The organism is Staphylococcus sp. GDY8P120P (genome assembly GCF_017892065.1).
Taxonomy (GTDB): domain Bacteria; phylum Bacillota; class Bacilli; order Staphylococcales; family Staphylococcaceae; genus Staphylococcus; species Staphylococcus nepalensis.
This window is the reverse complement of the sequence record NZ_JAESKI010000013.1, coordinates 1-57,671: the sequence shown is the minus strand read 5'-3', so window position 1 is coordinate 57,671 and position 57,671 is coordinate 1. Positions and strand designations below refer to the sequence as shown.

Here is a 57,671-nt window from a genome sequence, read left to right as displayed (position 1 = left end):
CATGTACACATTATTTATATTTCTACAAAGAAGAATTAGATGAAATTGGTCCAGTTGTTAAATGTTCTCCACCAATCCGTGAACAATCACGTTTAGAAGGTATGTGGAACCGTGTATTAAATGGTGATATTAGCTTTGTAACTTCTGACCATTCACCATGTACACCAGATTTAAAAGATACTGACAATGCATTTGAAGCATGGGGCGGTATTGCTGGATTACAAAATAACGTAGACATCTTATTTGACGAAGGTGTCCAAAAACGTCAAATGTCATTACAAAAATTTGCTGATATTATCGCAACAGCACCTGCAAAACGTTTTGGTTTAGATACAAAAGGAAGCATTGCAGTAGGTAAAGATGCTGACTTCGTATTCATTAAACCTAATGCATCATATACGTTACAAGCTGAAGACTTAGCTTACCGTAACAAAATGAGCCCGTATATCGGCCGTGAAATTGGTGCTCAAGTTACACAAACTATTTTAAGAGGTCAAGCAATTTATAGCAAAGAAGCGGGTATTTCAGATAAACGTATTGGACGTTTTATCTAAGTATCATTTGACTTACCATAAATTTTAAAATAATAAATTTGAATCCCTTTCAAAGTTTTTCGCTTTGAAAGGGATTTTTCTATTTTCATAAAGTGTGAAGTTAGTTTGATTACTTAGCTCTAGGGAATAACATGACATATTATAGTTTTATAATAGAACATTTGAACACTTGATAATAAGTAGTGTGTACTTAAATTTATCGAAACAACACAAGTATATAAAATAACTAAAAGCATAAGATAATTAGAATTAAAGGGGCTGTAATCATTGGAAAAATTAGTGTCATTTTCGGATTGGCTTTGGGGGTATCCACTCGTTTTATTGCTTTTATTTGCGAGTGTGTTTTTAACCATTAATTTAAAATTTCTTCAATTTCGACATTTTTTTTATATGTTAAAGCAAACATTTGGTAGCGTTAATCAAAAACCTAAAGGGGAGGGGACCATCACGCCTCGCCAAGCATTAACTTCGGCCTTATCTTCTACTGTAGGTGCAGCCAATATTGTAGGGGTGCCTACTGCAATTATGATGGGAGGCCCTGGCGCAGTTTTTTGGATGATGGTTATTGCTTTTTTAGGTATGGCTTTAAAATTTAGCGAGAATGTCTTAGGGGTACATTATCGTGAAAAAAATAAAAAGGGTGAGTTTGTAGGTGGGCCAACCTATTATATGAAAAAGGGATTTAAAAATAAGAAGCTAGGTGCGATATTTTCTCTAGTATTTGCATTTGCATTAATGATTGAAATTGTTCCAAGTATCATGGTTCAAGGCCATTCTGCAGCGAGTACAATGCATGACACTTTCAATATACATATGGGTGTTTCAGGCGTTGTATTAGCAATACTTGCAGCCTTAGTAGTATTTGGCGGTGTGAAACGTATCGCTTCTTTCGCTGAAAAAATTGTGCCAATTATGGTCGGGCTTTATTGTTTTTTTGGATTTTTAATCATTTTGATGAACATTGGTCACGTGCCTAATGTTATTTTATTAGTCGTAGAACAGGCATTTAACCCAACGGCTGCTGTAGGAGGAACATTTGGTGCGGCGTTAGCGACTACAATTCGCTGGGGATTCGCCCGAGGTATTTATTCTAATGAAGCAGGGCTTGGCACATCATCGATTGCCCATGCGGCCGCTAAAACAGACCATCCGGTTCGACAAGCATTTTGGGGGATTAGTGAAATAGTCGTGGACACTTTACTCATTTGTAGTACAACTGCATTTGTGGTTTTGGTTTCAGGGGTTTGGAAAGCGAACGATGCCAAAGCGCAGTCTGCAGCACTAACCGCAAGAGCGTTTGAAAATTCATTTGGTGAATTTGGTAGCATGATGGTGTCTATTTCAATGATGTTCTTCGTATTCTCAACTGTTATTGTTGTCATTTTTTATGGATCAAGAATGGCGGAATTCTTATTTGGGCTCACAGCTGGGTGGATTATGAAGGGGATATACGTGCTCTCTATGATTGTAGGAGCATTAGGCGCAGCACAACAATTGTGGGACTTGCTTGACTTGGCGCTTGCTGTTGTACTGATCCCAAACGTCATAGCCGTACTTATGTTATCGCCAAAAGTAAAGTCATTAACTACAGATTTCTTTAAAAATTATAAGTAAATTTTAAGATTTAATCTAAAAAGTACCAAATCTCGCATACAGCGTTACTACCAAGTGAAACGTCGTGCTTCACTTTTAAGGTAGGTTAAACATGTATGTAAGGTATGGTAATTTTATGGATAAACGCCTGTGTTAGCTATTTGGGTGTTGCGTCGGTAAATGGTCAACGATATTATAATCTAGAATATTGGTTTGATTATTATTTATTTCTAACGCACTGAAACTACCGTTTATGAGTTTAGTTATCCCTGGGCTTATTTTTCCATTTGAAAAGTAATGAAAAATTGCTTTGATAAAAGCGCCGTGAGAAATGATTAAAATATTTTGATTAGCGTGGTCTTCATGCACAGTACGCATACCGTTTAAAAAACGGTCCGTAATCATTGACTCAGTTTCTTTGTTTGGATAATTGCGATCAGGAAATTGTAAGGCGCGTTCGTGTTGCGTAAGACCTTCTGCGTCACCAAAGGCAACTTCTATAAAAGAAGCCATTTCATAAAGTGGAATATCTAATTTTTGCTGGATAATTTGACCGGTTTCTTTGGCTCTTAGTAAGGGACTTGTAATAATAAGATCCCATTCATTTGGGGTTAAGCACTCGCCACATGCTTGTGCTTGTAATATACCCGATTCATTTAGTGGGATGTTAGTACGACCTTGTAATTTGCCAGCAATATTCCAATCTGTTTCGCCGTGTCTGATAAAACATATTTTTGTCATTATAATTCAACCTTTATTATGTGTTTTAGAGTGATGTGTGCCCTATACAGCTTGGCACTTTTTTCAATCATAATATATCTATATTCAAATAATTTAAAATACGAGCTACCTCAGATGATCGGTGTTAGAGGTCACTCGTATCGTTTGCTATTGACTTCAATTGTAAAATTAAACGTCTTTATGCTTCTAATGTGGTATCGATTTTAGCTAATTCAATTGTCGTTTCAATCAGGACATTAATACCTTTTTCAATTTCTTTATCTGTTACAGATTCTTTTGGAGAATGACTGATGCCATTTTTACAAGGAATAAATATCATACTTGTTGGACAAATTGGTGCGAAATTCATTGCATCATGGCCAGCGCCACTGTACATATAACGATAATGATATCCCAATGTGTTACAACTTTGTTCAGAAATCTTTGCAATGGTTTGATTAAAACGACGTGGTTGGTCTTGTCCTAAATCTTCTAAGTCATAGCTTGTTTGTCGGTGATTTGTAATCGTATCGATATGCTGTTGCATTTCTTTGACGACGGTTTCGCGAACACCTTCGTCTTTACCACGTATGTCGATAAGCAGTGTAACCTCACCAGGGATAGCATTCATTGTATTTGGATAAACGCTTGCATATCCTACCGTTGTCACGATTCCTTTATCATGATATGCCCGACCTAAAGCTTCGATTTTTAAAATGATTTCGGAGGCGGTAGTTAGAGCATCGGTCCGCATTGGCATAGGCGTTGAACCTGAGTGACTTGTAACGCCTTGAATTTTTAATTTGAAGCGATGTGGTGCAGCAATATCCGTTACAATCCCAATATCTTTTTGATTATTTTCAAGAATAGGACCTTGTTCAATATGCAACTCTAAAAATGCTTTAATTTTATTTCTTTCAAATAGAGCCGCTTTGCCGTGCATATCTTGTGCTAAAGGGGCCACAATGTCATAGAGTACATGACCATCATTATCTTTAATCGATTTCATATCTTCTTTGGTCATCTTACCAGTAAGATATTTGCTACCTAATGTCGCTTCGTTGAAACGTGTAGATTCCTCACAAGCAAAAGCGATAATAATAATAGGATGGTCTGTTTCGATATGATGTTCATTTAAATGTTCGACCACTTCAAGAGCACCTAACACACCGAGTAGCCCGTCGTATTGTCCACCATCTTTTACGGTATCAATATGTGATCCTAAAACAACTGGCTTTAGAGAAGGGTTTTTACCTTCTCGGCGTGCAATAACATTTCCAAAGAAATCAAAATAAACATCGAGACCCGCTTTTTGACACAGCATTGAAAATCTTAACGCAGCAACACGTTCAGGATGACTGAAAGCAATTCGGTTAATACCGCCGTTGTTTGGATTTCGCGCAAAATTATTAAATGTTTGGAAGTTCTCTATTACATTTTGTAAGTTCATCGTTTGTCCCCTTCGCTAATCTATTAAATTTGATTTAAAAATTGTACAGCTTGTTTGTATAATGTTTTACTCATTGAACTAACTTCACGATCAAAATCATGATTATCTTGGTTTAAAGTTTCAAAATGACTATTTGCAACTAATTTATGCACATGTTCACTTTCACTATAAGGCACATCAGGGTCTCCTGTACAGTGTACAATAAAGGTAGGAGGGAAATTTTTCAATACTTGTGGTGGGATATTGTAAGCACTATGTGTAGAGGACTCAATTCCCAGATAAGCAAGCCATTTCGCTTGACCACGAACATATAAATAAATAGGATACCTTGTTTGTAATAGGCCTGACGTTAGTGGGTGTGCTTGTATAAGTTGATTCAATATTGCAGGCGTGATTTGAGTAGATAAATCTTGGTATTGTTTATTTGGTCTTAAAAATGAGGGTACATGTATACGAGCGTAACCATAAAAATCAATAATCCCATCTATTTTACGATGACGTGCGACCATCATTGCTAAATAAGCGCCAGCAGAGCGACCAAAGGTAAATAAAGGTAACGAAGGATAAAGCGATTTGAAATGATCATAATTGCTGAGTGCATCTTCAATAATCGTATTGATATTACTTTCTGGAGCAAGTCGATAAGATACTAACGCGACATGATAGGATTCAGTCAAAATTTCAATATAATCTTGTGGTAAGTCATTTGGTTGACCAAATATGAGCCCGCCGCCATGGAAATATATAATCACACCTTTGGGGTTTTTACTTTTCGTTTTTATTATGGTATATGGTAATTGAAAGCCATCGCTTGATTGACAAGTTGCTTCTACTTGAGTCAAATGGGTTAACCTCCTGTTAGATATATTTTGCTAAATATAGTATCTCAAATAAAAAATAAGGCGTATTTGTATAAATCGAATAAAAGTAAAGCATATTATTGTTAGAATTGTGAATGATAAGTGTAATGTAAACGCTTATAATTGTATATGAAATGAAAAAGGAGTTGAATTACATGGACATCCGATCTTCTTTTGAGGCTCTAGACAAAAAATTTACTGCGTTTGGCGGTTTGACTGGTGGCGGGATTACACGCTTACTTTATTCTAAAGAATGGTCAAATGCGGTTCACGCATTAAAAGAAACATTAGAAAAAGATGGATTTGAAACACAGTTCGATAGTGTCGGTAACTTAAAAGGACGTATTGAAGGTAGCAAATATCCTGAAGAAACAATTATGTCTGGTTCACATATTGACACAGTAGTTGAAGGTGGCCATTTAGATGGTCAATTCGGTGTGCTAGCAGCAGTTGTTGCTATGCAGTCATTGAAAGCAGAATATGGACAACCATTACGTTCATTAGAAATACTAGCGTTAGCTGAAGAGGAAGGCAGCCGTTTCCCATACGCTTTCTGGGGAAGTAAAAACTTCTTCAACTTAGCTGATAAAGCTGACGTAGACGCAATTGCTGATGGCGAAGGTGTCGCTTTCAAAGATGCGATGCGTGAATCTGGTTTTGATTATCGTACAGAAGATAATGATTATAACTATATTAAATCATTTATCGAAGTCCACATCGAACAAGGTAAAGTCTTAGAAAATGAAAAAAAATCAATTGGTGTCGTTAATGGTATCGTTGGTCAAAAACGTTATACAGTTAACTTAAAAGGTGAAGCAAACCATGCTGGTACTACACCGATGGGCTTGAGACAAGATGCAGTGGTGGCATTTAGTAAAATTGCTAACCAATTAACAGATCGTGCAAGAGAAATAGGTGACCCATTAGTTATTACATTTGGTCGCGTAGATCCAGTACCTAATACGGTTAACGTAGTGCCAGGAGAGGTCACTTTTTCAATCGATTGTCGTCACATTAACCAAGATGAACTCAATCAGTTTGCTGAAGAAATTGATACATGTATCAAACATGTATCTGAAGAAGAAGGCGTTCAATATGACATCGACTTATGGATGGATGAAGCACCAACGCTTATGGATGAAAGATTAGTTAATGAAATACAAAAAGCTGCTGAAACAGTAGTTGGTGAATCAGAGTGGAAGTTAATGTCTTCTGGTGCTGGGCACGATTCTCAAATTTTCGCTAAATATATACCAACTTCAATGTTGTTCGTACCATCAATTAATGGTGTGAGTCACAACGTTGAAGAAGAAACGAATGTTGAAGATTTAGTTAAAGGTATTGAAGTGTTAAAACAAGTATTATATCAACTTGCTTATCAAGCATAATATTTGGGAATAAGCAACTAGAACAACATCATTGAGCTATATAAATAAACATGGTTCAACAAACTTTTTATAGATAAAAGCACAAAAATTTTTAATACAGATAAAGAAAAGGAGCATTTTATTTATGGGTTATATCAATCATAATCAAGGTTATAGAGAAGGTTTATTAGAAACACGTTCAGTAATTAAAAAGGACAATTATGCAGTTATTACACCAGACGGTTTAGTAAATAACGTAGTACCTGGTTTTGAAGATTGCGACGTAACTATTTTAGGTTCACCAAGATTGGGTGCGCGCTTCGTAGATTACCTAGTAACATTAAAAAATCAAGGTGGTAACAGACAAGGATTTGGTGGTGACGGCGTTCAAACATTTATTTATGTTGAATATGGAAATATCAATGCATATGCAGACGATAAAAAATATGAACTAAGTGCAGGTGGTTATTTATACGTACCATCTCATCAAGTTATGACATTTGAAAACAGCAACCAAAACAACGACAGCCGTGTATTCTTATACAAAAAACGTTATCAACCATTAGAAGGTTATACACCAGAAGTTGTAACAGGTAACGTCAATGATATGGTTCAAGAACCATATGAAGGTATGGAAGAAGTGAAGATTCTTGATTTACTACCAAAAGAATTAGCATATGACATGAATATTCATATCTTATCATTTAAACCAGGTGCTTCACACGGCTACATCGAAACACACGTTCAAGAACATGGTGCTTACGTATTAAGTGGACGTGGCATGTACAACTTAGATAACGAATGGCAACCAGTTGATAAAGGTGATTACATCTTTATGGGCGCTTATGCACCACAAGCAACTTATGCTATTGGTTTAGACGAACCATTCGCTTACATCTATTCCAAAGATGCAAATAGAGATATAGAAATTTAAGGAAGGTTGTTAGTCATGGAAGAGGAAGCATTAGTATACGTCGAACGTGGTAAACTGCGCCAATTATTCAAAGAGAAACTAACACGTGCAGGTTTGCCTGACGCGCAAGCTGAAAAAACAGCGGACTTGATGATTTTTGCGGATGAAAGAGGCATTCATTCACATGGTTCCGTCCGAATGCAATATTATGCAGAACGTATTGCGAAAAAAGGTTATAACTTGGACCCAGATTTAAAATTCACTAAAACTGGTCCATCAGCAGGCACATATTTCGGCGATAATGCTGTAGGTCACTATGTTGCTTATGAAGCTATGGAAGAAGCCATTGGATTAGCAAAATCCAGCGGGATAGGTATGGTAGGTATCCAAGAAATGGGGCACAGTGGCGCAATCGGCTATTTTGCAGAACAAGCTGCAAAACAAGGTATGGTTGCATTAACTGTATGTCAGTCTGATCCAATGGTTGTGCCCTTTGGTGGTACAGAACCATATTTCGGTACGAATCCAATTGCTTTCGCCTCACCAAGAAAAAATGGCGAACCCATATTGTTTGATATGGCAACAACAGTGCAAGCATGGGGTAAAATATTAGATGCACGATCTAAACATAAATCAATACCGAATACCTGGGCAGTAGACAAACAAGGCGAGCCTACAACAGATCCATTCGAAGTAGCTGCGTTGTTACCTGTAGCTGGACCAAAAGGTTATGGTTTGATGATGATGGTAGATATCCTAGCAGGCACTTTACTAGGATTGCCATTTGGTAAGCATGTCACTTCAATGTATGAAGATTTAAGCCAATATCGTAGATTAGGACAATTTCATATCGTGATTAACCCAGCATATTTTGGTGACGAAACACAGTTTTTAACACAAGTTTCTGACATGGTAGATGAATTGCATGACATTGAACCTGCTAAAGGTTTTGATCAAGTATATTATCCAGGTGAGATTCAAGAAGAAGTTAAAAAACGTTATGCAGAGAGTGGCATTCCAGTTGCCCAAGACATTTATGATTATTTAATATCTGATGAGATATATTAGATAGGAATAAAAGAAGTGAACGAGATAATTTAATGTAATAAATGGTAACTTACGACATTTAGCATGGTGCGTCTTTAGTAACTTCTTTTTTTACTGCTTGAAAACACTTTGTTTATTAAAAAAATACACAATTTTTGTAATAAGGAGGTTGAAATATGCGCGTTTCTAAAAATGATTTATTCGATTTAATGAAAAATAAATTGGTTAAAGCGGGCTTAAATGAAGATGCTGCAAAAGATGTTGCAGATGTTTTAACTTTTGCAGATCACAGAGGTATTCACTCTCATGGTGCTGTTAGGGTGGAATATTATGCAGAACGTATCGCAAAAGGTGGTATTACTGCTAACCCGAACTACCAATTTGAACAAACTGGTCCTTCTACTGGTGTATTTGAAGGAGATAACGGTCCTGGACACCAAGCAGCAAAAGAGGCCATGGAGAAAGCGATAGAAATGGCTAAAGAAAACGGTGTAGCAGTTGTAGGTGTTAAACATATTTCACATAGTGGTGCGTTAGGTTATTTCGTTGAAATGGCATCTAATGCAAATATGGTTGGTTTAAGTATGTGTCAATCGGATCCAATGGTTGTACCGTTTGGTGGCACAGAACCTTATTTTGGTACGAACCCAATTGCATTTAGTGCACCATCTAACGATGATCGTATCATTACTTTTGATATGGCTACAACAGTTCAAGCGTGGGGCAAAGTGCTTGATGCTAGAGCCAAACACCAATCTATCCCAGATATATGGGCAGTTGATGCTAATGGTGAGCCAACAACAAACGCAAGAGACGTTCATGCGCTTGTACCGGTTGCTGGACCAAAAGGTTATGGTTTAATGATGATGGTGGATATCTTATCAGGTAGTTTACTTGGCGTACCACACGGTGTGCACGTTTCATCAATGTATAAAGATCTAACTAAAGGCCGTGACTTAGGACAGTTACACATCGTAATCAATCCTGCATTCTTTACAGATTTAGATCAATTTAAATCACGTATTTCAACAATGTTAGATGAGCTTAAAGCACAACCAGCAGCAGAAGGTTATGGAGAAATATTCTATCCTGGTGAGCGTGGTCGCTTACGTAGTGAGAAATATGATGAAACAGGCATTGAAATTGTGGATGAAATTTACGATTACTTAGTGTCAGAAGATGTGCACTTTGATCGTTACCACGGAAGAAACAGATTTGCAGAATAATAACGGAGGAATAGTATGTTATATACAATAATTAAAGAAAACACGTACCAAGATTCGATTGTATTAATGTTATTATCGAATAAATTATCTGCTATTGATGGCGTGAACCAAGTATCAATTATGATGGGAACGCCTGCGAATAAAGACATTTTTAGATCTTCAGGATTTGATACTGAAGCATTAGATAATGCTAAACCAAATGATATCGTTGTCATTGTAGATACAGATGATGAATCAAAAGTAGACGAAGTAAATGAACAAGTAGATGCTGAGCTAAAAGGCAAAGGCGACGACGAAGATAAATCTCAAAAACAAGATGAAGCTTCAAACTGGAACCGCGCTTTAGAATTAGCAAATAATCCAAACTTAGCATTAATTTCAATCCCAGGACAATACGCTGCAATGGAAGCTGAAACTGCTTTAAAAAACAATTTAAACGTATTTATGTTTAGTGATAATGTCGCTAAAGAAGACGAAGTACGCTTAAAACAAATGGCGCATGATAAAGGGTTATTAGTTATGGGACCTGACTGTGGTACAGGTATTATCCACAGTTTACCACTTGCATTCACTAACATCGTTAATGAAGGAGATATCGGCGTTATCGGTGCTTCTGGTACAGGTATTCAAGAAGTAACAACCATCATTGACCGTGAAGGTAAAGGTGTTACAAATGCAATTGGTACAGGTGGCCGGGACTTATCAACAGAAGTCGGCGCTATTACAATGCTAGATAGTATTAAAGCGTTAAATGCTGACCCTAAAGTTAAAGTCATTACTGTTATTTCTAAGCCGCCAGCTAAAGAAGTTGAAGAAAAAGTATTAAATATGTTACGTAACATTGAAAAACCAGTGGTTACATTATTCTTAGGTGCTAAACCAGCATTTACTGAAGAAAATATTTATCACGCTTATACACTAGAAGAAGCAGCACGTGTATCTGTTCAATTATCTAATGATGAAACGCCTCAATTTAATCCATCATTTAAAGCAGACCTTGATATTAGGTTTGCTGATAACCAAGATGGTATTAAAGGTTACTACTCAGGTGGCACGTTAGCATCAGAAGCTGCTATGTTAGTCAAAGATACATTAGGAGATGATTCAGGCGCAGAAACACCAGAAGGATTCTCTTATAAAGGTGGAAATCATGAAATCATTGACTTAGGTGATGATATTTATACGCAAGGTAGACCACACCCAATGATCGATCCTTCAAAACGTATTGAAATGTTAGAAACTTCATCAGATGACCCATCCACTGCTGTCATTATGTTAGATAACGTGATTGGTTACGGTAGTCATGATGATATGGCAAACGAACTTGCGCCTACAATCAAAGCGATTTTAGATAAAGTAAACGCTGAGGGCCGTTCATTGGCGGTACTTACTACAGTTGTAGGTACACAACATGATCATCAAGGTTATGATAGTCAAGTTAACACGTTAAAAGAAGCTGGCGCAATTGTTTGTGAAACAAACGACCAAATGGTTCGTACTGCACTTAATTTAGTAGGCAGCAGTGTTGAACAACCAATGTTAGAAACAAAATCATTTGAATCAGAACCAGTTGATTTAACTGTGGATGAAAAAATAATGAATTTAATCAACATGAAACCAAGCGTTATTAATATTGGACTGAAGAGCTTTACTGAAGCAATCCAAGCAAGCGATGCACCAGTCGTTCAATTTAATTGGCGCCCAATTGCTGGTGGGGATGAAAAATTAATGAAAGTACTTCAATTCTTAAACAATTATGAAGGAGAGACGGTATAAAATGGGTTACAAAACAATAGATGAAGCTAACCAAGCAGTCATTGACAAGATGATTGCAGCAGCGCCATTTTTAGTAGATGTAGTGCCTGCTAAATCTAAAATTCCTGAACTCAAAGAAAATGTATTATTACATGCTGGTCCACCAATTAAATATGAAAATATGACGGACCCAATGCAAGGTTCTTGTGTAGGTGCCATCCTTTTCGAAGGATGGGCTGACAATGAACAAGGTGCACGTAAGTTATTAGAAGAAGGACAGATTACTTTTATCCCATGCCACCATGTAAATACAGTTGGCCCAATGGGTGGTATTACTTCTGCTAATATGCCTGTACTTGTTGTTGAAAATAGAGAAACAGGTAATGAAGCGTATTGCCAAATGAACGAAGGTATTGGAGCGGTATTACGTTTTGGTGCTTACAATGAAACTGTAATCAATCGTCTTCACTGGATGAAAGATGTTTTAGGCCCAGTTTTAAGTAAAGCATTACACAAAATGGATGACGGTTTAAACGTAAACGTATTAATTGCTAAAGCTATTGCAATGGGTGATGAATTCCACCAACGTAATATTGCAGCTTCATTAGCATTCTTAAAAGAAGTGACGCCAATTATCTCGTCATTAGAAGATGTAGCAGCAGAAAAACGTACAGAAGTACTTCAATTCTTAGCAGATACAGACCAATTCTTCTTAAACGTAGCAATGGCTACAGGTAAAGCGATGATGGATGCAGCGCGTACAATCGAACATGGTACGGTTGTTACTGCTATGTGTCGTAACGGGGAAAACTTTGGTATTCGTATCGCTGGTATGGGTGACGAATGGTTCACTGCGCCAGTAAACACGCCTCACGGATTATTCTTTACAGGTTATTCTGCCGAAGATGCAAACACTGATATTGGTGACTCTGCAATTACTGAAACAATCGGTGTTGGTGGTATGGCAATGATCGCTGCGCCAGCAGTAACTCGCTTTGTTGGTACTGGTGGCTTTGACGACGCTTTAGACATCAGTAACGAAATGACTGAAATTTGCATCGGTGAAAACCCTAACTTTGCAATCCCTACATGGAATTTTAGAGGGGCATGTTTAGGCATTGATGCCCGTAAAGTTGTGGAAACAGGTATCACACCGGTTATTAATACAGGTATCGCTCATAAAATTGCTGGATATGGACAAATTGGTGCAGGTACAGTTCACCCACCAATTGAATGTTTTGAAAAAGCAATTACTGCATACGCAGAGAAATTAGGCTTTAAAGCGTGATTTTTCGCGCAACTGCTATAGGCGATATTGCCAAGGAAATATTAGAAAATCGAAAGACATTTTATGTGCACAGTATTTTTAAAAAAGGCTTCAATATTGTAAATGATGCGCAAGAGCTTATATTTATAGGTACTGATGAAAACGGTATGTTTCCATTCGGTATATTAGTGGACCAACAAACGAAACACAGTTTGCTTAATGAAATTAAATTAAACCAACAACTCACAATAGGTCCTAACACGATTCATATAAGTAAAACATGCCAACTCGTTTGGCATGTTGCATCATTGCCATTTAAAGACCTCGTTGACAGTGTAAACACTGATAACCTTAAAGCAAATTTATCGACATATGATTTTACGATGTATGATGATGGTGACTTTGACCGCCAAACAATGAGCCGAATCATGTACGCATTAGAATATGAAGATGTTGAAACTATAGAACAATATTACCGCTATCTAATTGGTAGAGGAGAGGGATTAACGCCTTCTGGTGATGACATCCTAACTGGTATGTTGTTTATTCATTTTACCAATCCGTATATTAGAAAACCAAATTTAGAAAAATTAAAACAACTACTTAACGAATCATTAACGACGCTAGTAGGAGAAACTTTTTTAAAATGTGCACAAAAAGGATTATTCAGTTCAAAAATATCAAAGTTACAACATGAACCGTCACTGGAAAACATTGATCGACTGCTAAAAGTAGGCTCGTCATCAGGAAGAGACACAGTTTATGGCATGTTCGTAGCATTAACTTGAAGGAGTGAAACGTATGAGTAAGCGTGTTGTACTTGCTCTAGGTGGTAACGCAATTTTACAACCTAAACAAGAAGCGTCATACGAAAATCAATATAACAATGTGTATGCTGCTACACGTAAAATGGCAGAATTGAAAAAAATTGGACATAATGTTGTCATTACACATGGTAATGGGCCACAAGTTGGCAATATTATCGCTCAAAATGAAGCGGCAAAAGACATTGTCGACCCGCTTCCAATCAACGCTTGTAATGCTGAATCACAAGGTTTTATTGGTTATATGATGGAAGAAGCATTAAAAAACCATTTACATGCATTAGACATTCAAAGTGATGTTGTAACATTATTGACAATGGTAGAAGTAGATAAAGACGATAAAGCATTTGAAAATCCAACTAAACCTATCGGCGTATTTTTTGACGAAGTTGAAGCAAAACGTTTAGAAGAAGTGCATGGTTTTGTAATGGTAGAAGATGCTGGTAGAGGATACCGTCGTGTTGTTCCATCGCCAGAACCACTTGTAATCCACGGTGTAAACCAAATTAAAGCACTCATTGACCAAGCTATCGTTATTTCATCTGGTGGCGGTGGTATACCAGTTTACCGTGATGAAGAAGGAAGCATTCAAGGCGTTGAAGCGGTTATCGATAAAGACCGTTCTGGTTTGAAACTTGCGCAACAAGTTGATGCAGATACATTCATGATGTTAACTGATGTATCAAATGTTTGTGTGAACTTTGGTAAACCAAATGAAGAAAAATTAGAAACAATTTCAGTAGATGAAGCGAAAGCTTATGTCGCTGAAGGGCAATTCCCTGCAGGAAGTATGCTACCTAAGATTGAAGCTGCAATTCAATTTGCTGAAATGGGCAAAGAAGCGATTATTTGTTCATTAGATGATGCAATTGAAGCGTTGGAAGGTAAAGCAGGTACACGTATTTTATTAAATGCAAATCAATAATTGATTAGCTAATTATAAAACTGATACATGCGAATCGTTCAAATGATCTTCATTTGATCGGTTCGTTGTATTATTATATTAAAAGATTTTGAAGAAAGGTGGTATAAGATGACTGAACCCTATCGTATACATAGAATTAAAGAAAATTGGGGCGTAATTTTAGCAATCGTATTTATTGCTTCTACATTACGTGCGCCACTCACATCAGTAGGGCCTGTAGTTGATGAGATTAAGCATGTAATGGAAATTAATAACAGTGTTGCTGGCATCTTAACTACTATACCGCTAATTATTTTTGCTGTTGTTTCTCCATTAGTATCGCGAGTAACAGCACGCTTAACCATGTCTCGTACAATTCTTTATTCTACGATATTATTAATCATTGGATTATATTTACGTGTAGCGGGTGATTTCACGTTATTCATTATTGGTACATTGGTTTTAGGTATTGCTATTGCATTTGGTAATGTGGTATTACCAAGTTATGTAAAATGGTACTTCCCAATGCAAATTGGAGTCGCTACAGGTATTTACAGTGGGACGATGAATTTTACGGCTGGGTTAGGCGGTGGATTAAGTTTCCCACTATCTCAGTCACCACTTGGCTTTAGATTATCATTATCGTTTTGGATTATTCTTGCGATTATTGCAATTATCTTATGGATACCAAAAGCACGAAGTGGTGCTAAATTAGAAAAACAAACCATTGACGAAACACAATGGAAACAGCACAAAAAGATAAATATCGCTAAATCTAAATTAGCTTGGATGGTTGCTTTAACGATGGGGTTCCAATCTATGGTATTTTATACTGTTGTTGCATGGGTGCCATCTATACTTGTCGATAGAGGACTCGATCCATCGACAGCTGGGTATTTATTAATGCTCAACCAATTCTCACAAGTACCTATGACATTCACGTTTCCAATCATAGCATCTAAATTGAAAGACCAACGTATTTTAGTTGTGATTATTACTATTTTATTCTTGGTTGGTTTTGGCTTGTTCTTTACGCAATCATTAGTATTACTTATTATTGGTATTATTATTGCAGGTTTAGCTATGGGCGCATGCTTCAGTTTATGTATGACGTTCTTTTCTATACGTGCGCGAACAAGTGATGGGAGTATCTCTTTATCAGGATTTGGTCAATCAGTGGGTTATTTAATTGCTGCAGTAGGGCCATTCTTAATCGGATATTTACATGATTTTACAGGAAGTTGGGTGTCAGGCATTATTGCGCTGCTGTTAATGGCAGTACTATTCTTTATCTTTGGTTACCCAGCAGCTAAAAATAGAGTTGTAGAAGATGAATAATCAAATTAAGAACGAAATTGAAATATAACGATATAAGATAAAGGTACAACCCCATTCATACGAGCATGAGGTTGTACCTTTTATTTATGCTGAAACTTATAAGTTAAATCTGTGTTTAAACTTCATTGCTGTCATAATAATTAACTAAAGTTTTAATAGCATCTGCTATATTTAAATGTTTGATATTCTCTTGTGAAAGCAGGTAAGCTGCAAAAGCAGATAGAAATGTTAAAATATTTTGTTTTTGTACGGCATATCCCATGATACCAATTCTCCAAATCTTACCTTGTAAATCGCCAAATGATCCTGCAATTTCTATGCCGTAATTTTTTAATAATCCATTTCTGAATGGCGCATCCTCTACACCTTCTGGAATATTTACACATATAACCATTTTCATTTCATTAGATTCATCGCCATAAATTTCTAAACCTAAAGCTTTTAGCGCTGCTTTTAATCCTTCTTGATGGAATGCGTGGCGTTGTGCGCGTGCTTCAATACCTTCTGACAATGCTAATTTCAAACCAGTATACAGTGCGTATATAGAAGTTGTGGACTCAGTATGGTGGTTTAGACGTTTCGGGCTCCAATAATCTTGTAATTGTGTTAAATCTAAGTAATTGCTTCGGATAAAGTGGTCTTGCTCTGTTGTTTCAGTAGAACGTATGCCAAGTTCTACACGTTTGCGTTCATTAATAGCATCGCTGAATCTATCATTAAAGGTAATCGGGGTGATACCTGAAGGGATAGATAAACATTTTTGTGCGCCGCCAATAACAGCATCTAGTTCCCAGTCGTCTACAGGAATAACCATGCCTTGATAGGTTGCGACAGCATCTACAACGGAATATATGCCTCTTTCTTTACATGCACGACCAATTTGGTCAATAGGTTGTAATCTACCGGTAGATGTTTCACCATGTACGATAGCAAGCACTTTGGGCTTATATTGGTCTAAGGCTTCAATGATTTCCGATTGATCAAAGACTTCACCCATTGGTTTGTGTATATTATGTACTTTGCCGCCTGCGCGTGTAACGAGTTCAGTAAATAAATAACCGAAGCGTCCAATTACAGGTACTAAGACTTCATCACCAGGTTTAACGATACTTGAAATCACAGCTTCTAAACCAGCTCGACTTGTACCATCAATTGGAAATGACCACTGGTTTTTAGTTAAAAATGATTTACGGATTAGTTCCATCGTTTGATTCATAATGTCTACAAACTCATAGTCAAATTGACCTAAAATAGAATTTGACATTGCTTGTGAAACACGGGGGTCTACGCTTACTGGACCTGGTGTCATAATTAATCGTTTGTTGATTTTCAAATCATCCATATTTATTACCTCATTTTCTATAAATTACGTCATTATATATTATACTGTATTAGAAGTATAATATATTCGTCAAAATTGATAATTATTTAACAATAATTTGTCAGAATATTACAAAAACAATATTTGGATTATCTGCTTTTATTTAAAATAGGCTTTATGATGATATTGAGTATTGAACTATTTTTATAATTTTAAAAACTTTATGAATGATTGAAAAACAATAAATAAAATTGTACACTATAAAAGCATGTCCTTGGCATGCAAAACAAACTATGGGTTTCTGTGAGCATGTTCTCGGGCATGTTTCCAGACTTCCTCATAGATGCAAGCTACTTTTTTTTAGAGAGTGGCTTGTATTTTTGTTTGAAAATACATAAAAACCGAACCGTTTGATAAGATGGATAATTACGAAATCATTTTATTTAATCTAGTAAATCTATTGCTTTGTATAGTGAAACTATTTCTATTACAATTATAATAATTTTAAAAGTTGGAGTGACAATTGATGATAAACGTTAAAGAACCTAATTCAATTTATTTGGAGGATACATCTTCTGAGCATGCAGTATTATTATTACATTCCTTTACGGGTACTGTAAGAGACGTAAAGTTGTTGGCTACAAAATTAAATAAAGCCGGCTTTACATGTTATGTGCCTTCTTATAAGGGACATGGACTGATGCTTGAATCATTAATGGCATATGATGCGACTGATTGGTGGCAAGATGCGCTAGATGGTTATCATTTTTTACAAGAAAAAGGTTATTCAAATATCAGCGTCTGCGGTATATCTTTAGGTGGCATACTATCTCTAAAATTGGCGGAAGAAAAAAAGATTGACTCAATTGTAGTGATGTCTACGCCATTTAGTAAAGACGACGCTGGCCTCATTGGTAGACTTGAATATTATGGTACGCGCATGGGCAATTTGGTTGGTTTATCTCATGAAGCAATCCAACAACAAATTGAAAAAATAGATGATTACGCACAGGGATTAGACAAATTTAAAGCATTAGTAGATCAAGCCATGGCAAATTTAAATGATATATCAGCACCTATTGCTATAAAATATGGGGAACAAGATGAAGATGCTTACGAAACAAGCGCGAATTATATTTATAGGCAAATCGCACATAAAGATAAAGAAATTCAAGGTTATGCTACATGTAAACATTTAATGACATACGGCGAAGGCCATCTTGAAGTAGAACAAGATATTATCGCCTTTTTTGAAGACTATACTTAAAGAAATTGCTAAGGCATTGTAAAAAGCCAGTACGAATCCACACACCCATATGATATAGGATATCGGCGGTAGATGAGTAGAATGAAAATGACAGTCTCACTTTTAAGCGCTACTTCTAAAGTACTACTTCCTCATTTATGAAGATTAGTAGCACTTACGCATGAGGTTAGCTCATGCAATCTTATGAACATCCTTATAAAGAAATTGTGTCATAAACCCGTTTCTGCTTGAATATGGATACTGATCATAGATGGCTAGGATGAAAATATTTTGTATTCTTTTTTCTAGCCATTTTCGGTTGATCGAGTAGAAAATCTTTAAAGCAAAATAAGTGTCTGAGCAACACACTGTTATTTAAGTTTTTAATTTCATTATAGATAAAATAGATTAACGATTTGAATATAGCTCAAGTTGTTAACCGTTTTAACAGAATATCACGATCTCCAAAAAGTAGTACAATCTGCTTTGTCTTCAATATTGAATTGAATGATAGACTTTAATAATGAATAATCAACATCTTGAGACCATTTAATACGGAATAAATTATTAGTTTGCGAATAAGCAGACGCATCAATTTGTTTTGTGAACTTAGCTATTGCTTTAGCTTCTGGTGCTACTGAAAAATGTTGTTTTGATTTACTGAAAGCGATGATAAACGTACCGTGGTGTGTAAACATAGGCTGGTGCCATTTTACAGTGGTTTCAAGTTTAGGAAACGTTTCGGAAACCCAGTTGAATATGTCTTCCATAGTTGCTTTTTGTTTGTCATTTTCCAGTGATTGTAAGAAATCATTAAATTCAGTCATAAAAAACGCTCCATTCTTAATTATTGATTTTTAGCACATGGCTTAATCATACTATACCAATGTTGCATAAATATATCGATTCAGAGAATAAATAGACAAAATGAAATAACAGATAGTCAGTATAAATTTATTTATATTAAGTTTTCAATTCACCCTACTAATGTAGGATCGCGGTATCTTTTTGGAAAATATAAACTTATCTTCTTTCTTCAACAATTTAAATAAAAAAAACACTTTCGTATAGGCGCATTGTTAATGTAAATGCTACGAAAGTGTTTTTTAAATCCTATTATGATAGGTCGTTTATTTGTACCTTAGTTTAAGTAGTTGCTGTATTTGATTTATTTGTAACATAATCGATGATCAAACCAATAATGAGTAATATAATAAATGGTACTAACCAAGCTAATTGAATATCAGCTAATGGTAAGTGCATGTATAGCACGTTAAGCAATTTAAATAAATTAAAATCATTTAGTATTTGCAATAAAGAAATGATCAATGTTGCAATAGTTGGTATGATAAAGCTATATTTCATTTCAAATGGTATAAAGATACTTAACAGTGAAATGAGCACTAACACGATAGACGTTGGATAGATAAATGTTAGTAAAGGCACAGCAATTTCTAAAATAAGCTCTAAACCTAATGTTGATACAAGAAAGCCTAATAATGAAAAAATGAGTACAAATACTTTATAAGAAATTTTTGGTAATTTTTTCATAGCGAAAGCAGAACAAGCATTTACAAGCCCGATACACGTTGTTAAACAAGCTAAGATTACAATCACGCCGAAAATTAAGTTGCCGAAAGTGCCAAACACACGTAAAGAGTTAAAAGTTAAAATATCCGTGCCATCTTTAAAGCCAGCTTGATCTGTTGTTGCACCTACATAAGCTAATGCGAAATAAATGATTAATAACAAAATCGCAGAAATAAAACCAGCTTTAACTACATTTTTAACAAGTAATTTTTGGTTATTGACGCCGTTCAATTTAAAGCTTTGAACAATCACGACAGAAAAGGCTAATGCCGCAACGAGATCCATTGTGAAATACCCTTCTAAAACACCAGAAATAAGAGGCGTTTGAGCGAAATCACCGCCAGATTCACCAATTGAGCCCTCAGGATTAATGATGACTAAAATACATAAAATCGCAATAATACAAATTAAAATAGGTGTCAGGTACTTACCTAAATTGTCTATAATACGGTTTGGGTATAGCGCGATTAAATAAACAATTAAGAAAAAGACTGCTGAAAATATAATTAAAGTAAATTGGTTATGTACCGGCAAAACGTTTCTTGTCCCGATTTCATAAGCGACATTTGCGGCACGTGGAATACCGTATAAAGCGCCAATAGATGCATAAATACAAATAGCAAAAATAGTGCCAAATAAAGGATGTACTTTATTACCAATACTTTCAACACCGCCATTCATATAAGCAACGACAATAACAGTTAAATATGGTAATAGAATACCAGTAATTGAAAATCCTATCATTGCAACCCACATATTTTCTTGAGCTGTATATCCTAACATAGGTGGAAATATGAGATTTCCGGCGCCAAAGAAAAATGAGAATAACATAAGACCAGAAATCAGTATGAGTCTATTCATTTTTAATACCTCTATTATTTATATAATTAATTGTTGCAAAACATACATTAATATAACATAAAAGTTATACGAATTCAATGAAATTTCAGAAAATTAAACACTTGAAATTGGTCAGCATAGCTGTGTTTAAGTATTTATATTAAATACTTAAACCTTGTCATATCATATGATAAAGAGGACATAGCATAATTACCTATTGAGCTCAATTCAAAAAAATGTTATAGTAGTTCCTATGTTACATAAACGCTTTAACGTGATAAAGTTTAATGAAAAAATAAAGGATGTATGGACTTATGCATAATGAATCACAATGGAAGTCTTCGATGGGCTTCATATTAGCGAGTGCGGGCTCTGGTATAGGATTAGGTGCAATGTGGAAATTCCCATATATGGCAGGTATATATGGGGGCGGCGCATTTTTATTAATGTTTTTAATATTTACATTGTTTGTGGGTCTTCCATTATTAATGATGGAGTTTACAGTAGGTAAAATAGGCAAAACCTATACAACTAAAATTTATGAAAAATTAACAAATAAAAAATGGTTGAATATTATTGGTTGGAACGGTAATTTGGCTGTATTTATATTATTTGGATTTTATAGTGTTATCGGCGGTTGGATTATCATTTATATTTTCAATGTGGCGCTTCAAATATTGTCATTGAACGCAGGCCAATTAGGACAAATTCAATTTGAATCGATTATTAGCAACCCATGGTTAACAATCGTTGGTCAAGGCATATTTATTTTATTAACGATGATTATCGTCATGATGGGTGTAGAAAAAGGATTAGAGAAGGCATCCAAATTTATGATGCCATTATTATTTATCTTTTTAGTTATCATAGTAACTAAGTCTTTATCTCTTGAGGGTTCATTTGAAGGATTGAAATATATATTACAACCACGTGTAGAAGACATATCCATTGAGGGCATCTTATTTGCACTTGGTCAATCATTCTTTACACTTTCCTTAGGAACAACAGGGATGATCACCTATGCTAGCTATGCGTCCAAGGAAATGACAATTAAAACATCGGCTATCTCGATAGTAGCGATGAATATTCTTGTTTCGATACTAGCTGGTTTAGCTATATTCCCTGCGATTTCAGCTTTTGGTTATAGTCCAACTGAAGGTCCGGGTTTATTATTTAAAGTATTGCCAAAAGTGTTTGATCAAATGGCATATGGTCAAGGATTTTATTTAATCTTTTTAATATTATTCTTATTTGCAGCATTGACGTCTTCGATTTCATTACTTGAACTCAATGTCTCAAACTTTACGAAAAATGATAATTCAAAACGTAAACCTGTGGCATTTTATACGAGTTTGCTTGTTTTTATCATCAGTATTCCAGCGACATTATCATTTGGAAGTTTGAGCCATATCAAGTTTGCTGCAGGAACTATTTTTGATAATATGGACTTTCTTGTTTCTAATATTTTAATGCCTTTAGGTGCGTTAGGCACTACGCTTGTGGTAGGTCAATTATTAAATAAACAAGAGTTAAAAGCACACTTTGGAAATGATAGATTTAAATTATTTATACCATGGTATTATTTAATTAAATTTATTTTACCAATTGTAATTATATTAATATTTGTTGTGCAATTTATATAGAAATAAACCCGTGCGAACGTCCCCGTTTATTAAGTATTCATGGAATGTGATCTGCTTAGTAGAAGGGGGCGTTTTATTTGATAAAATGTCAAATCAGCGCAAAATATATGTTTAGCATTTATATTGTTGACTATATTTTGTGGTTTTATTATAATTTAATCAAATTATTTATTAAAAATTGAGTATAGTTTAAACCATCTATTTTTAATAGATAATTATTTTTTTATATTTTTGAAAGCGTTTTCTATTGAGGAGGTTAAACGTTATGAAAGCAATTATTGGTAAGTTTTTTGAGTTAATTCCACGCTTTATATTGAATTTGTTCATTTAGGGAAAAAAGAAGCTTGTTTTAATCGTCAAAATTTATTAATCAAGAGGTGTTATGTATGGAGCCAAGAAAAAATAAGTACAGTATTCGTAAATTCACTTTTGGCGCATCATCTATTTTAATAGGTTCATTGTTATTGATAGGTATAGATAATAGTGTACAAGCTGCAGAGACAAATAACCAAATGAGTGAAATTGAGCGTCAAAATGACAAGGATAATATTGAGGGAATTAAAAGTAGTGGGGCGACAGGGGATGCACAAAGTCATATATTGGTTAATGAAAAAAATAGTTTGAAGAATGATGAACAAACTTCAAGTGAACACAGCTTACATAACGAGAAAACGAATGTTGAACTGGAAGACGTGGGTGAAGGGACATTAAACAAAGAAGCCCCAGAATATAACGAAAGCGATAAAACTAAAACAGAACCATCGAACGAAGTAGGCCCGGAAAATAATAAAAATGACAAAAACAAAACAAAATCCTCGAACGAAGTAGACCCGGAATATAACGAGAATGACGAAAACAAAACAGAAGCCTTGGACGAAGCAGCTCCGGAATATAACGAGAATGACAAAAACAAAACAGAAGCCTCGGACGAAGTAGACCTGGAATATAATGAAAGCGATAAAACTAAAACAGAACCATCGAACGAAGTAGGCCCGGAAAATAATAAAAATGACAAAAACAAAACAGAAGCCTCGGACGAAGTAGACCCGGAATATAACGAAAGCGATAAAATTAAAACAGAAGCCTTGGACGAAGCAGCTCCGGAATATAACGAGAATGACAAAAACAAAACAGAAGCCTCGGACGAAGTAGACCTGGAATATAATGAAAGCGATAAAACTAAAACAGAACCATCGAACGAAGTAGGCCCGGAAAATAATAAAAATGACAAAAACAAAACAGAAGCCTCGGACGAAGCAGCTCCGGAATATAACGAAAGCGATAAAATTAAAACAGAGCCATCGAACGAAGTAGACCTAGAAAATAATGAAAATGACAAAAACAAAGTGTCGGCAGTTGACGGAAGTACCATGCAATCGCATGTAAATCAACCAGTTCAATTTGAAGATTTAAAAAACAATCAAATAGGCAGTAAAGAAAGACAAAGCGATAAACCAAAAGATGAACAGGACAAAAATTTAACTTTACTTAAGAAAAATGCAATGGCAACTACAAATAATCAAACCGAGCAACAAACCTATGAAAAAGCAGAAGAACAACCTACAAAGAAAGCAAAACAAAGTCAATATAACAACGAAGATCCTATTATTTTAGTACATGGTTTTAATGGATTTACAGACGATATTAAGCCTTCAGTTTTACCTCATTATTGGGGCGGCGATAAATTAAATATCCAACAAGACTTAGAGCAAAAAGGTTATAACACGTATGAAGCAAGTATCGGGGCTCTTAGCAGTAACCATGACAGAGCAGTAGAGCTGTATTATTACATTAAAGGCGGCACGGTAGATTATGGTGCTGCACATGCTGAAAAATATGGTCATGATCGCTACGGAAAAACATATGAAGGTGTATATAAAGATTGGCAACCAGGTCAAAAAGTACATTTAGTAGGTCATAGCATGGGCGGCCAAACGATTAGGCAAATGGAAGAATATTTGCGCAATGGTAACTCAGAAGAAATTGAATATCAAAAACAACATAGTGGAGAGATATCTCCTTTATTCCAAGGTAATCACGATAATATGATTAGTTTTATTACGACATTAGCTACACCACATAATGGCACACATGCTGCAGATGAATTAGGAAACGAAGCATTAATTAGACAAGTAGCATTCGATTATACAAAATTAAAGGGTAATAAATATTCAAACGTTGATTTTGTTTTAGCACAATGGGGGCTACAACAAAAAGACGATGAGACGTATAGTCAATATGTTAATCGCTTAAAAGATAGCAAATTATGGACCACAAATGACAATGGTTTTTATGATTTAACAAGAGCAGGCGCCACTGAATTAAATAAAAAGACATCATTAAATCCTAATATTGTTTATAAAACATATACAGGTCAATCTACCAGGGATGGACTATTTGGTAGACAAAAATCAGATATTAATATGTTTTTAGGTATGGTACTTACAGGTAATGTGATTGGAAAAGCAGCAGAAAAAGATTGGCGTGTGAATGATGGGCTGGTTTCGACGATTTCTGCTCTCCATCCATTTAATCAGAATTTTGTTGAAGCTTCGGATAATATCAAAAAAGGTGTTTGGCAAGTGACACCGATTATGCATGGCTGGGATCATGCAGATTTCGTTGGCCAAGATAACAATGATACGAAGCGTTCACAAGCAGAATTAAGTCAACTTTATGAGCAAATTGCATCAGATTTAGTGAAGAATGAAGCGTTAGAAGCTTAACATAATGAAATAAGTATATTTAAAGAAAGTGAGGAGAAAATGATGAGTGGAGATTTCTTAGATCTAATAGGTTCATTATTCAATATTATTAAGACTTTATTTTCATAAATAATAAAATATGATATATAACGTTGAATAAAAAATAATTGCGTTGACTAATAGGATACGTGGTGCACTTTATGATTCATACACTTAGTCAATTTCATTTAATATTAAGAAGCATCTTGACCACTAAATATAAGCAGGAGGATAGGAAATCAAACGGAATGTTTTCGGTTTCTTATCCTTGTTTTTAGAGAAAGGGTATGATGAGCATGGCATTTTCACGTGGTGAATTGATAACTATAGACGCATTTCTAATGAAAGAATTATATTTTTGGAAATATAAAGAACTTAAACAGAAAGCTAAAAAATAGAATCCCCCCTATATTAAAGCAAAATACATGACTGAAAATGAATTTCGAGAATACGTAAAAAAACCATTTCTATATTTCAAATAATATTGAAAGCATGTCGGCAATTGCAGTTGATGGGCATTTTAGAGGCACAGTAAATATTTATTGGATTGATGAAAACACGAATTGGTTAGAAGTAGGCGTTGTATTTGTGATAATAATGATTGGAAATCTGGCATTGGCACAGAAGTTTTTAAAATATGGATAGATTATTTATTCAAACAAAATTTTATACATAGGCTGGGTATTTCAATTTGGTCTTGTAATAGACGGATGATAAAGCTAGCTGAAAAAGTAGGCATGCAAGAAGAAGTATGTATTCGTGAAGCTAAAACAGTCAATGGTTAATACTTTGACGCGATTAAAATCGGTGTTTTAAAAATAGAATGGTAAGATTGAACAACTCAAAACATACTTTCTAATTTTATGAAACTAGATACAAGATAGATATCTAATTTTTGAGTAACATGGCTTGTCTTGTTAGAATATTAAGATTTAGAAAAGCAGAACAAAAAACTAAATTCACGCAACATTACTACTAGGAGCAAGTGGATTATATGCGTTTTATAAGTAGTGTTTTTAAAGGTAATTACTAGAAAAATGCTATAAATCTATTTATCAATGGAATCAAAAAAGAATCTGATACATGGCGTATCAGACCCTTTAGAGAGATTAGAAATTATTTGCCTGTGAATAAACCAACGATTTTTTTGATGATATCAATGATAAAGCTCATGTATCTCACCTCGCTTTTATTTGTTAACTTCACTATAAAAGAATTGTGCAAAATTTTGTTTGAAAATCCCTGAATAGCAAAAAATTATTCTGAAATGACAATTAATAAAAAAATAAAACAATAGAGAATTCAAAAGTGTTCTAGATAGCTTTATATTTGAGTACCATATTATTTAACAAGTTATATTGGTTTTAAAGTAAGATTCAATAATGTTTTTAAAATGAAAATGAAGAACTTAAGAAAGAGAAATTATATAAGTTACTTTGAAATAAAATGTTTCAAAATTTAAAATTCGCTTTTATACAGATAAAGGCAAATGAGTATATAAAAAATATTATAGTTATTAAAGAAATACAAAAAGCATTACCATCATATATAAATTTGATGATAATGCTTAAAATATTGATCAATTAATCTGTAATCGCCCCTTTAGAAGCAGATGATACGAGTTTAGCATATTTTGCTAATGTACCGCGTGTTTCTTTTAATGCAGGCGCTTGCCATGCCTTGCTACGACGTTCTAGCTCTTCATCAGGCACGTCAAAACTAATTTCTAAATTTTCAGCGTCAATTGTTATGATGTCATTTTCTTCAAGTAGTGCCATAGGTCCACCAACTTGAGACTCTGGTGCCGCATGGCCTACTACAAGGCCATGTGAACCCCCTGAAAAACGCCCATCAGTTAATAATGCTACAGATTCTCCTAATCCTTTACCTACTAAAATGGAAGAAGCTGATAACATTTCCGGCATGCCTGGCGCGCCTTTTGGTCCAGCATAGCGAATGACTACCACATCCCCAGGTTTGATATCATCTCTCAATATTGCTTTAGTTGCTTGTGTTTCAGAATCAAACACTTTAGCAGGCCCTTTAATATATGTGACACTTAAACCTGAAATCTTAGCTACTGCGCCTTCAGGTGCTAAATTTCCTTTCAAAATTACAAGTGGTCCAGTAGGATGTTTCGGTTGATCAAAATCAATGATTTCTTTATTGTCAGAAAGACTTGGTTGCTGTTCTAAATTTTCAGCCACTGTTTTACCTGTTACAGTTAAACAATCACCATGGATTAAACCATTTTCGTGTAGTAACTTCATAACGCCTGGCACACCACCGACTTCATCAAGGTGTGCCATAACGTACTTACCGCTCGGTCTTAAATCAGCGATGTGCGGTACGCGTTTACGGATTTTTTCAAAATCATCAAGTGTCAAATCTACGTCGATTGTATGGGCGATAGCTAATAAATGTAAAATGGCATTTGTAGAGCCACCAAGCGCCATGACTACAGTGATAGCATTTTCAAATGCTTCTTTAGTCATGATATCTTTAGGATAAATGCCTTGTTCTAATAAATGATAAACAGCTTTCCCTGCTGCACGGCTATCTTTAGATTTATTTGTAGATACAGCTGGATGTGACGCGCTTCCAGGTAAACTCATGCCCATCGCTTCTATAGCAGAAGACATCGTATTGGCTGTAAACATGCCTCCGCACGATCCAGCTCCAGGACATGCTGCACATTCTACTTTATGTAATGCTTCTTTATCTATTTCTCCATTGTTGTATTGACCCACGCCCTCAAATGCGGATACAGCATCCAAATCTTTCCCATCTAATTTTCCGGGTAATATGGTACCACCATATACAAAAACAGCTGGCAGATTAAGGCGGGCGATACCAATCATACAACCTGGCATATTTTTATCACAGCCACCAATTGCTACTACGCCATCTAAATTTTCAGCACTGACTACAGATTCAATTGAATCTGCGATGATTTCACGACTGGGGAGTGAAAAGCGCATGCCATCAGTACCCATAGAAATCCCATCTGAAACTGTAATGGTGTTAAAAATTAATGGCGAAGCACCTGCTTCACTTATACCACGTTTAGATGCACGTGCAAGACCATCAATATGCATATTACAAGGTGTAACTTCGCTCCAAGTACTAGCGACGCCAATCATTGGTTTTTCAAAGTCTTCATCTTCAAAACCAAGTGCTCTTAAATATGCGCGATTTGGCGTACGACTTATTCCTTCGCTAATTACTTTGCTTCGGATTCGCAAATCTTTTGGTTGTTCATTATGCGATTTTTCTTTACTCAAATAATCTCCTCCAAAAATCAAATATCTATATATTGTGAATAATCTGAAAAATTAAGCTATAAAATATCATGTTTGATGATATATGTAAAAAACATATTATTGAACCAAATATATAACATGGTACTTTTATTAATTTTACTGAATTTTTGTATAACTGTATAGACATATACAATATCTATTTATGTAGTTGATGTCAATATTAAAAAGTTGTTTATCGTGTGCGTGACCGTTTATTATATGAGTTGATAGCAAATATATTAATGAAAAGTGTACATTGATTTAAGCGTGTATGAATGAAACAGTCATAAAGGCTTATAGATTGTAAAAAATAGGGCTCGTACGTTTTTTAATCATATTTTTAACAATATAGTTTGAAATTTATCGAGTGGTTTGATGTGCAACCTTATTTTGAATGGAAGTAAGCATAATAGGATTTTGGAGGGTTCGTATGACGGATTTTAAAGTATTAGAAAATTACCTGAGCATCGATCATCAATCGTACAGTGATATTAATTTGGAAACTTTAAATCATTATATTGGTAGTTATGTGCTCAATGTACCTTTTGAGAATATAAATGTTCAAAATAGACAGCCTATCGCGTTAGATAATAAATCCATGATAGAAAAAATTGTTGATGAACACAGAGGTGGTTTTTGTTACGAACAAAACAGGTTATTTTATCAATATTTAAAAGCTAAAGGTTTTGAAGTATATATAGTGTCTGCGACAATTAAAAACGGCTCGAGTTGGGCTATGGAAGGTTCACATATGGCATTGATTGTGATTTTAAATCAGAAAAAATATTTAGTGGATGTTGGCTATGCTGATGTACCAAAAGCAGCAATCCCTGTTTCATCCCCAGATACAATAGTGGAAGATGTGAATGGTAAATTTAAAGTAAGTAAAAAAGATTTTCAAACATTTGAAATGAAAAAAGAAGTCCAAAAGGATTGGCAAATACAGTATCAATTTAAAGATAATCCCAAAGTATTGGATGATTTTGCAAAAGGCATTGCGTTCAATCAATATAATGAGGAATCAATATTTTTACAAAAACTTATTATTAGCAAAGCTAAACCATATGGTAGAGTGACAATGTCCAATGACCATCTTACGATTACAAAATATGGAAAAAAAGAAAAGTTACGTGTCACACGGCAGAATTATAAGCAATTTTTGCAGCGATTTTTTAATATAACTGATATTAATATACAGACGTTAGAATGAAATTTATGTATCGCCTCCTATATATTTCAACAAAATAACAAAAGTTTTGTTTTGTAATAATAATGTCATACAAATTATATACAAAATGATTAAATTGAATTGTATAATAGTAAGAGTCATAGACATAAAATGTATCGGATTTATATTGGGAGGTATACATAAGTGCGAAAAAAAATAATAGCGACTGCAATTGGGACAGGTGCGTTAGCGGCTTTTAACGCTACCAGTGCAGATGCTGCTACAACGTATAAAGTTAAAAGTGGAGATTCACTTTGGTCAATAGCAAATAAATATAATATTTCAGTAGCAAAGTTGAAGTCTTTAAATCATTTGACGTCTAATGTGATTTTTCCAAATCAAACATTGAAAGTTTCAGGGTCAACAAGCTCTAATACTTCAACTAGTGGTTCAAGCAGTTCGACATATACCGTGAAGTCAGGAGATTCATTATCATCTATTGCTGCTAAGTACGGAACAACGTATCAGGATATTATGCGTTTAAATGGATTGTCAAATCACACTATCTATCCTGGCCAAAAATTAAAAGTATCTGGTTCGGCTGCCACAAGCGGTTCAAATACTTCAGGTAGCACGAACGGACGTACGATAACTTATACGGTGAAATCAGGTGACTCATTATCAGTCATTGCAGCAAGATATGGAACAACATATCAAAAAATTATGAGTTTGAATGGTCTTACAAATTTTAACATTTATCCAGGTCAGAAATTGAAAATATCTGGTACAGCTAGTTCAGGTACATCTACGGGTTCAACTGGGTATCAAACACCAGTATTTAATCATTCTAACTTGTACGATTGGGGACAATGCACGTGGCACGTATTTAATAAACGTGCTCAAATTGGTAAAGGTATTAGTACATATTGGTGGAATGCTAATAACTGGGATAATGCTGCACCAGGAGATGGTTATACTGTAGATCACCGGGCGACTGTGGGGTCAATCTTACAGAGTGATATGGGGTATTATGGTCATGTAGCATTTGTAGAATCTGTAAACTCAAATGGCAGTATTACTGTTTCTGAAATGAATTATAGCGCTGCGCCAGGTGTTGTTACATATAGAACAATACCTGCGTCTCAAGTAAGTTCATATAAATATATTCATTAATGAATTGAGATACATTGAACAAATGTAATAAATAATAAAACCTTCACTGTTTTCATTAAATAAAATGAAAATAGTGAAGGTTTTTGCTTTTTATTACAGATAGATACATCATATTAAAATTGTTTGCTTTATAAATGTAACAAGTGCGCTATAGTATCCATCGTCTTATTTATTGGCGTTTTATAATTTATGGTTCATGACGTAATGACTTAATACGTTTTGCAGTTGATAACAACGTGCTTGCAAGTGTAAATGTTGAAAAGATTTTAACGAACTTCTTAGGTGATTTTAAGGCAGTATAAAAATCTAGTAGCGCACCAACACTTGTAATAGCCATGCTAACATAAAGTAATTTTTTATTTTTGGATTGATATGCATACCAGTTAAAGCCTTCTACAGCAATACCTGCAAAATTGATTGTATTAGATATGCGGTTAAGTTTTGATTTTTTAGCCATTTGTGAAGTCCTCCGTTTATAAAATAGATTGATTTATTATAACATTAATCGTAGAGAAGTCTGTAGTGAAAAACATTAATGAGCGACACACAGACGTTTGCTTGAATAACGGGTTATGGTAACATAAGCGCTGAAAGAAAAAAATAGTTTGCATTTTAGTGAGATGCTTGTCTAGGGAGATGTTAACGATGATAAAATGTGTATGTTTAGTAGTTGAGTCAAACGATAAGTTGTTATTAGTACAAGCAAGACATCGGAAGAAGTACTATTTTCCAGGTGGCAAAATAGATCCAGGTGAATCAATGGTACAAGCTTTGAAAAGGGAAATAAACGAGGAGTTACAATTAGATATCCCGGCGTACACATTTCGCTATTTAGGTACAGTTATAGGAGATGCTTACCCTCAAAAAGATACTAAAACAGAGCTGAATTGTTTTTCTACTACGCTAGATATTGAATGGTCATCGATTAAACCAGCGCAAGAAATAACTGCATTAAAATGGTTTGATAAAAACGAGTCTGAGCAGATTGCGCCTGCTGTAATAACATGGATTGCATTTTCAAAACAAAAAGACTTAAGCTCTGAGGTTATCTTGACGGCCTATGATTCGTCGTTACATGATGATGTAGCAAACTTGAATATAACGAAAGACGACCGAAAATTCACAAAAACGCCTTTGGAAAATATTGAACTAGCTATGCACGATAAAGAACGTCATCCAACATTAGTATATAACGTTGAAAAGCAATGTATTGGTTTCTTTACCTTGCATGGAGGCAAGGGCGTAGCGCCATATACGGAAAATCCTAAGGCGATTTTTTTTAGATCGTTTAGTATAGATTATAAATACCGTGGCATGGGGTATGGAAAACAAGTTATACAAGCATTACCACAATATGTTATGCAAAATTACCCAGACATCAACGAGATATACTTAACGGTGAATACCGATAATACTAAAGCACGAACACTTTACATGCAATGCCGATACCAATATATCGGTGATGATTTGTTAGAAGGGCGACCCGTCAATATTCTGAAGAAAAAACTGTCAAATTAAGTCAATGAGAAAGCATGACAGCATTCATATTTTTCTAAAATGAATTTCATCCTCCCTCAGAAGTTTAATGACCAGGGAGAAAGAATATGAGCGTTAAAGTTCGCGGGTAAGTGTCGCTAGCATAACAATTGATAACCTTTTTGTATTAACTATACCCTATATATACCATACTTGTGACTAAGTTATAATTATGGCTCAGTCACTCTATAAAACGGATGATTTTTACTTTGTTTACGTAAAATCATCCGTTTTTCTATATTTAATTAAGTAGCTGAGTGAATTAACTTTTCTATATAACAACCTTCAATGTTAAATCCACTCACAATATAACTTTTTGTGAAACGACGAAGCGCTCATAACTGGTTAAATTTAAAACATTTTAACATTTATTGTATATTCAAAAAATTTTATTTACTTAATATTCAAAGGATTTCATTAATTTTAGGATGCTTGGTTCGATGTCTCACAATAATGTATTTTTTAAATATTAGTAAAAACATAAGGTAATAAGTCTATGTATATTTTTTAACAGACAATCAGCAATGGTTATATATGTAATTTGAATTTAAAACATTAACTTTTTAGATTTAGGTAAACCTAAAAAATATTGTCATATAGGCTAAAACATGTCAGAATTGTAAATGTAATTTTAAGAAAGGGTTAAGTTAATGTTAAAAATAATAAAGAGATTTAAAGCGCGTTTTAAATATTTGGACTTAGGCATTTTATGTTGTTTTATAATTTTAAGTATTATTGGTGTCATCATGGTTTATAGTGCAAGTATGGTTTCGGCTTCAAAGGGGTCTTTGACTGGTGGAGCATCGATAGAGGCTAACTTTTTTATGAAAAGACAATATATTTTTGCTATTGTGGGATTTATTTTAATGCTGTTTATCAGTCTGTATTTTAATATTAACGCATTAAAAAAAGCAAACACCCAAAAGTTTTTAGTTCTAAGTACAATCGTATTACTTTTCCTAACGCTTTTAATTGGTAAAGATGTGAATGGCTCAAGGAATTGGATTAACTTAGGATTATTTAGTGTTCAGTCTTCAGAATTTTTGAAATTAGTAGCTATTTTTTATCTTGCATTTATTTTGGATAAACGGTTAACAAACAAACGAGATTATAAAATTAAAAACTTAGTTCCCCCACTAGGTATTCTAGGTGTCGGTTTAGTACTTGTACTCATGCAAGGTGATTTAGGCGGCACGTTACTAAGTGTTGCAATTATCGCTTCGATATTAATGTATTCTGATATAAAAAATAAAATCAAAATTCAAATATTAGCTGTTACATCTATACCAACACTCATATACATATTTTATACATTGGTTTTTGATTCTAAAAATTTATATAGAATGAAACGCATCAAAGTAGTTTTAGACCCATTCAAATATGAAAATGGTGATGGGTATCAACTGACCAATGCACTTGTATCTATTAGCAATGGCGGTATTTTTGGACGTGGATTAGGTAATGGAATTCTAAAATTAGGTTACTTACCAGAGCCGCATACAGATTTTATTTTTACAGTTATTTCTGAAGAATTAGGTCTTGTTGGCGTACTACTCATATTATGTATGTATGGTTACATTATATTTAAAGGTTTTATATACGCTAATAGAACGAATAATCACTTTTATAAACTGATATGTATCGGTGTGGTTAGTTATCTATTTATGCAAATATTTATTAATATGGGTGGCGTTTCAGGATTAATACCGCTAACGGGTATCACCTTACCATTATTAAGCTATGGAGGGTCGTCTATGTTGAGCGTTAGTATCGCTTTAGGTAGCATGTTAGCCGTTATTAGAGAAATTAAAAAAGAGGAGCGTTACAAATGAATAAAATATATGTCTCAATATTATTATATTCGGGACTTATTCTGCTTATATTATCAATAGCAAACGGATTTATGTTCAATATAGATGTTTACGTGCATCACTTTTTAAAACAATATTTATCGAATGATTCAATTGCACAAACACTGAACGTTATAGCTCATATTTTTTCTCCGTTCAATTGTTTATTATTTGTGTTAATTATTCTGGCTTTCCGCTTTTTTATAAATAAAAAGCAATTTATGCTATATGGTTTTTGGAGCTTTTCCGTTTTTTTTATTGGAACAATATTGAAGTATACAGTTGGACGGTCAAGACCCTCTTTGCAATTTGATGGTTATAGTTTTCCGAGTATGCATGTACTAAGCGTGAGCTTATTAGTCAGCTTAATTATTTTTATTACGAAAAATAACTGGTTTAAAAGTATTGGCATTGTATTAATCGTAACGATGATGGGGTCGAGAATTTATGTTAATGCACATTATTTTTCAGACACATTAGGCAGTTTAATTATAATCACAATAATGATAATGAGTTTGAAACTAGCAGAGGAAAGGGGGGGACAATATGAAACTAACAAGAAAAGGTAAGGTATTAATTATCATACTGGTCCTTGTATTAATCGTTTTAGGATATTTTACTTATAAATTGATCCATTTAAACCAATCTATACATGACCCACAGAATACTGGAAAAGAATCGAAAGCAACCCAAGAGAAAATAAAAGCAAAGAAGCCAATTTCTATCGCGATATTCGGCGTTGATTCAGATGTAGAGCGTGAAGCAGACAATATGGGTCAGCGTACAGATACACTACTCATCGCATCTATCAATCCTGAAAAGAAAGAAACAAAATTGATTTCTATACCTAGAGACATGAGTAGTGATATCCCAGGCGTGGAAGGTAATGAGAAAATTGCACATGCATACGCTTATGGAGGTCCTAAAGTAGCCATGGACACAATTAGACAAAATCTTGATGTACCAATAGATAGTTATGTCACTGTCGATATGGATGGATTTAAAAAAATGATTGATATCTTTGATGGAGTGAATGTCACGAGTAATGCCACTTTTAATTATAATGGCTCGAGTTTTAAAGAAGGCAAAAAAGAGAATTTAAGTGGTGATTCAGCGTTAAATTATGTAAGAAGTCGTAAAGAAGAAGGTGCTGGTGGCGATGAAGGCCGCACAGCAAGACAACGACAAGTAATTGACGCATTAGCTCAATCTGCTCGTGAATCTTCAAGCATATTTAAACTAAATAAAATACTTAAGGTGAGTGAAAAAAATGTGAAAACAAACCTTAATGTGGCAGACCTGAAATCGTTATATTCAGGTTATAAAGAGGCGGTGCAATCGATGGATAAAATGTCTATTGATGGTGAAAATTTAATAGAATCGGATGGCGTTTGGTATTTTGAACCAGACCAAGCAGATATGACTGATAAAGTGAATGAATATAAAAGCAACTTAAAATAAATTATGATACGTGAGCACGTACTTTTACATTATGGCAATAATAGAATTTATATGCCATTCATATTCAAGAAAAATACAAATGTTAAAATAAAATAGCCTTTCATTTTTGAATGAAGGGCTATTTTTATTTTGAAAATCTTTTGGTTTTGGATAAATATGTTTGACCGGGGGTGTATTTCTAAATTATAATTTTTCGGTCATATTCGTCATCTGGGCATCGCCAGTATATTATAAAATCTATATGATGATATTAATACAGACGGAAACAAGCCGCACTAACCATTTTATATATTGTTTACTTAACTGCGTAGTGTCCGTTTGCGCATACAAAAGGTATATCCGTTATGACGATGCATTAATATAGTTTATAAATTTTTCTGCATCAAGCTTATTTAAATTTTTAATAGGAAAAGTACCAATACTAAAACGCATTGTTAGCGTATCATCATCTAATTGAACATTTTCTATTTCATCATAACGGATATTTCTATAATAAAATTGGCCATCCATATCTACATTTAAGATAAGACGTTCATTTGTTGCAATATAAGCAGCATTATATGTTTTTACAATACCGTTGATAGGGTATTCCATTTTCCCTAAAATGGCAGGTCCTTTTTTCTCAGTTGGAAATAAATCTTCTGGGTTTACGTTATCTAATATCATATAATCACCTTTTCCTTTTATATTAGTCCGCGACATCTAAGTCCACTTCATTAATATCAATGCCCATAGCTTCGGCTACACCTTGACCATATGCTGGATCGGCTTTATAGCAATGTCTAATATGACGGTGTTTCAATGCGTCGGTATCGGGACTCATTTCATTCGCAGTATTTTTAAATAATGTTTGTTGTTCTTCAGATGACAATAGACGGAATAATTTACCAGGTTGTTCAAAATAATTATCATCATCTTCACGGAAGTCATATTCATATGCTTGTCCTTGGATATCTAAAGCTGGTTTTTTGTATTGTGGTTGATCTTCAAATGCACCATTACTATTTGGATAATAATGTGTACTAGCGCCCTGATTATTATCTAAGATACGCATTTGACCATCTCTACTAAATGGACATATGTTTTCTATACCGACGCCTTTAGGTTGATTAACTGGAATTTGCCAATGGTTAACACCTAAACGGTATCTCTGAGTATCTCCATATGAAAATAGTCGGCCTTGTAACATTTTGTCTGGTGAGAAATCTAAACCTGGGACGATATTTGTTGGTGCGAATGCAGCTTGTTCAACATCTTGGAAATAGTTTTCAGGATTTCGATTTAATTCGAATTCACCAACTTCAATTAATGGATATTCATCTTTATACCAAACTTTAGTTAAATCAAAAGGATTGTCTTTATGGTTACGGGCTTGTTCTTCTGTCATCACTTGGATGTACATTTTCCATTTAGGGAAATTGGCTTGTTCAATATTATTAAATAAATCTCTTTGAGAAGAATCTCTATCTTTAGCCATCACTTGTTCGGCTTCTTCTGCAGAATAGTTCTCTATACCTTGTTGTGTTCTATGATGGAACTTAACCCAAAAACGTTCGCCTTTATCGTTGTACATAGAATATGTATGAGAACCAAAACCATGCATATTTCTAAAGCCTTTAGGGATACCACGATCTGTCATTAAGATTGTAATTTGGTGCAATGCTTCTGGTAATAAAGTCCAGAAATCCCATTGTGCTTGTGGATCTTTCATATTTGTTTTTGGATTACGTTTTACAACGTGATTTAAGCTAGGGAATAATTTAGGATCTCGGAAGAAAAATACTGGTGTATTATTACCAACTAAATCCCAATTGCCTTCGTCTGTATAGAATTTTAAAGCAAATCCTCTGATATCACGTTCTGCATCACCTGCACCACGTTCTCCAGCTACAGTTGAAAATCTGGCGAACATTTCAGTTTGTTTACCAACTTCAGCAAAGATACTTGCGCAAGTATACTTTGTAATATCATTTGTTACTGTAAATGTTCCGAATGCGCCTGACCCTTTCGCATGCATGCGGCGTTCAGGTATGACCTCTCTATCGAAATGAGCCATTTGTTCAAGAAAATAAATATCTTGCATTAATAAAGGACCTCTTGGGCCTGCTGTCATGCTGTTTTCTCTATCTGTTACGGGCGCTCCAAACAGCCCTGTTAATTTTTGTTTCATTTTATATCTATATCTCCTCTCAATAGATGTGAATACTATTGTAATAATTACTTTTTAATAATTATTCTAATTTATTATAGCAGTAAAAACGTTAAAATGTGTGTATAAATAATGAACAAATAATTCTAATTGATAATTTAAAACGATAAGTGAAAATTATACTTAATTTAATTCATTTTTAATAAAACAATTATGTTTATTTAAATATGTAACTCTGATATGGTTAGATATTGATTGTTAAATAGATTAAAAATGACATTGTCATATTAAGGAAATGATTTTTATGAATGTATAAGCCGTAGCATTAAAATGTTTTAAAGTATTAGATGGATTCATTAGCTAATGCATAGCTAAAATCCAATCGTGCTATATTTATCTGAATTTAAAAAAATTTAGTTGTTATCCTCATTTTGGTTTATTCAAAAAAACAGCACAGCGTGTTGATTGCTTTCCGAAACCATACGTGTAAGTTATGTACAAGGTAAAAAGGGTACCATAGTTGAAGGTATTTTAGTAATAGTATCAGCTGCAATGTGTGCGTGGGTTATGCTTTGTGCGAGCTTAATTCGTCAATAGTTAGCATGACTAGAAATCGTAGAATCAATCCATTTTTATTAAAATCATATCTTAAAGTTGAAAAATAGCTATCAACTTCGGCACTTCACATTTGATGTGGGGTGTTTTTCTATGTATACCAATAACGTCATCGTGGTGTCCGTCTATTATGAGGAGCAACAATTTAATGGGAGGTTAATTTATGAATATACAGATAAACAATATCAGTCCATTTAATATTATTTGTGAAAGTATTTATGAAGAAACGAAACCTTTTACATATCATGGATTGATAGACTATGGGAGGGCGTATTATTATTTGAAAGATACGTCATTAGACTATATTTCCACAAGTGTCATTACTCGATACGAAAAAGGCGATAAAGACGCATTTAAATCTAGATTTGCTCATTTTGGAGAGACTGAAAAGATTTGTATTGAGAAACTAGAAGTCATTTCTTCATTTGAAAATAAAGGGGTTATGACTATTATGTTTTGTGATATTATGTTAGCACTTCTAACTAGAAGTTTAGCGAATGAAAACCATATAGAAATCAAATTTATAAACACATCAGATTTAATCAAAAATGGGGAAATAGTAAATGTGTATCATAGTGTGTTACCTAAATATGAATTGACGTTAGCGCAACCTAGTAGTTCGAGAATATCTTTAGAAGGTAGACGTACTAAATCAAATATTGATTTTTACCAAGATGTTTATTATATATTTCCTGTAGAAACTAGAGAAGCAGATATAAGATATTATACAGAGCTACGAGATAATAAAATTGAATTATTAAATCAAAAATTAAAAACGCTTTAAATATCTAATTTTATCAAGATGCAACCTTTATAGAAAAGGACGCACGCATAAATAAAGATTGTGACATTAAAAATGCATAAATAAAGTAAATTTGCTTAATAAAATGATCATAATAGATTATTAAACGAATAAAGCGCAATTATGATAAGAAAATCTAAAATAAAGCTGCTGATTTCCTATAGGGTTTAGGAATCAGCAGCTTTATTCTGTATATATAAAGTATAATACTTAAGATATTTCATTGTTTTAAGTGAAAAGGGTTTTAATAAACCGAATAAATGCACCAAATATTTCAGGTATAAAAGTAACACTCAATTCTGTTTTTGCTTCTTTTGATGATTTTTTTCCACGCTTTTTATTTGATGTCATAATAACCCCCTCTTTGGCTATTTTGAAATTTTTTGTTTGAGATATGCACTATAATGACATGTAGTAGATACTATATACAAATCAAATATAGAGCGCTGATTTAAATGGTATCTAACGATAAATTACCGCGAATCATCTATTCGGAAAGGCTTTTGGTGTTTAATTAACAGTGCGGTTAACCAAGCAGTAATCGGTATACTGATTGCAACAGCAATCCCGCCTAAAAGGATAGAGATAAATTCTTGTGCAAAGATTTTGGAATTAATAATATGGCCAAATGAATAGTTAAGTTTGAAGAACCAAAAGAATAACGTGAGTTCGCCGCCGAAATAGGCAAGGTAAATCGTATTTGCTGAAGTAGCTAAAATTTCTCTCCCTACACGCATGCCAGATTGAAAGAGCTCTTTTTTTGTTAAATTGGGATTAGTTTCGCTTAATTCATACATGGGCGAACTGATAGTGATAGCCAAATCGATGACTGCTGCAATCACTGCAAGCACTATGGTAAAGACCATAAATTTTACCATATCAATCCCAATATTCATGGAAAAGACATATGTCTCATCTTGTTCTTCAGTTGTGAATCCTTGCAAATGCCCGATGGATACAGACAAATAAATACCGATAATCAAACATAAAGTGGTAAGGATTGTTGCATAAAATGCTGCTCTGGTCTTAATATTGTAGCTGTTTAAAACAAATAAGTTACATGCTGCAATCACAATACAAAATATCAGTGTTACTAGGTAAATAGGTGCCCCAAGCATAATGAGAACCACAGTGATTAATAATATAACAAAGTTTAAAAATAATGTTAAATAGGATATTACACCTTTTTCACCTCCAAAAATTACCATTAATATGAAAAGTAACAGCCCTAAGATCGTTATAACGCTCATGGATTAGCACCTCGCATTTTAAACCATAATTGCATTAATAAAATAGTAATCGGAATAGTTAATACAATACCGATACCGCCTGTAATTGCCCGGGAAATTTCTAATGACCAATTCATAGATATAGTGTAAGTGACTGTATTTTCATTTTTTAAATATATAAGAAACATCGGTAAACTACCTGATAAATATGAAAATAATAAGATGTTGGTCATTGTGCCCATAATATCTTGGCCAATATTGCGACCAGCTAACGCCCAACGCGTCATGCTTATATCGGGTGTTCTACGCAAAATTTCCGTCATCCCGCTAGCAATTGTAATAGCTACGTCCATTACGGCCCCGAGCGTTCCGATCATCACTGATGCAAGAAAAACTTCTTTAGGTGGTAAAGTTAAGAAACTCATTGTTTCAAATTTTAAACCTGCGCCGTCAGTTAAGTTAATGGCGAGCTGTGTAACGCCTACACAAACAAACGTGCCTAATAATGTGCTGACTACTGTGACTAGCGTGCGCCATCGCCATCCAGTTACTAACAACAAGGTAAATATGGTAGTTAAAACAACGCCAATACTCATCAGCATAAATAAATTTAAACTAGGAAATTTATTATGCAAATAGATAGCTAATAGCACTACAATAGTATTGAATACTAAAGAAAGGATTGATTGTAATCCAATCTTTCTACCAACAAGTAATACAGTTAATAAAAATATACCGGTCATCATCACAACTAGACTATCCCGCTTTTTTTCTGTGATGTATGCATCGTCTAAATGTTTATCGATGTGCAATAAGACTTTGTTATGTTTAGAGAACGCCTCGCTGTCAGCCTGTGAGGCTATGTAATGATGTGAAATTGTTGTCGTTTGACCTTTGAATTTTCCATTTAAAATTTTAAGCGTCAGTGTTTGGTTGTATTTTGTATCTTTATTATGATTATCATCTGTAATATTTGTAGTAGATTCGTTTTCTATTTTTGTAATTTGCCCAACAGGTGTATCGTAAAATGTCTCGTTGAAAAAGGTGAAAATAAATAAGCCTACAAACAAGATGAAAAATAACAATATAACCCAATCAAAAGGGCGTTTTAATAACGTTTTGACAGACATTGTTGTATCTCAGTCCTCTCTATTTAGACAATGCGATTATACGCTCCTTGAGATTTGAATTCAAAAATTTTATGGATATGATTAATGATAAGTTGCGCTTCTGCTTAATAATTTATCAATCATACCTAATAATAGTGGAAAGTCATGTTTCTGATTATCTAATCGAAATACTTGGCAAATCGTTCTTTTTAATTCTGTATGCTCTAATGACACTTCCAGCCATTTTTGCGGATTTTTCGTTAGTAGATGATAAGACGACGTTACTATAAACCCACGTTCTTTAGTTAAGATATATTGAGCTATTTGAGGGTGTGTGATTGTACGTATAGGTGATTTGATTGTCTTTGTTAAGGTTTGCTTGATTCTTGGCGGCAATGGATATAATTCATAAATTGATTTATTAGAAAGCTGCACTAAAGGTGGATTAGTAGCTAATGTAATTGGGTCATTTTTAGGTACATAGATATGAAAATTTTCTTCGAATAAGGGACTAACTTTTAAGGCACGGTGCTGTTTGAGTTCCTCAGACATGTCAGTAAAAGCAATATCGATTTTGTCCGTGAGTAGGGCAGGTAAGATAGCTTCTTCTTCCATTAAAATAGGTTGGATTATAGCTTCACTTTCATTTTCAAAGGATTGCATTAATAAAGTGATTACCTGTGTAATATAACTTTCAACGTAACCAATGCGTATAATATAATGGTCCGTTTCAGATTGGTTATGGAACAAACGAACTGTGTTATCAAGTTGATCTATAATTTTTGTTGCTTCCGAAAATAATTGTTTACCTTCTTCAGTGATATGGATATTGCGCCCTTCTCTATTAAATAATGTGACTTGTAGCTCTTTTTCTAAAAGTGTGATTTGTCTGCTAATCGCAGATTGAGCGATATTTAATTCAAGCGCCGCATCAGATAAATGTTCTCTTTTCGCGACTTCTATAAAATACTTTAATTGTTTGATTTCCATATAACCAACTCCATCATTTCAATTACATTCTAATTATTAGAATAATATCATCTATTTTATATATTGAATAGATAAATGGATTACTTTATAGTGTACCTTACTTATTAAATATTCAGAATTTTCGTAAAAGGGGTGAGGGCCATGCTCGAATATGGTAAGCAATTAGGGCTATATGATAGCCGCGAAGAACATGATGCATGTGGTATAGGGTTTTATGCCAATATGGATAATCAGAGAAATCACGATATCGTTGAAAAATCATTGGAAATGTTACGTAGATTAGATCATCGTGGAGGTATTGGTTCAGATGGGATTACTGGTGACGGGGCCGGCATTATGACAGAAGTGCCATACGAGTACTTTGCAATGAAAGTGGATTTCGATTTACCAGATGAAGGTCAATATGCGGTGGGCATGTTTTTTACTAATGAGAAGATAGCTGGTTCTCAACATGAAGCACAATTTAATGCGCACTTTGAAGCGGAAGGTTTAAGTGTCCTTGGCTATAGAAATGTTCCTGTAGATACGAATGCAATTGCCTCACACGTTGTTGAAACAATGCCGCATATACAACAAGTATTCATTGCGCTAAACGATGCTGCACATATAGACAGAACATTATTTTTAGCGCGCAAACAAATTGAAAATTATGCTGATCAACAACGCTTGAATTTATATTTTACAAGTTTATCGCATAGAACAATTGTATATAAAGGATGGTTGCGCTCAGACCAAATTAAAACATTATATCAAGATTTAAACCATGATGCGTATGTTTCAAAGTTAGGACTTGTGCATTCGCGTTTTAGTACGAATACTTTTCCGAGTTGGAAACGTGCGCATCCTAACAGATTACTCATGCATAACGGTGAAATTAATACCATTAAAGGTAATGTGAATTGGATGAGAGCAAGACAAAACGATTTAATTGAAACAATCTTTGGTAATGATAAAGATAAAGTGAAAGAAGTACTTGATAAAGATGGTAGTGACTCCGCCATTGTAGATAATGCATTAGAATTTTTATCGTTAGCTATGGAACCTGAGAGAGCGGCAATGCTGATGATCCCGGAACCTTGGTTATACAATAAAACCAATGATACTAACGTGCGTTCATTTTATGAATTTTACAGTTATTTGATGGAACCATGGGACGGTCCTACAATGATTTCTTTTTGTAACGGAGATAAAATAGGAGCATTAACAGATAGAAATGGTTTAAGACCAGGTCGTTATACAATTACCAAGGACAATTATATCATCTTCTCATCTGAGGTTGGTGTGGTAGATGTACCAGAAGACAATGTTGCATTTAAAGGTCAATTGAACCCGGGAAAGTTGTTGCTGGTTGATTTTAAACAAAATAAAGTGGTTGAAAATAATGAATTAAAAGCACGCATTGCAGATGAACATCCATATGACAGTTGGCTACATCAATTTAAAGTAGATTTAGGTTTATCTAAAGTATCATATCAAAACTCTGAATGGAGCGATGAAAGTTTAGCACGTTTACAAAAACAGTTTGCTTATACAAAAGAAGAAATGGATAAATATCTGACAGAAATTGTTGAAAATAAGAAAGATCCGATAGGCGCAATGGGGTACGACGTGCCAATCGCTGCTCTAAACGAAAAAGACGAAACGTTATTCAATTATTTCAAACAATTATTTGCACAAGTTACAAACCCTCCTATCGATGCGTATCGAGAGAAAATAGTTACGAGTGAATTATCTTATTTAGGGTGTGAAGGTAATTTGCTGAAGCCTAATGAAAACGCGTTAAGTCGTATCCAATTAGCGCGTCCAGTTTTAACTGAAGCACAACTTGAAGTCATTGAACAAAGTAGGTTTAATGTGACGCATTTATCTACGGTTTACCAAAATGATTTAGAAACAGCATTGGATGTGTTGGGAGATAAAGCAATTCAAGCTGTTAAAGAAGGTAAAGAAATTATTGTGTTAGATGACAGTTATTTAGTTAATACAGATGAAGGTTATGCGATGCCGATACTGTTAGCGGTAAGTCACATTCATCAGTTACTAATTAGAGAAGGATTACGCATGCGTACGAGTATAGTAGCATTATCAGGTGAAACGAGAGAAGTGCATCATGTTGCTTGTTTGTTAGGATATGGTGCAAACGCAATTGTACCGTATTTAGCGCAACGTACAATTGAGCAGTTGGTCCAAAACAAACGTTTAGAAGGGGATATTTCTGAAAATGTTCAAACTTATACGGATACATTATCAGAAGGTGTCATCAAAGTTATGGCCAAGATGGGTATTTCGACTGTTCAAAGTTATCAAGGGGCGCAAATTTTTGAAGCAGTAGGTTTATCTTCTGAAGTTGTTGAAAAATATTTCACGGGCACACAAAGTAAACTTTCAGGTATATCTATAGATATGATAGATGAGGAAAATAAGTCAAGGCAAACACCTACAAGCCAATATATAGAATCAGGAAGTACATTCCAGTGGCGTAAACAAGGTCAACATCATACTTTTAATCCGACATCTATACATTTGTTGCAACATGCATGTCGTTTAAATGATTATGAAAAATTCAAATCATTTTCACGTGAAGTTAATCACAAACGTACCGATCACGTTCGTCACTTGATGGAATTTAAAAAGCAAGAAGCTATCGATATAAGTGAAGTCGAGCCTGCAAGCGCTATTGTTCAACGTTTTAATACAGGAGCAATGAGTTATGGTTCGATTTCGGAAGAGGCACACCAAACATTAGCTGAAGCGATGAATCAAATGGGTGGTAAAAGTAATAGCGGTGAAGGTGGAGAAAACCCGGAACGCTATATTATAGATGAAGAAGGACGTAATCGTTCTAGCGCAATCAAACAAGTTGCATCCGGTCGTTTTGGTGTGACGAGCGATTACTTACAACACGCTAAAGAAATTCAGATTAAAGTTGCGCAAGGCGCTAAACCAGGGGAAGGCGGACAATTACCAGGTGCTAAAGTATACCCATGGGTTGCTGAAGTAAGGGGGTCAACGCCAGGTATTGGCTTAATATCACCACCGCCGCATCATGATATTTATTCAATTGAAGATTTAGCACAATTAATTCATGATTTAAAAAATGCAAATAAAGATGCCAATATCACAGTGAAACTTGTTTCAAAAACTGGCGTAGGCACAATTGCAGCAGGTGTTGCTAAAGCATACGCGGATAAGATTGTTATTAGTGGCTATGATGGCGGCACAGGCGCTTCACCAAAAACGAGTATTCAACATGCAGGCGTACCATGGGAAATTGGTCTGGCAGAAACGCATCAAACCTTAATGATGAACGGTCTTAGATCGAGGGTGACGGTAGAAACAGACGGGAAGTTACTCACAGGTAAAGACGTTGCTTACGCATGTGCATTAGGCGCAGAAGAATTTGGTTTTGCTACGGCGCCATTAGTGGTGCTTGGATGTATTATGATGCGCGTATGTCATAAAGATACTTGCCCTGTAGGCATTGCTACTCAGAACCAAGATTTAAGAGCTTTATTTAATGGCAGAGCAGATCACGTGGTCAATTTTATGCACTTTGTTGCTGAAGAATTACGAGAGATTTTAGCTGGACTTGGCTTGAAATCCGTAGATGAACTTGTAGGTAGAACGGATTTATTAGCACGTAAAAATAATCTGGCTAGCAGCCGCCCTAAAGCTGCATCGATGAACGTTGAAGCATTGCTATATCAACATAAAGGTGAAAGATTTAAAAAAATCGAACAAAATCACCATCTCGATGAAGGATTTGATTTAACAGCGTTGTACCCAGACGCGCGAACAGCGATTGAAAATGGTCAATCATTTATTGGTCAATACTTATTGAAAAATGAGCAACGTGATGTAGGTGTTATTACCGGTAGCGCCATTACAAGAGCCCATGGCAAAGAAGGATTGCCTGAAGATTCAATTTACGCTAAGACAGTGGGGCATGCAGGGCAAAGTTTGGGTGCATATACGCCGCATGGTTTAACCATTCATCACACAGGAGATGCTAATGATTACGTAGGTAAAGGTTTATCTGGTGGTAAAGTGATTGTTAAAGCACCAAACCAGCAACGTGAAGACGAAATTATCGTGGGTAATGTTTGCTTTTACGGTGCTTCACACGGCAAAACGTTTATAAATGGTAAAGCAGGCGAGCGTTTCTGTATTAGAAATAGTGGTGTACAGGCAGTTGTTGAAGGCATAGGTGACCATGGTCTTGAATACATGACTGGTGGCCGTGTCATCGTTCTTGGGGATGTAGGAAAAAACTTTGGACAAGGTATGAGTGGTGGCGTGAGTTATATTTTTCCATCTGACTTAGAAAAATTTAAATCAGAAAATCAACTTGATAGCTTGGATCTTGATTTCATTACTGTAGCAGAAGAATACGAAGTTTTGAAGTCTATGTTAGAAGCACATGTGCAATACACAAATAGCACAAAAGCGAAAAAAATCCTAGCTGACTTTGAGCATGTCGCAGATAAAGTCGTTAAAGTTATCCCTAAAGAATATAAACTAATGATGCAAAAAATCGACTTGCAAAAGCAAAACTCAGATGAACTTGATCAAGCTTTATTAAATGCTTTTAATGATAAGCGCACATATATAGAATCAGAGCAACAATTGACTGCTGTATATTAATACTAGAAGGGGGATTTATCATGGGTGAATTCAAAGGATTTATGAATTATGACAAACAACAACTGCAGGAGTTATCTTTGGTCGATCGTTTGAAGCATCACGGTGCGTTTCAACAAAGATTTACGAAAGACGAAGCGGCACAACAAGGCGCCCGTTGTATGGATTGCGGGACACCATTTTGCCAGACAGGGGAGCCTTTCGGCAGAGAAACAATTGGGTGTCCTATTGGCAATTACATTCCAGAATGGAACGACCTTGTCTATAGACAAGATTTCAAAGCGGCCTACGAGCGGTTAAATGAAACGAACAATTTTCCGGAATTTACAGGGCGGGTCTGTCCAGCACCTTGTGAGCAATCTTGTGTCATGAAAATCAATCGTGAATCAGTTGCTATTAAAGGAATTGAAAGAACTATTATAGACGAAGCCTTTGAAAATGGTTGGGTAAAACCGACAACGCCAGAACATCGTAAAGACGAATCAGTTGCTATAGTGGGTAGTGGGCCAGCTGGTTTAACTGCTGCTGATGAATTAAATAAATTAGGGTATAACGTAACAGTGTATGAGCGCGCACATGAAGCTGGTGGCTTACTTATGTATGGTATACCTAATATGAAATTAGACAAAGATGTAGTGCGTCGTAGAATAAAAGTGATGGAAGAATCAGGTATTCAATTTGAAACAGATACAGAAATTGGCGTAGACATTAGTAAAGAAACACTTAATGAGGAATATGGTGCTATTATTCTATGTACCGGTTCGCAAAATGCGAGAGATTTACCTCTAGAAGGACGTATGGGGTTCGGTATTCACTTTGCAATGGATTATTTAACAGAACAAGCTCAATACTTAAACGATGAAATTAAGGAACCATCTATTTCTGCAGAAGGTAAAAATGTAATAGTCATCGGGGCTGGAGACACTGGGGCAGATTGTGTTGCTACGGCATTGAGAGAAAATTGTAAATCTATTGTTCAATTTAATAAGTATACAAAGCAACCTGAGGCAATAGAATTTGATGAAAACAGTTACTGGCCATTAGCAATGCCTGTATTTAAAATGGATTATGCACATAAAGAGTACGAGGCGCGTTTCGGATTTGAGCCACGTGCATATGGCGTACAAACAATGCGTTATGATGTTGATCGAATTGGAAATGTGACCGGCGTTTACACACAGATCCTTGAAGAAACAGATGAAGGCATGGTGGTTGTCGATGGTACAGAACGTCACTGGCCAGCAGATTTGGTATTGTTGTCCATAGGGTTTATTGGCACGGAAACTACAGTGCCACACGCTTTCAATATCCAAACTGAAAGAAATAAAATTATCGCAGATAACAAAAATTTCAAAACGAATCAATCAAATATTTTTGCGGCAGGTGATGCAAGACGAGGCCAAAGTCTTGTTGTTTGGGCAATCCAAGAGGGTAGAGCAGTTGCTAATGCGGTGGATGGATACCTAACGGAAAAAACGTTGGTGTAACATTTTAATTATAATTGACTTTTGCAATACACTATAATATTATAATTAATGTGTTTATTTGGAGGAATACCCAAGTTCGGCTGAAGGGATCGGTCTTGAAAACCGACAGGGGCTTAACGGCCCGCGGGGGTTCGAATCCCTCTTCCTCCGCCATTATCATTAAAAACCAAGACTAATTAATAGAGTAGACAAACAATTCATATGTATATGAATTGTTTGTCTTTTTTGTTTTGAAATGGGTATTTTAACATAACTATAACTCCAATAGTTTAACTTGTAACTAATTTAATGTGGTTCGTGTGCGTATCTATAAATGTTGAATTATAGTAGATAATGTATTGTTTGGCAGATTATATTGTTAAGCACAAATAAATAAAAGGTGGTTGATTTATACAAGGTCGTGAATGTAAATCAAATGCTATATTTGGTCTCGCTTCGGTCTTTTTTTATCTCTCTTTATGAAAGCCTTTGCAAAACTTGTATAGACAAGTTATAATCTGGATAACATAGAAAAATTAAGGGAGTGAATCATCATGGCTGTTAAAAAAAAAAGATGTTCAAGATATCGTCGAAGCTATTGGGGGCAAAGAAAACTTGGACACAGCAACACACTGTGTAACGCGTTTACGACTTGTTTTAAAAGATGATGATAAAGTTGACAAAGATCGTTTGAATAATAACGATTTGGTTAAGGGTCAATTTAAAGCAGACAATCAATATCAAATTGTTATTGGACCAGGCACAGTAGATGAAGTTTACAAGCAGTTTATTGAAGAAACTGGGGCTGAAGCGTCCTCGAAAGATGACGCGAAAGCTGCAGCTGCCAAAAAGGGGAATCCAATTCAAAGATTGATTAAGTTATTGGGAGATATCTTTATTCCAATCTTGCCAGCTATTGTAACAGCTGGTTTGTTACTAGGGATTTATAATGTGTTAACGATGGAAGATTTATTTGGGAAACAACCACTCGTTGCACAATATCCACAATTAGGTGATATTGCGGATATTATTAATGTTATTGCGAATACTGCTTTTATCTTCTTGCCGGCATTAATTGGTTGGAGTAGTATGCGCGTATTTGGTGGTAGCCAAATACTTGGTTTAGTATTAGGGTTAATTTTAATGAACCCACAGTTGGCTTCACAATATGATATTGGTAAGGGTGATATTCCGGCTTGGCATATTTTTGGTTTAGAAATTAAACAATTGAATTACCAAGGCCAAGTATTACCGATTTTATTAGCGTCTTATGTATTAGCGCAAATTGAGAAATTCTTAAATAAATATGTGCACGATTCAATTAAAATGTTAGTTGTTGGGCCTGTGGCCTTATTAATTACTGGCTTCTTAGCATTTATCGTTATTGGGCCAATTGCATTATGGTTAGGAACAGGTATCACGAATGGAGTAACATTTGTCTTTGAACATGTAGGTTGGTTAGGCGGTGTAATATATGGCTTGTTCTATGCACCGTTAGTGATTACTGGATTGCACCATATGTTCTTGGCAGTTGATTTCCAATTGATGGGAAGCAGCCTTGAAGGCACATATTTATGGCCAATCTTAGCAATCTCTAACATTTGTCAGGGGTCAGCAGCGTTTGGTGCTTGGTATGTTTACAAAAAACGAAAAATGGCCAAAGAACAAGGTCTTGCAATGACTTCTGGCGTTTCAGGTTTCTTAGGTGTTACTGAGCCAGCATTATTCGGTGTCAACTTACCGTTGAAATATCCATTTGTAGCAGCAATTTTAACTTCCAGCGTGATAGGCGCCATCATAGGTGCAAGCGGTGTTTTGGGTAAAGTAGGTGTAGGTGGTGTGCCAGCCATTATTTCAATTCAAAGCAATTATTGGCTTGTGTATGGTATTTGTACGATTATTGCTATGGTTGTGCCAGCAATTCTAACAGTCGTGTTCTCTAAATTTAGTAAAGAAGAAGCGAAAGAAATGGTGGAAGAATAAAGAAACTATATCGTTAAGGGTAATTAAGACGCTATGCATCGATAATCATCAATGATATTTGTAGTAGAAGGCTGAAATGAAAATGAGTTTATAACATCGTTTTATAGAGCGGCTTCTTGATTTATTAAGTTAACTTTACTTATTTGTAAGTGTTGGCTTATGCCGTTCTTAAGAAGGCGGGTAATTCTTGCACAAACTTAATAAGTTACGTTAGTGCTTGTCTTTTTATCAAGGCGAGGCAATAAAATCTTTAAAGAAACACAGATTGCTGTCTCGTCTATTGGTTTTAAAAATATATTAAGAAAAGGTGGTAATTATGTGGTTGTAAATGATTGGAGAAAGTCGGTAGTTTATCAAATTTATCCCAAGTCATTCAATGACACTACTGGTAATGGTGAAGGCGATCTACGTGGTATAATTGAAAAATTAGATTATCTACAATATCTAGGTGTAGATTATATTTGGTTAACGCCCGTTTATGAATCACCTATGAATGATAATGGTTACGATATTAGCAATTATTATAAAATAAACGAACAGTTCGGTACGATTGATGATTTAGAAACTTTGATAGCTGAATCACATAAACGTGATTTGAAAGTAATGATGGATATTGTTATTAATCATACTTCTACAGAACATGAATGGTTTAAACAAGCTTATTCCGGCAAAGAAAATCCTTATAGAGATTATTACTTCTTTAGAAGGTCAGCAGATAATCAACCGCCTACCAATTGGGAATCTAAATTTGGTGGTAATGCTTGGGAATATGATGAGAAGACAGATGAATATTACTTGCATTTATATGATGTAACACAGGCAGATTTGAATTGGGATAACCCAGAAGTACGCCGAGCGCTTTATAAAGTGATTAATTATTGGATTGATTTTGGCGTGGATGGTTTTAGATTCGATGTTATCAATGTTATTTCTAAGGGTGAGTTTAAAAACTCATCAAAAATCGGTAAAGAATTTTACACGGATGGACCACGTGTACATGAATACTTGCATGAAATGAATCGACAAACATTCGGTGATAAAGATATGATGACAGTTGGAGAAATGTCTTCAACCACAATTAATAATTGTATTAAATATTCAAATCCTGAACGACAAGAATTAAGTAGTGTGTTTAACTTTCATCATTTAAAAGTGGATTATATAGATGGAGAAAAATGGACCAACGCGAAGTTAGATTTCCATCAATTAAAAAATATATTGATGGAGTGGCAGACAGGAATCTATAATGGTGGCGGATGGAATGCGATTTTTTGGTGTAACCATGACCAACCTCGTGTTGTAACAAGGTTTGGAGATGATTCGACGGAAGCGTTACGCAAAAGTAGTGCGAAAATGCTTGCTATAACGTTGCACATGTTACAAGGCACGCCATATATTTATCAGGGTGAAGAGATTGGTATGACAGACCCTCATTTCGATAGTATAGATCAATATCGAGATATAGAAACGCTCAATGCTTATAAAAGATTGAAAAATGAAGGCTACGCAGAAGATGAAATATTAACGATTTTAGGACAAAAGTCCCGTGATAATTCAAGAACACCTGTACAATGGACAGGTGGTGAAAATGCTGGCTTTACTTCTGGCACACCATGGATAGATATCCCAGACAATTATGAAAATATTAATGTTGAAGCGGCTATCGAAGATGACCAATCTATTTTACAAACTTACAGAAAATTAATTCAATTACGACATGAACACGATATTATCACTTATGGCGATATTGAACCGCTTTATATGACACATGATAAATTGTTTGTTTATAAACGCCATTATAAAAATGAAACTTGGTTAATCATCGCTAATTTTTCAAAAAACAAAGTTGCGATACCTGAGGGTTTAGATGTTGAAGGAGAAATCGTTTTACAAAACGGTTCTATTGTCAATGGATTGATAGAAGGCTTTGGTGCGATAGTGGTCGCACAATAATTTAGATTAAAAGGCAGTGAGTGATATCACATGACAAAGAAAAAATTTATTTCGATATATGAAAATTTACGCGCTGACATCATAGAATCAAAATTGCCATATGGTGCTCAATTGCCCTCTGAAAATGAATTGGTAATAGATTATAGTGCCTCTCGTGAAACAGTTCGCAAAGCATTGAATTTACTCGTTAGAGACGGTATGATTCAGAAAATAAGAGGCAAAGGTTCTGTTGTTATTTATCAAGGTGTCACAGAGTTTCCGTTTGCTAATCTAACAAGTTTTAGAGAAGTGCAACGTGGGTTAGGGCTAAGCCACGAGACAGACGTTCGGTTACTGGAAAGTGTATCTGCTAGTGATTTTCCAGAGGTAAAAAAAGCATTGAATCTTCGCTCGAGTACAAAATTATGGCATATTATCCGGACAAGAAAACTTGATAACCGTGTGAAAATTATCGATGAAGATTATTTAGTGAAAGACATTGTGCCTGATATCACTTTAGATATCGCTAAAGATTCGCTATATCACTATATAGAGCAAATACTGAAATTAGAAATTAGCTACTCCAATAAATCGATTACTTTTGAATCATTTGGAAATTTAGAATACGAAGTATTTGGAGATGTAACACCCCCGTATACCGCCACAGTGAGAGGTATTGTGCATTTAAAGGATACATCGAAATTCCAATATAATATTTCTAAACATTTAGCAACTGAATTTAAGTTCAATGATTTTTCTAGACGTCATAAAATTTTATGATCAATGGTAAGGCTATGATATACATTAATAAAATAAGTTAAAATTAATGGATGGTATGACTTGCAATCAGCCGACACATTATAGTATGATATATCTTGCCGTGCTAGGTGGGGAGGTAGCGGTTCCCTGTACTCGAAATCCGCTTTACGCGAGACTGAATTCCTTCGCTAAGGCTACGTTTTTGTGAAGTCTGCCCAAAGCACGTAGTGTTTGAAGATTTCGGTCCTATGCAATATGAACCCATGAATCATGTCAGGTCCTGACGGAAGCAGCATTAAGTGGATTATCGTATGTGCCGTAGGGTTGCCGAGATTTAGCTGTCGACTTTGGTAACGTTTATGATACGTAGTCGAAGCGAAGGTGCCGGTTTTAAATTTTAAATTAATTCAATTAACTAATAAATAAGGAGTGACTTATCTTTTGATAGCAGTCACTCTTTTTTTATATTAAAATAATAATAATCCTTTGATGTGTATAATTGGAATTAGTTGAAACCTAATTTGAAAGTGTGCTGTCGAAGATTAAATTCAGTAATTTACGGGGGAGTGCTCATGCAAATTTATTTAAGTACTTTAACTGAAAATGATTATGATACAAGTTTAGACGAAATAAAAACTGCTTTTAGAAATGTCGCAGCCTCCAACCACGATGAGCAAGATTTAGTTCTGAAAATCAGGGAGTCAGCTGAATATAATTATGAATTGGAAGTTGTCGCGAAAACAGACGACGGTGATGTAATTGGCCATGCAATGCTCTCAGAAATAAAAATCATAAATGATGAAACGCGTTATACAGCTTTAGCTTTAGCGCCTTTAACTGTATTGCCAGAATACCAAAACAAGGGAATCGGTAAAGCGCTTGTGCAAGCTGTAGAAGAACGTGCTAAGGCACAAGAATATACTACTATTATTGTACTGGGGGATCCTAATTATTATGGGAAACTAGGTTATGAAGAAGCAAGTAAATACGATATTGCTAGCCCGTTTGGCGTGCCTTCAGAGCATTTTATGGTTAAATTCCTATGGGATCAACTTGTAGAACGGCCTAATGGCGATGTAGTTTACCCAGAATCATTTAATTAATATTCAAAGTGTAAAACACAATGATATAATAGTTATTGAATGCTATTGGAGGTGCAAAAGTGAATTATCAAGCTTTATATAGAATGTTTCGGCCGCAAAGCTTTGAAGATGTAGTAGGTCAGGAACATGTAACTAAGACATTGCGTAATGCAATTTCAAAAGGTAAACAATCACATGCGTACATTTTTAGTGGGCCAAGAGGTACAGGTAAAACAAGTATTGCAAAAGTGTTCGCTAAAGCGATTAATTGCCTTGAACATACGGATGGCGAACCTTGTAATGAATGTGCTATTTGTACGGGGATTACACGTGGAACGAATTCAGACGTGATTGAAATAGATGCCGCTAGTAACAATGGTGTTGATGAAATAAGAAATATTAGAGACAAGGTAAAATATGCACCTAGCGAATCGAAATTTAAAGTATATATTATTGATGAAGTTCATATGTTAACCACAGGGGCCTTCAACGCTTTGCTTAAAACATTGGAAGAACCACCAGCTCATGCAATATTTATACTTGCGACGACTGAACCACATAAAATACCTCCGACAATCATATCAAGAGCGCAAAGATTTGATTTTAAAGCAATTAGCCATGATGAAATTGTAGAACGATTAAAATTTGTAGCAGATTCCCAAACAATAGAATATGATGTATCAGCATTAGATTTTATTGCTAAAGCTTCTGAAGGCGGTATGCGGGATGCGCTAAGTATCATGGACCAAGCTATTGCTTTTGGTGATGAACACCTTACATTGCAAGATGCTTTGAATGTAACAGGAAGTGTGGATGCGAGCGCACTAAATGACTTACTTAAAGAGGTAGTTGAAGGAGATGTAAAAAGCGCCTTCTCAACCTATCATCAATTTATCTCACAAGGTAAAGAAGTAAACCGTCTTATTAATGACATGATTTATTTTGTGAGAGATACAATTATGAATAAGACATCTAACATAGAAACTGAACACGATGCGTTGATGCATTTTGATTTAGACACACTTTACAAAATGATTGATGTTATTAATGATACACTTGTTTCAATTAGATTTAGTGTGAATCAAAGTGTGCATTTTGAAGTCCTATTAGTGAAATTAGCTGAGATGATTAAAGATAAATCGGAAAATGTTCAAACTATTGCTACTACAAGTGTGGCTAGTGAACCTAATAACGAAGTATTATTACAACGTATGGAACAACTAGAAAATGAGCTGAAAACATTAAAAAACCAAGGTGTATCAGTTAATAATGTTAAATCGCAATCTAAAAGAACAGCTAGCAAAGGGACTCAATCGAAGAATGCTTTTTCAATGCAACAAATTGCGAAAGTGCTAGATAAAGCAAATAAAGAAGATATCAAACAACTAAAAGATCATTGGCAAGAAGTTATAGATCATGCTAAAAGTAATGATATGAAGTCATTAGTTAGCTTACTTCAAAGTTCAGAACCAGTAGCAGCAAGTGAAACACATGTGTTGATTAAATTCGAGGAAGAAATACATTGTGAAATTGTAAATAAAGATGATGAAAAGCGTGAGAATATAGAAAATGTTGTTTGTAATATCATTGAGAAAACAGTGAAAGTCGTCGGTGTGCCTGCTGACCAATGGATGAGAGTGAGAACGGAATACCTTCAGAATCGTAAACAGGGTACGAGCGAAGAACATAATGCTTCAACCACAACCCAGTCAGATGAGGAAGCCGACGTAGTCCAAAAAGCTAAAGACCTATTCGGTGAAAACACAGTGAACGTCATAGATGAAGAGTAAGACATGACAATGAATTAAAAGGCATGTATAATGAAACAAAAGATTAATTACAATCAGAGAGATTGAAGTTTTAAGGAGGATAAACATATGCGCGGTGGCGGAAATATGCAACAAATGATGAAACAAATGCAAAAAATGCAAAAGAAAATGGGTGAAGAGCAAGAAAAGTTAAAAGAAGAGAAAGTACAAGGTACAGCAGGTGGCGGTATGGTGACTGTAACGGTATCTGGCCACAAAGAAGTGCTTGATGTAGAAATTAAAGAAGAAGCAGTTGATCCAGACGATATCGAAATGTTACAAGATTTAGTGATCGCTGCTACAAATGAAGCGATGAACAAAGCTGATGAGCTTACACAAGAACGTTTAGGTAAGCATACACAAGGCTTAAATATTCCTGGTATGTGATAGTATGCATTATCCAGAACCAATATCCAAACTTATCGACAGTTTCATGAAACTGCCAGGCATTGGGCCCAAGACAGCTCAACGTCTGGCGTTTCATGTATTAGATATGAAAGAAGACGATGTCGTACAATTTGCTAAAGCCTTAGTGGATGTAAAACGAGAACTTACTTATTGTAATGAATGTGGCCACATAACAGAACAAGATCCATGTTATATCTGTCAAGATAAACAGCGCGATCGTTCCATTATTTGTGTAGTAGAAGATGATAAAGATGTTATCGCTATGGAAAAAATGCGTGAATATAAAGGTCTATATCATGTCTTACATGGTTCGATATCTCCAATGGATGGTATAGGACCAGAAGATATCAATATTCCAAGTTTGATCAATCGCTTGAAAAATGATGAAGTAAAAGAATTAATTTTAGCGATGAATCCTAACTTAGAAGGTGAATCAACTGCGATGTATATATCGAGATTAGTTAAACCGATAGGTATTACTGTAACTAGGTTAGCCCAAGGACTTTCTGTCGGTGGGGATTTAGAGTACGCTGATGAAGTAACATTATCTAAAGCGATTATGGGCAGAACAGAGATGTAACAAAAATTAACTGTATATTTAGAGTAAAGTAAAACCGCTTTTTTAAAGTGGTTTTATTTTTTAAAAAAGAAAATTAAAAAAACGTAAAAAAGAGTAAAGTTTGGTTTATAGAATTTAAAACTGATTGTTTTAATAAATGAAACGACAAAAAGTATATTATAACGAACGATATATATCATTTGCTATTGAAAGTATGTTTATTTTTGTGAACTTCCTTGTGACTGGGAGGGAAAGTGTAAATTTTACTGTTGTTTAAAGTGCACTAAGCGTGTATAGTATTTACTTGTCGGACGAAACAAAACGACAAACACAAAACAACAACTTAAAGACAAGTTGAAAATTAATTTTAAAAAGTGATTGACTTTCTAAGTTAAAATCTGTAGAATTAATTCTTGTGATTGAAATAAACGAAACAATGAACATTGA

45 protein-coding genes, 1 tRNA gene and 1 other RNA gene (1 of these 47 running past the window's edge) are annotated in these 57,671 nt (G+C 34.8%); 33 read left to right on the top strand and 14 right to left on the bottom strand.

Annotated features, from left to right (window positions below; translation table 11 throughout):
- Window positions 1–554 carry the final stretch of an allantoinase AllB gene (gene allB, locus KA900_RS09390; protein ID WP_115342438.1) on the top strand. The gene continues 808 nt to the left of window position 1, outside the view, so 554 of the gene's 1,362 nt are visible here — the last part of the coding sequence; its start codon lies beyond the left edge, outside the window; the stop codon is at window positions 552–554.
- A 267-nt stretch (window positions 555–821) separates the two neighbouring features.
- Window positions 822–2,168 carry an alanine/glycine:cation symporter family protein gene (locus tag KA900_RS09385; protein ID WP_096811015.1) on the top strand — a complete coding sequence of 449 codons (1,347 nt, stop codon included), beginning with the start codon at window positions 822–824 and terminating at the stop codon, window positions 2,166–2,168.
- A 132-nt stretch (window positions 2,169–2,300) separates the two neighbouring features.
- Here KA900_RS09385 and KA900_RS09380 read toward each other — a convergent pair whose 3' ends face one another.
- The 3 genes from KA900_RS09380 to KA900_RS09370 form a co-directional block, all read right to left on the bottom strand.
- The gene (locus KA900_RS09380; RefSeq protein ID WP_210139488.1) at window positions 2,301–2,888 is read right to left on the bottom strand and encodes a histidine phosphatase family protein; all 588 of its coding nucleotides are present in this window, start codon (window positions 2,886–2,888) and stop codon (window positions 2,301–2,303) included.
- A 178-nt stretch (window positions 2,889–3,066) separates the two neighbouring features.
- Complete coding sequence (locus KA900_RS09375; protein WP_096811013.1) at window positions 3,067–4,317, bottom strand: M20 family metallo-hydrolase; 1,251 nt, start codon at window positions 4,315–4,317, stop codon at window positions 3,067–3,069.
- A 23-nt stretch (window positions 4,318–4,340) separates the two neighbouring features.
- A complete protein-coding gene (locus KA900_RS09370) occupies window positions 4,341–5,159 on the bottom strand; it encodes an alpha/beta hydrolase (protein ID WP_096811012.1) in 819 nt (272 codons plus the stop codon).
- Window positions 5,160–5,332: 173 nt separating this feature from the next.
- Here KA900_RS09370 and allC point away from each other — a divergent pair, with 173 nt between their 5' ends.
- From allC to KA900_RS09325, 9 genes are all read left to right on the top strand, one after another.
- Window positions 5,333–6,565 carry an allantoate deiminase gene (gene allC, locus KA900_RS09365; protein ID WP_096811011.1) on the top strand — a complete coding sequence of 411 codons (1,233 nt, stop codon included), beginning with the start codon at window positions 5,333–5,335 and terminating at the stop codon, window positions 6,563–6,565.
- A gap of 124 nt (window positions 6,566–6,689) precedes the next feature.
- Entirely contained in the window at window positions 6,690–7,478 is a 789-nt protein-coding gene (allE, locus tag KA900_RS09360; RefSeq protein WP_103372530.1) for a (S)-ureidoglycine aminohydrolase, read from the top strand.
- Window positions 7,479–7,493: 15 nt separating this feature from the next.
- The gene (gene allD / locus KA900_RS09355) at window positions 7,494–8,525 is read left to right on the top strand and encodes an ureidoglycolate dehydrogenase (RefSeq protein ID WP_096811009.1); all 1,032 of its coding nucleotides are present in this window, start codon (window positions 7,494–7,496) and stop codon (window positions 8,523–8,525) included.
- Between the two features lie 155 nt (window positions 8,526–8,680).
- Window positions 8,681–9,730, top strand: a complete 1,050-nt coding sequence (allD, locus tag KA900_RS09350) for an ureidoglycolate dehydrogenase (RefSeq protein WP_210139486.1) — start codon at window positions 8,681–8,683, stop codon at window positions 9,728–9,730.
- 15 nt (window positions 9,731–9,745) lie between these two features.
- The gene (locus KA900_RS09345; RefSeq protein WP_207572982.1) at window positions 9,746–11,506 is read left to right on the top strand and encodes an acyl-CoA synthetase FdrA; all 1,761 of its coding nucleotides are present in this window, start codon (window positions 9,746–9,748) and stop codon (window positions 11,504–11,506) included.
- Between the two features lies 1 nt (window position 11,507).
- Window positions 11,508–12,773, top strand: coding sequence for a YlbE family protein (locus KA900_RS09340; protein WP_096811006.1), 1,266 nt, complete (start codon window positions 11,508–11,510; stop codon window positions 12,771–12,773).
- The gene (locus KA900_RS14955; RefSeq protein WP_096811005.1) at window positions 12,770–13,540 is read left to right on the top strand and encodes an oxamate carbamoyltransferase subunit AllH family protein; all 771 of its coding nucleotides are present in this window, start codon (window positions 12,770–12,772) and stop codon (window positions 13,538–13,540) included. The genes KA900_RS09340 and KA900_RS14955 overlap by 4 nt, the downstream gene beginning before the upstream one ends.
- A 13-nt stretch (window positions 13,541–13,553) precedes the next feature.
- The gene (arcC, locus tag KA900_RS09330) at window positions 13,554–14,501 is read left to right on the top strand and encodes a carbamate kinase (RefSeq protein ID WP_096811004.1); all 948 of its coding nucleotides are present in this window, start codon (window positions 13,554–13,556) and stop codon (window positions 14,499–14,501) included.
- 108 nt (window positions 14,502–14,609) lie between these two features.
- Complete coding sequence (locus KA900_RS09325) at window positions 14,610–15,818, top strand: CynX/NimT family MFS transporter (protein WP_103373364.1); 1,209 nt, start codon at window positions 14,610–14,612, stop codon at window positions 15,816–15,818.
- 115 nt (window positions 15,819–15,933) lie between these two features.
- Here the strand turns inward: KA900_RS09325 and KA900_RS09320 are convergent, their stop codons facing one another.
- The gene (locus KA900_RS09320) at window positions 15,934–17,160 is read right to left on the bottom strand and encodes a pyridoxal-phosphate-dependent aminotransferase family protein (protein ID WP_096811002.1); all 1,227 of its coding nucleotides are present in this window, start codon (window positions 17,158–17,160) and stop codon (window positions 15,934–15,936) included.
- 505 nt (window positions 17,161–17,665) lie between these two features.
- Here KA900_RS09320 and KA900_RS09315 point away from each other — a divergent pair.
- Window positions 17,666–18,406: an alpha/beta hydrolase gene (locus tag KA900_RS09315; protein ID WP_103373018.1), complete on the top strand. Its 741-nt coding sequence runs from the start codon at window positions 17,666–17,668 to the stop codon at window positions 18,404–18,406.
- Between the two features lie 434 nt (window positions 18,407–18,840).
- On the opposite strand, the gene KA900_RS09310 is transcribed toward KA900_RS09315, so the two are convergent.
- Together KA900_RS09310 and brnQ are read right to left on the bottom strand one after the other, a co-directional pair.
- Window positions 18,841–19,212 carry an iron chaperone gene (locus KA900_RS09310; protein WP_096811000.1) on the bottom strand — a complete coding sequence of 124 codons (372 nt, stop codon included), beginning with the start codon at window positions 19,210–19,212 and terminating at the stop codon, window positions 18,841–18,843.
- 319 nt (window positions 19,213–19,531) lie between these two features.
- Entirely contained in the window at window positions 19,532–20,836 is a 1,305-nt protein-coding gene (gene brnQ / locus KA900_RS09305) for a branched-chain amino acid transport system II carrier protein (protein ID WP_096810999.1), read from the bottom strand.
- 293 nt (window positions 20,837–21,129) lie between these two features.
- On the opposite strand from brnQ, the gene KA900_RS09300 reads away from it, so the two are divergent.
- The 3 genes from KA900_RS09300 (at window position 21,130) to KA900_RS14775 (ending at window position 25,987) form a co-directional block, all read left to right on the top strand.
- Complete coding sequence (locus tag KA900_RS09300) at window positions 21,130–22,458, top strand: sodium-dependent transporter (protein WP_210139483.1); 1,329 nt, start codon at window positions 21,130–21,132, stop codon at window positions 22,456–22,458.
- A 386-nt stretch (window positions 22,459–22,844) separates the two neighbouring features.
- Window positions 22,845–25,184 carry a YSIRK-targeted triacylglycerol lipase gene (gene lip, locus KA900_RS09295; protein WP_210139482.1) on the top strand — a complete coding sequence of 780 codons (2,340 nt, stop codon included), beginning with the start codon at window positions 22,845–22,847 and terminating at the stop codon, window positions 25,182–25,184.
- A gap of 581 nt (window positions 25,185–25,765) precedes the next feature.
- Window positions 25,766–25,987 (top strand): GNAT family N-acetyltransferase, encoded by a 222-nt coding sequence (locus tag KA900_RS14775; protein ID WP_232165029.1) that lies wholly within the window; start codon window positions 25,766–25,768, stop codon window positions 25,985–25,987.
- Window positions 25,988–26,785: 798 nt separating this feature from the next.
- Here the strand turns inward: KA900_RS14775 and ilvD are convergent.
- Window positions 26,786–28,486: a dihydroxy-acid dehydratase gene (gene ilvD, locus KA900_RS09285; protein ID WP_103373204.1), complete on the bottom strand. Its 1,701-nt coding sequence runs from the start codon at window positions 28,484–28,486 to the stop codon at window positions 26,786–26,788.
- 448 nt (window positions 28,487–28,934) lie between these two features.
- Between ilvD and KA900_RS09280 the strand changes: the two genes are divergently transcribed.
- Window positions 28,935–29,714: an arylamine N-acetyltransferase family protein gene (locus KA900_RS09280; protein ID WP_210139474.1), complete on the top strand. Its 780-nt coding sequence runs from the start codon at window positions 28,935–28,937 to the stop codon at window positions 29,712–29,714.
- A gap of 162 nt (window positions 29,715–29,876) precedes the next feature.
- The gene (locus KA900_RS09275; RefSeq protein WP_096823954.1) at window positions 29,877–30,845 is read left to right on the top strand and encodes a LysM peptidoglycan-binding domain-containing protein; all 969 of its coding nucleotides are present in this window, start codon (window positions 29,877–29,879) and stop codon (window positions 30,843–30,845) included.
- A gap of 187 nt (window positions 30,846–31,032) precedes the next feature.
- On the opposite strand, the gene KA900_RS09270 is transcribed toward KA900_RS09275, so the two are convergent.
- Window positions 31,033–31,302, bottom strand: a complete 270-nt coding sequence (locus KA900_RS09270) for a hypothetical protein (protein ID WP_115342432.1) — start codon at window positions 31,300–31,302, stop codon at window positions 31,033–31,035.
- A gap of 188 nt (window positions 31,303–31,490) precedes the next feature.
- Between KA900_RS09270 and KA900_RS09265 the strand changes: the two genes are divergently transcribed.
- The 4 genes from KA900_RS09265 (at window position 31,491) to KA900_RS09250 (ending at window position 35,692) form a co-directional block, all read left to right on the top strand.
- Window positions 31,491–32,363: a GNAT family N-acetyltransferase gene (locus tag KA900_RS09265; protein ID WP_119487917.1), complete on the top strand. Its 873-nt coding sequence runs from the start codon at window positions 31,491–31,493 to the stop codon at window positions 32,361–32,363.
- Window positions 32,364–33,031: 668 nt separating this feature from the next.
- Window positions 33,032–34,213, top strand: coding sequence for an FtsW/RodA/SpoVE family cell cycle protein (locus KA900_RS09260; RefSeq protein WP_103373200.1), 1,182 nt, complete (start codon window positions 33,032–33,034; stop codon window positions 34,211–34,213).
- Complete coding sequence (locus KA900_RS09255) at window positions 34,210–34,800, top strand: phosphatase PAP2 family protein (protein ID WP_103373199.1); 591 nt, start codon at window positions 34,210–34,212, stop codon at window positions 34,798–34,800. The genes KA900_RS09260 and KA900_RS09255 overlap by 4 nt, the downstream gene beginning before the upstream one ends.
- Window positions 34,778–35,692: an LCP family protein gene (locus KA900_RS09250; RefSeq protein WP_103373198.1), complete on the top strand. Its 915-nt coding sequence runs from the start codon at window positions 34,778–34,780 to the stop codon at window positions 35,690–35,692. Before KA900_RS09255 ends, KA900_RS09250 begins: the two co-directional genes overlap by 23 nt.
- 342 nt (window positions 35,693–36,034) lie before the next feature.
- Here KA900_RS09250 and KA900_RS09245 read toward each other — a convergent pair whose 3' ends face one another.
- Window positions 36,035–36,358: a PH domain-containing protein gene (locus tag KA900_RS09245; protein ID WP_096811244.1), complete on the bottom strand. Its 324-nt coding sequence runs from the start codon at window positions 36,356–36,358 to the stop codon at window positions 36,035–36,037.
- Window positions 36,359–36,380: 22 nt separating this feature from the next.
- A complete protein-coding gene (locus KA900_RS09240; RefSeq protein ID WP_210139473.1) occupies window positions 36,381–37,862 on the bottom strand; it encodes a catalase in 1,482 nt (493 codons plus the stop codon).
- A 757-nt stretch (window positions 37,863–38,619) separates the two neighbouring features.
- Between KA900_RS09240 and KA900_RS09235 the strand changes: the two genes are divergently transcribed.
- The gene (locus KA900_RS09235; protein WP_103372593.1) at window positions 38,620–39,240 is read left to right on the top strand and encodes a hypothetical protein; all 621 of its coding nucleotides are present in this window, start codon (window positions 38,620–38,622) and stop codon (window positions 39,238–39,240) included.
- Window positions 39,241–39,486: 246 nt separating this feature from the next.
- Here KA900_RS09235 and KA900_RS14885 read toward each other — a convergent pair whose 3' ends face one another.
- From KA900_RS14885 to gltC, 4 genes are all read right to left on the bottom strand, one after another.
- Window positions 39,487–39,609, bottom strand: coding sequence for a hypothetical protein (locus KA900_RS14885; RefSeq protein WP_255201761.1), 123 nt, complete (start codon window positions 39,607–39,609; stop codon window positions 39,487–39,489).
- 122 nt (window positions 39,610–39,731) lie between these two features.
- A complete protein-coding gene (locus tag KA900_RS09230) occupies window positions 39,732–40,508 on the bottom strand; it encodes a YibE/F family protein (protein ID WP_210139471.1) in 777 nt (258 codons plus the stop codon).
- Window positions 40,505–41,617 carry a YibE/F family protein gene (locus KA900_RS09225; protein ID WP_096810985.1) on the bottom strand — a complete coding sequence of 371 codons (1,113 nt, stop codon included), beginning with the start codon at window positions 41,615–41,617 and terminating at the stop codon, window positions 40,505–40,507. Before KA900_RS09225 ends, KA900_RS09230 begins: the two co-directional genes overlap by 4 nt.
- An 81-nt stretch (window positions 41,618–41,698) precedes the next feature.
- Complete coding sequence (gltC, locus tag KA900_RS09220; protein ID WP_115342429.1) at window positions 41,699–42,586, bottom strand: glutamate biosynthesis transcriptional regulator GltC; 888 nt, start codon at window positions 42,584–42,586, stop codon at window positions 41,699–41,701.
- A 141-nt stretch (window positions 42,587–42,727) separates the two neighbouring features.
- Between gltC and gltB the strand changes: the two genes are divergently transcribed.
- From gltB to recR, 11 genes are all read left to right on the top strand, one after another.
- Window positions 42,728–47,230, top strand: coding sequence for a glutamate synthase large subunit (gene gltB / locus KA900_RS09215; protein WP_210139469.1), 4,503 nt, complete (start codon window positions 42,728–42,730; stop codon window positions 47,228–47,230).
- 20 nt (window positions 47,231–47,250) lie between these two features.
- Window positions 47,251–48,714, top strand: coding sequence for a glutamate synthase subunit beta (locus KA900_RS09210; RefSeq protein WP_115342427.1), 1,464 nt, complete (start codon window positions 47,251–47,253; stop codon window positions 48,712–48,714).
- A gap of 60 nt (window positions 48,715–48,774) precedes the next feature.
- Window positions 48,775–48,867, top strand: a tRNA-Ser gene (locus KA900_RS09205).
- A 384-nt stretch (window positions 48,868–49,251) separates the two neighbouring features.
- The gene (treP, locus tag KA900_RS09200) at window positions 49,252–50,676 is read left to right on the top strand and encodes a PTS system trehalose-specific EIIBC component (RefSeq protein WP_210139581.1); all 1,425 of its coding nucleotides are present in this window, start codon (window positions 49,252–49,254) and stop codon (window positions 50,674–50,676) included.
- A 318-nt stretch (window positions 50,677–50,994) separates the two neighbouring features.
- Entirely contained in the window at window positions 50,995–52,629 is a 1,635-nt protein-coding gene (treC, locus tag KA900_RS09195; protein WP_210139467.1) for an alpha,alpha-phosphotrehalase, read from the top strand.
- Window positions 52,630–52,659: 30 nt separating this feature from the next.
- Window positions 52,660–53,388, top strand: a complete 729-nt coding sequence (treR, locus tag KA900_RS09190; RefSeq protein WP_096810979.1) for a trehalose operon repressor — start codon at window positions 52,660–52,662, stop codon at window positions 53,386–53,388.
- A 98-nt stretch (window positions 53,389–53,486) separates the two neighbouring features.
- An RNA gene (ffs, locus tag KA900_RS09185) (signal recognition particle sRNA large type) lies at window positions 53,487–53,755 on the top strand.
- 184 nt (window positions 53,756–53,939) lie between these two features.
- The gene (locus tag KA900_RS09180) at window positions 53,940–54,470 is read left to right on the top strand and encodes a GNAT family N-acetyltransferase (protein WP_107644277.1); all 531 of its coding nucleotides are present in this window, start codon (window positions 53,940–53,942) and stop codon (window positions 54,468–54,470) included.
- A gap of 59 nt (window positions 54,471–54,529) precedes the next feature.
- A complete protein-coding gene (dnaX, locus tag KA900_RS09175) occupies window positions 54,530–56,239 on the top strand; it encodes a DNA polymerase III subunit gamma/tau (protein ID WP_096810977.1) in 1,710 nt (569 codons plus the stop codon).
- Window positions 56,240–56,326: 87 nt separating this feature from the next.
- Window positions 56,327–56,644 (top strand): YbaB/EbfC family nucleoid-associated protein, encoded by a 318-nt coding sequence (locus KA900_RS09170; RefSeq protein WP_002484224.1) that lies wholly within the window; start codon window positions 56,327–56,329, stop codon window positions 56,642–56,644.
- A 4-nt stretch (window positions 56,645–56,648) separates the two neighbouring features.
- Complete coding sequence (gene recR, locus KA900_RS09165) at window positions 56,649–57,245, top strand: recombination mediator RecR (protein WP_096810976.1); 597 nt, start codon at window positions 56,649–56,651, stop codon at window positions 57,243–57,245.
- Window positions 57,246–57,671 lie beyond the last annotated feature (426 nt).

What these genes read in the sequence shown, in the direction of transcription:
- KA900_RS09380 (WP_210139488.1), bottom strand. Translation starts at nt 2,888, where the DNA reads ATGACAAAAATATGTTTTATCAGACACGGCGAAACAGATTGGAATATT.
- KA900_RS09375 (WP_096811013.1), bottom strand. Translation starts at nt 4,317, where the DNA reads ATGAACTTACAAAATGTAATAGAGAACTTCCAAACATTTAATAATTTT.
- allC (WP_096811011.1), top strand. Translation starts at nt 5,333, where the DNA reads ATGGACATCCGATCTTCTTTTGAGGCTCTAGACAAAAAATTTACTGCG.
- allE (WP_103372530.1), top strand. Translation starts at nt 6,690, where the DNA reads ATGGGTTATATCAATCATAATCAAGGTTATAGAGAAGGTTTATTAGAA.
- allD (WP_096811009.1), top strand. Translation starts at nt 7,494, where the DNA reads ATGGAAGAGGAAGCATTAGTATACGTCGAACGTGGTAAACTGCGCCAA.
- allD (WP_210139486.1), top strand. Translation starts at nt 8,681, where the DNA reads ATGCGCGTTTCTAAAAATGATTTATTCGATTTAATGAAAAATAAATTG.
- KA900_RS09345 (WP_207572982.1), top strand. Translation starts at nt 9,746, where the DNA reads ATGTTATATACAATAATTAAAGAAAACACGTACCAAGATTCGATTGTA.
- KA900_RS09340 (WP_096811006.1), top strand. Translation starts at nt 11,508, where the DNA reads ATGGGTTACAAAACAATAGATGAAGCTAACCAAGCAGTCATTGACAAG.
- arcC (WP_096811004.1), top strand. Translation starts at nt 13,554, where the DNA reads ATGAGTAAGCGTGTTGTACTTGCTCTAGGTGGTAACGCAATTTTACAA.
- KA900_RS09325 (WP_103373364.1), top strand. Translation starts at nt 14,610, where the DNA reads ATGACTGAACCCTATCGTATACATAGAATTAAAGAAAATTGGGGCGTA.
- KA900_RS09320 (WP_096811002.1), bottom strand. Translation starts at nt 17,160, where the DNA reads ATGGATGATTTGAAAATCAACAAACGATTAATTATGACACCAGGTCCA.
- KA900_RS09315 (WP_103373018.1), top strand. Translation starts at nt 17,666, where the DNA reads ATGATAAACGTTAAAGAACCTAATTCAATTTATTTGGAGGATACATCT.
- KA900_RS09310 (WP_096811000.1), bottom strand. Translation starts at nt 19,212, where the DNA reads ATGACTGAATTTAATGATTTCTTACAATCACTGGAAAATGACAAACAA.
- brnQ (WP_096810999.1), bottom strand. Translation starts at nt 20,836, where the DNA reads ATGAATAGACTCATACTGATTTCTGGTCTTATGTTATTCTCATTTTTC.
- KA900_RS09300 (WP_210139483.1), top strand. Translation starts at nt 21,130, where the DNA reads ATGCATAATGAATCACAATGGAAGTCTTCGATGGGCTTCATATTAGCG.
- lip (WP_210139482.1), top strand. Translation starts at nt 22,845, where the DNA reads ATGGAGCCAAGAAAAAATAAGTACAGTATTCGTAAATTCACTTTTGGC.
- KA900_RS09280 (WP_210139474.1), top strand. Translation starts at nt 28,935, where the DNA reads ATGACGGATTTTAAAGTATTAGAAAATTACCTGAGCATCGATCATCAA.
- KA900_RS09270 (WP_115342432.1), bottom strand. Translation starts at nt 31,302, where the DNA reads ATGGCTAAAAAATCAAAACTTAACCGCATATCTAATACAATCAATTTT.
- KA900_RS09265 (WP_119487917.1), top strand. Translation starts at nt 31,491, where the DNA reads ATGATAAAATGTGTATGTTTAGTAGTTGAGTCAAACGATAAGTTGTTA.
- KA900_RS09260 (WP_103373200.1), top strand. Translation starts at nt 33,032, where the DNA reads ATGTTAAAAATAATAAAGAGATTTAAAGCGCGTTTTAAATATTTGGAC.
- KA900_RS09255 (WP_103373199.1), top strand. Translation starts at nt 34,210, where the DNA reads ATGAATAAAATATATGTCTCAATATTATTATATTCGGGACTTATTCTG.
- KA900_RS09250 (WP_103373198.1), top strand. Translation starts at nt 34,778, where the DNA reads ATGAAACTAACAAGAAAAGGTAAGGTATTAATTATCATACTGGTCCTT.
- KA900_RS09245 (WP_096811244.1), bottom strand. Translation starts at nt 36,358, where the DNA reads ATGATATTAGATAACGTAAACCCAGAAGATTTATTTCCAACTGAGAAA.
- KA900_RS09240 (WP_210139473.1), bottom strand. Translation starts at nt 37,862, where the DNA reads ATGAAACAAAAATTAACAGGGCTGTTTGGAGCGCCCGTAACAGATAGA.
- KA900_RS09235 (WP_103372593.1), top strand. Translation starts at nt 38,620, where the DNA reads ATGAATATACAGATAAACAATATCAGTCCATTTAATATTATTTGTGAA.
- KA900_RS14885 (WP_255201761.1), bottom strand. Translation starts at nt 39,609, where the DNA reads ATGACATCAAATAAAAAGCGTGGAAAAAAATCATCAAAAGAAGCAAAA.
- KA900_RS09230 (WP_210139471.1), bottom strand. Translation starts at nt 40,508, where the DNA reads ATGAGCGTTATAACGATCTTAGGGCTGTTACTTTTCATATTAATGGTA.
- KA900_RS09225 (WP_096810985.1), bottom strand. Translation starts at nt 41,617, where the DNA reads ATGTCTGTCAAAACGTTATTAAAACGCCCTTTTGATTGGGTTATATTG.
- gltC (WP_115342429.1), bottom strand. Translation starts at nt 42,586, where the DNA reads ATGGAAATCAAACAATTAAAGTATTTTATAGAAGTCGCGAAAAGAGAA.
- gltB (WP_210139469.1), top strand. Translation starts at nt 42,728, where the DNA reads ATGCTCGAATATGGTAAGCAATTAGGGCTATATGATAGCCGCGAAGAA.
- KA900_RS09210 (WP_115342427.1), top strand. Translation starts at nt 47,251, where the DNA reads ATGGGTGAATTCAAAGGATTTATGAATTATGACAAACAACAACTGCAG.
- treR (WP_096810979.1), top strand. Translation starts at nt 52,660, where the DNA reads ATGACAAAGAAAAAATTTATTTCGATATATGAAAATTTACGCGCTGAC.
- KA900_RS09180 (WP_107644277.1), top strand. Translation starts at nt 53,940, where the DNA reads ATGCAAATTTATTTAAGTACTTTAACTGAAAATGATTATGATACAAGT.
- KA900_RS09170 (WP_002484224.1), top strand. Translation starts at nt 56,327, where the DNA reads ATGCGCGGTGGCGGAAATATGCAACAAATGATGAAACAAATGCAAAAA.
- recR (WP_096810976.1), top strand. Translation starts at nt 56,649, where the DNA reads ATGCATTATCCAGAACCAATATCCAAACTTATCGACAGTTTCATGAAA.